Origin of the sequence: Anaeromassilibacillus sp. An250, from assembly GCF_002159845.1 — a bacterium.
GTDB classification, from domain to species: domain Bacteria; phylum Bacillota; class Clostridia; order Oscillospirales; family Acutalibacteraceae; genus Anaeromassilibacillus; species Anaeromassilibacillus stercoravium.
Window position 1 is genome coordinate 1 of record NZ_NFJK01000007.1, and the last position, 57,671, is coordinate 57,671.

At 52.5% G+C, this 57,671-nt stretch carries 61 protein-coding genes and 1 pseudogene (1 of these 62 running past the window's edge); 43 read left to right on the forward strand and 19 right to left on the reverse strand.

From position 1 onward, the window contains the following. The first annotated feature begins 100 nt into the window (after positions 1-100). The 16 genes from B5F54_RS07580 (at position 101) to B5F54_RS07655 (ending at position 10,443) form a co-directional block, all read left to right on the forward strand. Positions 101-481, forward strand: coding sequence for a hypothetical protein (locus B5F54_RS07580; protein WP_087232649.1), 381 nt, complete (start codon positions 101-103; stop codon positions 479-481). 869 nt (positions 482-1,350) lie between these two features. After that, positions 1,351-1,485: a hypothetical protein gene (locus B5F54_RS18255; protein ID WP_275532226.1), complete on the forward strand. Its 135-nt coding sequence runs from the start codon at positions 1,351-1,353 to the stop codon at positions 1,483-1,485. Continuing rightward, positions 1,472-2,725 carry a PBSX family phage terminase large subunit gene (locus tag B5F54_RS07595; protein WP_242969661.1) on the forward strand — a complete coding sequence of 418 codons (1,254 nt, stop codon included), beginning with the start codon at positions 1,472-1,474 and terminating at the stop codon, positions 2,723-2,725. The genes B5F54_RS18255 and B5F54_RS07595 overlap by 14 nt, the downstream gene beginning before the upstream one ends. Further along, positions 2,722-2,943 (forward strand): hypothetical protein, encoded by a 222-nt coding sequence (locus B5F54_RS07600; protein ID WP_087232660.1) that lies wholly within the window; start codon positions 2,722-2,724, stop codon positions 2,941-2,943. The genes B5F54_RS07595 and B5F54_RS07600 overlap by 4 nt, the downstream gene beginning before the upstream one ends. Further along, entirely contained in the window at positions 2,940-4,319 is a 1,380-nt protein-coding gene (locus B5F54_RS07605) for a hypothetical protein (RefSeq protein WP_087232663.1), read from the forward strand. The genes B5F54_RS07600 and B5F54_RS07605 overlap by 4 nt, the downstream gene beginning before the upstream one ends. 2 nt (positions 4,320-4,321) lie before the next feature. Then, entirely contained in the window at positions 4,322-5,455 is a 1,134-nt protein-coding gene (locus B5F54_RS07610; protein WP_087232666.1) for a phage minor capsid protein, read from the forward strand. 97 nt (positions 5,456-5,552) lie between these two features. Continuing rightward, complete coding sequence (locus tag B5F54_RS07615; RefSeq protein WP_087232668.1) at positions 5,553-6,107, forward strand: phage scaffolding protein; 555 nt, start codon at positions 5,553-5,555, stop codon at positions 6,105-6,107. 20 nt (positions 6,108-6,127) lie between these two features. Further along, positions 6,128-7,009 (forward strand): hypothetical protein, encoded by an 882-nt coding sequence (locus B5F54_RS07620; protein ID WP_087232671.1) that lies wholly within the window; start codon positions 6,128-6,130, stop codon positions 7,007-7,009. A gap of 68 nt (positions 7,010-7,077) precedes the next feature. Next, positions 7,078-7,317, forward strand: coding sequence for a hypothetical protein (locus B5F54_RS07625; protein WP_087232674.1), 240 nt, complete (start codon positions 7,078-7,080; stop codon positions 7,315-7,317). A 13-nt stretch (positions 7,318-7,330) separates the two neighbouring features. Continuing rightward, positions 7,331-7,684 carry a hypothetical protein gene (locus B5F54_RS07630; RefSeq protein WP_087232677.1) on the forward strand — a complete coding sequence of 118 codons (354 nt, stop codon included), beginning with the start codon at positions 7,331-7,333 and terminating at the stop codon, positions 7,682-7,684. Next, a complete protein-coding gene (locus B5F54_RS07635) occupies positions 7,678-8,052 on the forward strand; it encodes a hypothetical protein (protein ID WP_087232681.1) in 375 nt (124 codons plus the stop codon). The genes B5F54_RS07630 and B5F54_RS07635 overlap by 7 nt, the downstream gene beginning before the upstream one ends. After that, a complete protein-coding gene (locus B5F54_RS07640) occupies positions 8,049-8,471 on the forward strand; it encodes a minor capsid protein (protein WP_087232684.1) in 423 nt (140 codons plus the stop codon). The genes B5F54_RS07635 and B5F54_RS07640 overlap by 4 nt, the downstream gene beginning before the upstream one ends. A 2-nt stretch (positions 8,472-8,473) precedes the next feature. After that, a complete protein-coding gene (locus B5F54_RS18075; protein ID WP_242969662.1) occupies positions 8,474-8,917 on the forward strand; it encodes a hypothetical protein in 444 nt (147 codons plus the stop codon). Further along, complete coding sequence (locus tag B5F54_RS07645) at positions 8,918-9,406, forward strand: hypothetical protein (RefSeq protein WP_242969663.1); 489 nt, start codon at positions 8,918-8,920, stop codon at positions 9,404-9,406. Continuing rightward, entirely contained in the window at positions 9,407-9,880 is a 474-nt protein-coding gene (locus B5F54_RS07650) for a hypothetical protein (protein ID WP_087232686.1), read from the forward strand. An 11-nt stretch (positions 9,881-9,891) separates the two neighbouring features. Beyond that, positions 9,892-10,443: a Gp15 family bacteriophage protein gene (locus B5F54_RS07655; RefSeq protein ID WP_172749629.1), complete on the forward strand. Its 552-nt coding sequence runs from the start codon at positions 9,892-9,894 to the stop codon at positions 10,441-10,443. Positions 10,444-10,487: 44 nt separating this feature from the next. Here B5F54_RS07655 and B5F54_RS07660 read toward each other — a convergent pair whose 3' ends face one another. Next, positions 10,488-11,192 (reverse strand): DUF4352 domain-containing protein, encoded by a 705-nt coding sequence (locus tag B5F54_RS07660; RefSeq protein ID WP_087232692.1) that lies wholly within the window; start codon positions 11,190-11,192, stop codon positions 10,488-10,490. A 148-nt stretch (positions 11,193-11,340) separates the two neighbouring features. Here B5F54_RS07660 and B5F54_RS17600 point away from each other — a divergent pair, with 148 nt between their 5' ends. The 14 genes and pseudogenes from B5F54_RS17600 to nrdD form a co-directional block, all read left to right on the forward strand. Then, positions 11,341-11,514: a hypothetical protein gene (locus B5F54_RS17600; RefSeq protein WP_172749631.1), complete on the forward strand. Its 174-nt coding sequence runs from the start codon at positions 11,341-11,343 to the stop codon at positions 11,512-11,514. 126 nt (positions 11,515-11,640) lie between these two features. Beyond that, positions 11,641-11,916 (forward strand): hypothetical protein, encoded by a 276-nt coding sequence (locus tag B5F54_RS07665; protein WP_087232695.1) that lies wholly within the window; start codon positions 11,641-11,643, stop codon positions 11,914-11,916. Beyond that, complete coding sequence (locus B5F54_RS07670; RefSeq protein WP_087232698.1) at positions 11,913-12,185, forward strand: hypothetical protein; 273 nt, start codon at positions 11,913-11,915, stop codon at positions 12,183-12,185. Before B5F54_RS07665 ends, B5F54_RS07670 begins: the two co-directional genes overlap by 4 nt. Further along, positions 12,182-12,946 carry a BRO family protein gene (locus tag B5F54_RS07675; protein WP_087232701.1) on the forward strand — a complete coding sequence of 255 codons (765 nt, stop codon included), beginning with the start codon at positions 12,182-12,184 and terminating at the stop codon, positions 12,944-12,946. The genes B5F54_RS07670 and B5F54_RS07675 overlap by 4 nt, the downstream gene beginning before the upstream one ends. A 151-nt stretch (positions 12,947-13,097) precedes the next feature. Further along, positions 13,098-15,584: a hypothetical protein gene (locus B5F54_RS07680; protein ID WP_087232704.1), complete on the forward strand. Its 2,487-nt coding sequence runs from the start codon at positions 13,098-13,100 to the stop codon at positions 15,582-15,584. 23 nt (positions 15,585-15,607) lie between these two features. Beyond that, entirely contained in the window at positions 15,608-15,955 is a 348-nt protein-coding gene (locus tag B5F54_RS18405; RefSeq protein WP_087232707.1) for a DUF6711 family protein, read from the forward strand. A 2-nt stretch (positions 15,956-15,957) separates the two neighbouring features. Continuing rightward, positions 15,958-17,649: a hypothetical protein gene (locus B5F54_RS07690; RefSeq protein WP_087232710.1), complete on the forward strand. Its 1,692-nt coding sequence runs from the start codon at positions 15,958-15,960 to the stop codon at positions 17,647-17,649. Between the two features lie 11 nt (positions 17,650-17,660). Further along, positions 17,661-19,214 (forward strand): BppU family phage baseplate upper protein, encoded by a 1,554-nt coding sequence (locus B5F54_RS07695; protein WP_087232713.1) that lies wholly within the window; start codon positions 17,661-17,663, stop codon positions 19,212-19,214. A gap of 12 nt (positions 19,215-19,226) precedes the next feature. Continuing rightward, positions 19,227-19,622, forward strand: coding sequence for a hypothetical protein (locus B5F54_RS07700; RefSeq protein ID WP_087232715.1), 396 nt, complete (start codon positions 19,227-19,229; stop codon positions 19,620-19,622). Further along, positions 19,619-20,062, forward strand: coding sequence for a hypothetical protein (locus tag B5F54_RS07705; RefSeq protein ID WP_087232718.1), 444 nt, complete (start codon positions 19,619-19,621; stop codon positions 20,060-20,062). The genes B5F54_RS07700 and B5F54_RS07705 overlap by 4 nt, the downstream gene beginning before the upstream one ends. A 127-nt stretch (positions 20,063-20,189) precedes the next feature. Continuing rightward, entirely contained in the window at positions 20,190-20,927 is a 738-nt protein-coding gene (locus tag B5F54_RS07710; protein WP_172749633.1) for an N-acetylmuramoyl-L-alanine amidase, read from the forward strand. An 11-nt stretch (positions 20,928-20,938) separates the two neighbouring features. Further along, positions 20,939-21,226 (forward strand): hypothetical protein, encoded by a 288-nt coding sequence (locus tag B5F54_RS07715; protein WP_087232723.1) that lies wholly within the window; start codon positions 20,939-20,941, stop codon positions 21,224-21,226. A 13-nt stretch (positions 21,227-21,239) separates the two neighbouring features. Beyond that, positions 21,240-21,542: a hypothetical protein gene (locus B5F54_RS07720; RefSeq protein ID WP_087232726.1), complete on the forward strand. Its 303-nt coding sequence runs from the start codon at positions 21,240-21,242 to the stop codon at positions 21,540-21,542. Positions 21,543-21,573: 31 nt separating this feature from the next. After that, positions 21,574-21,687 (forward strand): annotated as a pseudogene (gene nrdD, locus B5F54_RS17295) (anaerobic ribonucleoside-triphosphate reductase); the annotation flags it as partial. A gap of 189 nt (positions 21,688-21,876) precedes the next feature. Here nrdD and B5F54_RS07725 read toward each other — a convergent pair. Next, positions 21,877-22,134: a hypothetical protein gene (locus tag B5F54_RS07725; RefSeq protein ID WP_087232729.1), complete on the reverse strand. Its 258-nt coding sequence runs from the start codon at positions 22,132-22,134 to the stop codon at positions 21,877-21,879. A gap of 185 nt (positions 22,135-22,319) precedes the next feature. Between B5F54_RS07725 and B5F54_RS07730 the strand changes: the two genes are divergently transcribed. Next, a complete protein-coding gene (locus B5F54_RS07730) occupies positions 22,320-22,943 on the forward strand; it encodes a DUF6514 family protein (RefSeq protein ID WP_087232732.1) in 624 nt (207 codons plus the stop codon). A gap of 231 nt (positions 22,944-23,174) precedes the next feature. After that, the gene (locus B5F54_RS07735; RefSeq protein ID WP_087232735.1) at positions 23,175-28,511 is read left to right on the forward strand and encodes an alpha-L-fucosidase; all 5,337 of its coding nucleotides are present in this window, start codon (positions 23,175-23,177) and stop codon (positions 28,509-28,511) included. 182 nt (positions 28,512-28,693) lie between these two features. Here B5F54_RS07735 and B5F54_RS07740 read toward each other — a convergent pair whose 3' ends face one another. From B5F54_RS07740 to B5F54_RS07755, 4 genes are all read right to left on the reverse strand, one after another. Continuing rightward, on the reverse strand, positions 28,694-29,851 hold the full coding sequence (locus B5F54_RS07740) for an FtsW/RodA/SpoVE family cell cycle protein (RefSeq protein ID WP_087232737.1): 1,158 nt from the start codon (positions 29,849-29,851) through the stop codon (positions 28,694-28,696). 214 nt (positions 29,852-30,065) lie between these two features. Next, on the reverse strand, positions 30,066-32,159 hold the full coding sequence (locus tag B5F54_RS07745; protein ID WP_087232740.1) for a sensor histidine kinase: 2,094 nt from the start codon (positions 32,157-32,159) through the stop codon (positions 30,066-30,068). Continuing rightward, on the reverse strand, positions 32,134-32,835 hold the full coding sequence (locus B5F54_RS07750) for a response regulator transcription factor (protein ID WP_087232743.1): 702 nt from the start codon (positions 32,833-32,835) through the stop codon (positions 32,134-32,136). Before B5F54_RS07750 ends, B5F54_RS07745 begins: the two co-directional genes overlap by 26 nt. 122 nt (positions 32,836-32,957) lie before the next feature. Next, positions 32,958-33,578, reverse strand: a complete 621-nt coding sequence (locus B5F54_RS07755) for a stage II sporulation protein M (RefSeq protein ID WP_087232745.1) — start codon at positions 33,576-33,578, stop codon at positions 32,958-32,960. A gap of 240 nt (positions 33,579-33,818) precedes the next feature. Between B5F54_RS07755 and B5F54_RS07760 the strand changes: the two genes are divergently transcribed. The 6 genes from B5F54_RS07760 to upp all read left to right on the forward strand — a co-directional run bounded on the left by B5F54_RS07760 (position 33,819) and on the right by upp (position 39,288). Next, the gene (locus B5F54_RS07760; RefSeq protein ID WP_087232748.1) at positions 33,819-35,486 is read left to right on the forward strand and encodes a formate--tetrahydrofolate ligase; all 1,668 of its coding nucleotides are present in this window, start codon (positions 33,819-33,821) and stop codon (positions 35,484-35,486) included. A gap of 10 nt (positions 35,487-35,496) precedes the next feature. Then, a complete protein-coding gene (gene tsaE, locus B5F54_RS07765) occupies positions 35,497-35,934 on the forward strand; it encodes a tRNA (adenosine(37)-N6)-threonylcarbamoyltransferase complex ATPase subunit type 1 TsaE (protein ID WP_087233061.1) in 438 nt (145 codons plus the stop codon). Continuing rightward, positions 35,931-36,644: a tRNA (adenosine(37)-N6)-threonylcarbamoyltransferase complex dimerization subunit type 1 TsaB gene (gene tsaB / locus B5F54_RS07770; RefSeq protein WP_087232751.1), complete on the forward strand. Its 714-nt coding sequence runs from the start codon at positions 35,931-35,933 to the stop codon at positions 36,642-36,644. The genes tsaE and tsaB overlap by 4 nt, the downstream gene beginning before the upstream one ends. Positions 36,645-36,661: 17 nt before the next feature. After that, the gene (locus B5F54_RS07775) at positions 36,662-38,092 is read left to right on the forward strand and encodes a transglutaminase domain-containing protein (protein ID WP_087232754.1); all 1,431 of its coding nucleotides are present in this window, start codon (positions 36,662-36,664) and stop codon (positions 38,090-38,092) included. A 24-nt stretch (positions 38,093-38,116) separates the two neighbouring features. Continuing rightward, entirely contained in the window at positions 38,117-38,560 is a 444-nt protein-coding gene (rpiB, locus tag B5F54_RS07780; protein WP_087232757.1) for a ribose 5-phosphate isomerase B, read from the forward strand. A gap of 95 nt (positions 38,561-38,655) precedes the next feature. Further along, the gene (gene upp / locus B5F54_RS07785) at positions 38,656-39,288 is read left to right on the forward strand and encodes a uracil phosphoribosyltransferase (protein ID WP_087232760.1); all 633 of its coding nucleotides are present in this window, start codon (positions 38,656-38,658) and stop codon (positions 39,286-39,288) included. A gap of 69 nt (positions 39,289-39,357) precedes the next feature. On the opposite strand, the gene B5F54_RS07790 is transcribed toward upp, so the two are convergent. Both B5F54_RS07790 and B5F54_RS07795 read right to left on the reverse strand, forming a co-directional pair. Continuing rightward, entirely contained in the window at positions 39,358-40,287 is a 930-nt protein-coding gene (locus tag B5F54_RS07790) for a hypothetical protein (protein WP_087232763.1), read from the reverse strand. 78 nt (positions 40,288-40,365) lie between these two features. Continuing rightward, positions 40,366-41,565 carry a tRNA(Met) cytidine acetate ligase gene (locus tag B5F54_RS07795; RefSeq protein ID WP_087232766.1) on the reverse strand — a complete coding sequence of 400 codons (1,200 nt, stop codon included), beginning with the start codon at positions 41,563-41,565 and terminating at the stop codon, positions 40,366-40,368. Between the two features lie 213 nt (positions 41,566-41,778). Here B5F54_RS07795 and B5F54_RS07800 point away from each other — a divergent pair, with 213 nt between their 5' ends. Further along, positions 41,779-43,035, forward strand: coding sequence for an acetate/propionate family kinase (locus B5F54_RS07800; protein ID WP_087232769.1), 1,257 nt, complete (start codon positions 41,779-41,781; stop codon positions 43,033-43,035). Between the two features lie 172 nt (positions 43,036-43,207). Here the strand turns inward: B5F54_RS07800 and B5F54_RS07810 are convergent, their stop codons facing one another. The 11 genes from B5F54_RS07810 to B5F54_RS07860 form a co-directional block, all read right to left on the reverse strand. Then, positions 43,208-43,834 (reverse strand): V-type ATP synthase subunit D, encoded by a 627-nt coding sequence (locus B5F54_RS07810; RefSeq protein WP_087232774.1) that lies wholly within the window; start codon positions 43,832-43,834, stop codon positions 43,208-43,210. A gap of 32 nt (positions 43,835-43,866) precedes the next feature. Beyond that, positions 43,867-45,306, reverse strand: a complete 1,440-nt coding sequence (locus B5F54_RS07815) for a V-type ATP synthase subunit B (RefSeq protein ID WP_087232777.1) — start codon at positions 45,304-45,306, stop codon at positions 43,867-43,869. A gap of 16 nt (positions 45,307-45,322) precedes the next feature. Continuing rightward, positions 45,323-47,083, reverse strand: coding sequence for a V-type ATP synthase subunit A (locus tag B5F54_RS07820; protein WP_087232780.1), 1,761 nt, complete (start codon positions 47,081-47,083; stop codon positions 45,323-45,325). Positions 47,084-47,120: 37 nt separating this feature from the next. Next, complete coding sequence (locus tag B5F54_RS07825) at positions 47,121-47,726, reverse strand: V-type ATP synthase subunit E (RefSeq protein WP_207738153.1); 606 nt, start codon at positions 47,724-47,726, stop codon at positions 47,121-47,123. A gap of 29 nt (positions 47,727-47,755) precedes the next feature. Then, entirely contained in the window at positions 47,756-48,064 is a 309-nt protein-coding gene (locus tag B5F54_RS07830) for a V-type ATP synthase subunit F (protein WP_087232783.1), read from the reverse strand. A gap of 42 nt (positions 48,065-48,106) precedes the next feature. Next, positions 48,107-48,559 (reverse strand): ATP synthase subunit C, encoded by a 453-nt coding sequence (locus B5F54_RS07835; protein ID WP_087232785.1) that lies wholly within the window; start codon positions 48,557-48,559, stop codon positions 48,107-48,109. 106 nt (positions 48,560-48,665) lie between these two features. Then, positions 48,666-50,612 (reverse strand): V-type ATP synthase subunit I, encoded by a 1,947-nt coding sequence (locus tag B5F54_RS07840; protein WP_087232788.1) that lies wholly within the window; start codon positions 50,610-50,612, stop codon positions 48,666-48,668. A gap of 3 nt (positions 50,613-50,615) precedes the next feature. Further along, complete coding sequence (locus B5F54_RS07845) at positions 50,616-51,674, reverse strand: V0D/AC39 family V-type ATPase subunit (protein ID WP_087232791.1); 1,059 nt, start codon at positions 51,672-51,674, stop codon at positions 50,616-50,618. A 4-nt stretch (positions 51,675-51,678) separates the two neighbouring features. Beyond that, positions 51,679-51,990 (reverse strand): hypothetical protein, encoded by a 312-nt coding sequence (locus B5F54_RS07850; protein ID WP_087232795.1) that lies wholly within the window; start codon positions 51,988-51,990, stop codon positions 51,679-51,681. Between the two features lie 299 nt (positions 51,991-52,289). Continuing rightward, positions 52,290-53,648 carry a PFL family protein gene (locus B5F54_RS07855; RefSeq protein ID WP_087232798.1) on the reverse strand — a complete coding sequence of 453 codons (1,359 nt, stop codon included), beginning with the start codon at positions 53,646-53,648 and terminating at the stop codon, positions 52,290-52,292. Between the two features lie 115 nt (positions 53,649-53,763). Next, the gene (locus B5F54_RS07860; RefSeq protein ID WP_087232801.1) at positions 53,764-54,033 is read right to left on the reverse strand and encodes an ACT domain-containing protein; all 270 of its coding nucleotides are present in this window, start codon (positions 54,031-54,033) and stop codon (positions 53,764-53,766) included. Between the two features lie 448 nt (positions 54,034-54,481). On the opposite strand from B5F54_RS07860, the gene B5F54_RS07865 reads away from it, so the two are divergent. The 4 genes from B5F54_RS07865 to B5F54_RS07880 form a co-directional block, all read left to right on the forward strand. Beyond that, positions 54,482-55,294, forward strand: coding sequence for a histidinol-phosphatase HisJ family protein (locus B5F54_RS07865; RefSeq protein WP_087232804.1), 813 nt, complete (start codon positions 54,482-54,484; stop codon positions 55,292-55,294). Positions 55,295-55,546: 252 nt separating this feature from the next. After that, positions 55,547-56,032 carry an Lrp/AsnC family transcriptional regulator gene (locus B5F54_RS07870; protein ID WP_087232807.1) on the forward strand — a complete coding sequence of 162 codons (486 nt, stop codon included), beginning with the start codon at positions 55,547-55,549 and terminating at the stop codon, positions 56,030-56,032. Next, positions 56,028-57,200 carry an aminotransferase class I/II-fold pyridoxal phosphate-dependent enzyme gene (locus tag B5F54_RS07875; protein WP_275532227.1) on the forward strand — a complete coding sequence of 391 codons (1,173 nt, stop codon included), beginning with the start codon at positions 56,028-56,030 and terminating at the stop codon, positions 57,198-57,200. The genes B5F54_RS07870 and B5F54_RS07875 overlap by 5 nt, the downstream gene beginning before the upstream one ends. 17 nt (positions 57,201-57,217) lie before the next feature. Next, positions 57,218-57,671 carry the 5' end (the start) of a DUF362 domain-containing protein gene (locus B5F54_RS07880; protein WP_172749634.1) on the forward strand. It continues 689 nt past the right edge of the window, so 454 of the gene's 1,143 nt are visible here — the first part of the coding sequence; the start codon lies at positions 57,218-57,220; its stop codon lies off the right edge, out of view.

Here is a 57,671-nt window from a genome sequence, read left to right on the forward strand (position 1 = left end):
AACTTTCTACCCAAGCAGAAAAAGATGAAATTTTTTGGGAACATGTTGACCGCGTAGTGATCGATGAGCTCAAGATGCCTTTTGATAAGGAGGGGGAAGATTGATAAAAAAAGAAGACCTTAATCAATACAGAGACATATGCGCAGAAATAGAGGAGATAAAAAAAGAAGCGCTACTCCCTGTTGCGGATACAGTGAGGGGATCATCAGAAGAATACCCCTATACTGCACACACTGTAAAGATACAAGGAGTCGCGCAAAACGAAAGGGCTAAAAACCGAATAACATACTTACAAGAAAAAAAGGAAGAGATAGAACGCGTTATTGATAGGATGCCAAACAGCAGGGCCCGAAGGATCGCATCTATGAGGATAAAAAAAGGAATGAGTTGGGACGCAATTGCCGCGAAAATGGGGGGAGGAAGATCGCCGGACAGCGAAAGAAAAACTTATAGCAAAGCGCTTGAGATTGTCCTAAAATAAATTCCGAAACTTCCACAAATTCCGAAAAATCCCAATATAATAAAAAATAGAGGGTTCATGGATATGTGCTCTTTTCATGCGCACCTCCTTTCATAATATTTTTCTCCTTGGTCCATGCCGTGCCGGGGGTCAGACCGGCGCGGCAGACATGCGGCAAAGAGTGTAATACCGGTGCAACTCCGGAAGGCCGCGCCAGGCGTTTGACGGTAATCGGGTGGCGTAGATTACCGGAGCCGCAATGCCGCCGCTATGCAGAGGGCGGATTAGAAATACTGCGCTATCCGGCCCAGCGCCGGACAGAGGGAAACCGTCTTTGACGGATGTTATATAAGCGCCTTACCAGTTGGTGGGGCGCTATTTTTATACCTTGGAGGTGATCGGATGCCGCTATGCCCGTTGGATGGCCATTGCGCCTACAATAATCGGAATGTTTGCGGGGTGGATTATTGCCTATTTCCTATCGGAGGATGCCCCCATGATCTGTTGCGAGACCCGCCGGGGGATCCGGTGCTGTACCGGCGGGCGCTGGGCGGCACGATCGCCGTGTTAGCCGCGATGGGGCGGCCGGAGGACGATGCAATACTGAAGAGGTTGAGGGAGCTATTCCGTACAAGTTTGGCAAGGCCCCAGGATAGGGGCGGTGGATGATGGCTAACAACGAAAAAAATCTCGTTCCAATGAACCGCCGAACGAAGGAAGAACAGAGAAGGATTGCGAGTGCTGGCGGAAGGGCTTCGGGGGAAGCTAGACGGGCTAAAAAAACTATGCGAGAGTATGCAGACTTTCTGCTGTCTCTACCAGTTACAGACGGTAGAAAGTTCAACAAGCTGTCTCGGCTAGGGATCCCGCTGGAGGAAATTAATAACAAGATGGCCGTGATTGTTGCGTTGGTACAGGCAGCGCAAGCAGGGGATGTATCCGCCACAAAGGAATTGCGGAGCATCATCGGTGAAGACAATGTATTCGATAACAATGAGGGGGTGCAGATCATTGACGACCTATAAGCTCTCGGAGATCATTTCCCCGGCGTTTGCCCAGTCCCACCGGGCTGTCAAATCCGGCTCCATCAATGAGCTGATCGAGAAGGGCGGACGCGGCGGTTGTAAAAGCAGCTATTGCAGCATTGAACTGCTCTTGCAGTTGTTAAAGCATCCAGAATGCCATGCGGTCGTTTTACGTAAAATTGGCAATACCCTTCGCAGCAGCGTCTATGCACAAATCTGTTGGGCGATTGCAGAAATAGGGTTATCACAAAAGTTCCGATGTACGGTATCGCCGATGGAATGCACCTATCTCCCCACGGGGCAGAAGGTGCTCTTTTTTGGCTTGGACGATCCTGGAAAGCTTAAGTCCATTAAAGTGTCATTCGGTTATATAGGTATCGCCTGGTTTGAAGAACTTGACCAATTTTCAGGACCGGAAGAAGTCCGCAACGTGGAACAGTCGCTTTTTCGCGGCGGCGTTTATTCGTTGGCGCTTAAAAGCTTCAATCCGCCTGCGATGGCCCGTAATTGGGCGAACCAGTATGCTTTGGAAAGAAAAACTGGAAAATTGGTACACCACAGCACTTACTTAGAGGTATCAACCGACTGGCTAGGGCCACGCTTTTTGGCGGATGCGGAACACCTACGCCATACCAATGAAACCGCCTATCGGCACGAGTATCTGGGCGAAGTAGTAGGCAGCGGAACGCAAGTGTTCGAGAATCTGAAATTAGAGCCCATCGATAACGGGACGATAGAGAAATTTGAACGACGGTTACACGGCATAGACTGGGGTTGGTATCCGGATCCGTGGGCATATAACGGGTGCAGTTACGATGCCGCTCGCAGAACCTTGTACATATATGACGAACTAACACGGCGCAGAACAAGCAACCAAGATACTGCTCAATTGCTTATTGCCCGTGGTGTGTGTCAAGAGAGCGATCGAGAGGAATATCTGACAGCAGACAGCGCAGAAGAAAAGAGCTGCGGGGATTATCGTGCGATGGGACTGCCATGCCGTGGAGCAGAGAAAGGGCCGGGCAGCGTGAAGGCGGGCATGAAGTGGCTGCAAAGCCTTAGCTGTATCTGGATTGATCCGGTTCGGTGTCCGGATACCGCGAAAGAGTTCGGCGAATACGAGTACGAACGCGATAAAAAGACCGGTGAAGTCTTGGAGGGATACCCGGACGTAAATAATCACCATATCGACGCGGTGCGATACGCAACGAACCGAGTTTGGAAGAGGAGGGGCGCATGATAAAGCGTTTTAATGTCTGGTTACGGGAACGGTTCTTACCGGAATGGGCCAGACGGCAGCTAGTAGAAGAGAATGAGAAATTAATAAAGCAATTGGCAGAGGAACGCAGGGAGATAAAACAGATGGAGGCATATATTCAAGGATTGCACGATGGACTACGCCGACAGCGGCAAGTAGTTATCCATAATCATGCAGTGAAAGGGGAAAGCGAAGAATGAGCTTTTTCGGCGCCCTTTTTAATAACAAGATCTATCATTTTGAACAGGCATATCCAGGAGCGAAGGACTATACTACTCCGGCTATGCAGAAGGCCATCCAGGACTGGTTTCAATTGTATTTCGATAATGAAGTGACAGAAGAAGAGGATCCCTGCCAACGGTTACCCTATACGATTGTAAATAAATTGGCACGGACCTGTTTTGCAGAATATGAAGTTACACCCGCAAAGGAAAATTCCTTTGCGACAGAAGTATTGAGAGGATTAGAGACCGTACGAAAAAAGGCCATGCAGCTCGCATTGATCGGTGGAGAGGCATGGTTAAAGCCAGTGCCAAGGCCCAATGGTTTTTCTTTTACAGTGATGCGTCGGGATATGGTGGTAGTGTTAGGCCGGGGGGCGGATGGTGAAGCTACAGCCCTGGGAAGTGCAGAGATTACACAGCGGGACGGGAAGTTTTATACGCTACTGGAACGGCGTAGCTTGGATGAAGCAGGGAGACTGGTTATTGAAAACAAGCTGTATTGTAGTTGGGACGGCCAAAGTTTAGGCGTGCCAGCTGCGTTGGACACATTACCGGAATATGCGGATTTACAACCGGAGGCTGTGATCGGTGCAGTCGATGGGCTGGGCGTAATAAGCCTGCGTGTGCCGTTGGAAAACTGTGTGGACGGCAGCGCAGATGCAGTGAGCGTATATGCGGCAGCGGCCGGCCTGATCCATAATGTTAACCACAACGAACGGCAACTGAGCCGGGAATTCGAGAACGGGGAAAGTCGGGTGTTTGCTTCTGCGGACATCTTAGACAAAAGGAAGAACGGCAAGCGGTGGCTTCCGCCCGGTTTATTCGTAGGGATTGACGACGATCTCAAAAATACGGGCGTAACCATTTTTTCTCCTGCATTGCGGCAAGAGAGCTTCTTGGCTCGCAAAAAGGAATATCTGCGGAATGTGGAGAGCTTGATCGGTTTAAAACGGGGGATTCTTGGAGAGGTGGAGGCGGCGCAACGTACCGCTACCGAGGTTACCAGCAGCCAAGGCGATTACAGCTTGACTATACAAGACCTGCAACAAATGTGGGAGAAGGCCGTACGGCAAGCATTTGTGGTATGTGGTAGATTGGGAACGCTGTATAAGGTTCAAGGAGCTGTAGAGTTGGATCCCGATCAATCTATTGCTATGGATTGGGGAAACGGCATTTTATACGACAAAGACAAAGAGTGGAGCCAAACCATGCAGTTAGTAAGTGCTGGAATGCTGCGGCCGGAGATCGCCCTGGCGTGGCATTATGGTTTACCTTGGGAAACGCCAAAAGATCTGGAATATGTGAGGATAAAGTATATGCCAGAAGTGGAGAGGATGACGGGTGATGAATAATTATGTTGACACCGGAACAAATCGAAGCTCTCCGAGACGCTGCCAGCCATATTACAGATCCGATAAATGATTATCTAATTGGAGATATTGCACGGCGTATTTCCGAGGCTGGGCAGCTTACCAGTACAGCGGCCTATGAGGTATGGATGGCGCAGCAGCTGGGAACATCACAAAGACAAGTAAAAAAGGAAGTGCGTAAAAGGTTAAAGGTTTCCAATCGTGAATTAAAAAAACTGATGGCACAGGCGGCGGAAGTGGGATATGATTTTGATTTGAAACGCCTACCTGTACAAGCGGTACCATTCCGCGCAAATGAAAGCTTGCAACAGATTGTTGCCGCAGCGGTTGAACTCGCCGGAAAGGATCTCAACAACATAACACAGACGTTGGGAATGGTGGACCCTTTTGGAAAAGCGCTGCCTTTACAGGACGTATACAGATCCTGCACAGACTTTGCTTTTAAACAGGTCATTACAGGCGCTTCCGATTATAATACGGCGATCCGTACGGCTTGCGCCAATATCGCGAAATACGGCGTGAGGACCATTGATTATGAAAGCGGTGTACATACCTCGTTGGAAGCTGCTGTCCGGCGAAATATTATGGGCGGATTGGGTCTTATGAATGAACAAATCGAGCAGGTCAATCACGATGAAATGGGCTGCAATGGTTGGGAAATCAGCGCTCACGCCAACAGCGCGCCGGATCATGAACCAATCCAGGGGAAACAGTACAGCGATGCAGAGTATACGGCGTTAAACAACAGTCTTGTCCGCCGGATTGGTACGCTGAATTGTGGTCATGTTGCCTTCCCCATTATTTTAGGAATCAACAGTCCGCAATATAGTGACGCCGAGCTTACGGATTTACGACGGCAGAATGAGGTGGGAATTACCTATCAAGGGATACATTACACCGGATATGAAGCTACACAGATGCAGAGGAAGATAGAACGGTCTATCCGGATGCAAAAGAACCGCATTCTAGTGGACAAGGCTACAGGCGATATAGATAAAAGGACGATCGATCAGATCAAGCTACGCCAATTGAACGAAGAATACCGGCGTTTTTCCCAGGCAGCGGGTTTACGGACAGAATCGGAACGGATGTGGATAGCCAAGACTAAAGAAATGTAATGCTTAAATCTATTTTTGACCGGACCGAAGTCGTAAAACTACGGGACCGCAGGGGAGGCAACCCCTGTTAACAAAGCGTAGCGGGGAAAGGGACAATATGAAACGCGAATTTTTGCAAAACTTTAAAGTCGGCGATCAATCGTTGCCGAAGGAAATCATTGATGCAATTCTGGATGAGAATGGTAAGGACATCGAATCTGTAAAAGGTAAGTATGCGGATTATGATGCGATCAAAAAACAGCTCGATGAGGCCAACAGAACGATTGACGGATTCAAAGACATGGACATTGATGCAGTGCGGAAAGAGGCGGCCGATTGGAAGCAAAAGGCAGAGCAGGCGGAAAGGGATGCCGCGGAAAAAATTGCAACGATCCAATTTGACGGACTTCTGGACAGAACCATTACAGGGGCAAGAGGCCGAAACACAAAGGCAATAAAAGCGCTTCTGGACCTTGATACGTTGAGGGCCAGCAAAAACCAGGAAACCGATGTGAAAGCCGCATTGGAGACTCTGAAAAAGGACAGCGGTTACCTGTTTGAAGACGCAGAAACCCCGCCGCCCTATGCAGGAGGAACTGGGACGCAGAAACCCGGATCTGGGTCGGATTCCGCATTGCGCAAAGCAATGGGACTGCCAGAGGCAGCAAAATAATTTAGAAATGAGGGAATCAAATGGCAAACGCAATTGAACTGGCAAAGAAGTTTATCCCCATGCTGGATGAAGTGTACAAACTTTCTAGTCTGACTGCTGTGCTGGACGGCGCGGCGGAATTGGCACAGCAGGGAGCTAATGCAAATGAACTGATTATACCAAAGCTGGATATGCAGGGATTGGGCGACTATAACCGCAACAGTGGTTATGTGTCCGGCGACGTCACCTTGACCAATGAAACAGTCAAGTGTAATTTTGACCGTGGTCGGATGTTTACGGTCGATTATCTGGATAACTTGGAGAGTGCAGGCATTGCTTTCGGCCGGCTGTCCGGTGAGTTCATCCGCACGAAAGTTGTTCCGGAATTGGACGCATTCCGATTTGCGACGTACGCTTCTGCCAGCGGTATTTCGAAAGTGGCTACCGGCGCAGCGCTTGCTGACGGCGCCGCAGTTGTAGCCGCTCTTAGAGCAGCCGTAAGTGAGATGGACGAAGACGAGGTTCCACAGACCGAACGTTATCTGTTTATCACTCCCACTTTACTGGGAATGGTACAGGATATGGATACGACCAAAAGCCGCGAAGTGCTGCAAAACTTTGCCGGAACGGTGAAGGTTCCTCAGACTCGTTTCTACACCGCCATTGAACAAAACGATGGCACCAGTAGCGGCGAAGAGGCCGGCGGCTACAAGAAGGGCACCGGCGCGGCGAATATTAATTTCATGATTATTCATAAAGCGGCGGTCATCCAGTTCCAGAAGCACGTTGCGCCAAAAATCATATCTCCAGAGCAGAATCAGACGGCCGACGCCTATAAATTTGGCTACCGCAATGTGGGAATTGCTGACGTGTACGAGAATAAGGTCGCGGGGATTTACCTGCACCATCAGGCCGCGGGCTGATATGGGACGTTTGGTAGGCTTGACCTTTGAAGTGAAAGCGCCGGAAAAAGAAAGGGGCAGCAAGACGGATGGCAACCATAGACGAAAGACTCCTGGAACCGGACGGCAAGCCGGAAATTCGAGAGAACTTCAATCGGATTCTAAGCCTGTTCGATGATGGAGGAGGTGTTCCCGGTCCACAAGGGGTAGGAATTAAAAGTATCACGGGGACGATTGACGGAACCAATAAGCTCACCCTGGTTTTTACACTGACGGATGATAGTACGCAGACGGTGGAAGGAACCATCACGCCTCCCACGACGGTATAGGAAGGCTGTTGACATGACAGATTACGCGTTCTATATGACAGTATATTTGGGCGACTCTATCCCGCAGGAGGACTTTGACCGGCTAGCAAAACGGGCGGAAGAGCAGATCGCCCGGTATAAGCGTATTTATCGGGTGGATGCGCCGGACGCGAATAGCGAAAATATGGCTATTTGTGCGATGGCCGACGCGTTGTACTATTTTGAAACTGCGCAGAATGGCGGGATCGTAACCAGCTCGTCGATTGGAAGCGTTTCCAGCAGCCAGAAGACCGATGCGATAGACATCAGCCCTAAAGCGCAGGCAGCAGAGCTGTATCGTTGTGCCTGTCAATATCTGGATATTTACCGGGGGTGCAGTCTATGTTAAGTGTGCGGCATAAATTGGGATCGCCGGTGGATTATTCCAAATGTAACCAGACGGTGACTATTTACCACAAAGATCATGAGCGGTACACAGCTACTATCGTGTATCAAGCCTTTCTGGACTTCAAGAAGACGCAGAACGTGGACAAGACCGGCAGTCAGGAAACAAATTCCTTCCTGCTGGTCATCCCCTGCGATTCTCAATGCGTTTTTGTGGGCGATAAGGTGTTGTTAGGCGAGGGTCCAGAGATTGCTACACGGGAAGAATGGGCAGGCTTTATCCCCGCGAAAGTACCCGGATTGGTAGTTGTAAAATATGTTGATCCTAAGTACTGGCAGGGACGATTAATACATGTGGAGGCGGGTGGATGAATGTAAAGCTACAACTGCTTCCAGCGACACAGATTGTCCGGAACAAAGGATTGAGCAAGGACGGAGATGTTCAGCGGTTCCATACAGCGAATGTCTTACGCCGAATCATTAAATACATGCCGTATCGTACGGGGGAGACCATAAAAATTACTGTTGCACAGACAAACATCAATAAGCCGCAAATCGTTACAGATGTCCCTTATGCCCGTTTTTTGTATTATGGGATGGTTATGGTTGGAATAAATAGCGGCAGTGCTTATGCACGCAGAGGTGAACCGAAGCGTGTGACAAACCGCCCGATTACCTATACGAAAACAAAAAATCCACGCGCTGGCCCTTACTGGGATAGGGCGCTTGTAGCAGCGGAGGGGGCGGCAATGACAGCCGATCTACAGCGGTACATAGAAACTAGGAGATAGCTATGACGGATCTAGAAAAAATCCGGGGGTGGATCGCCACCTACCCGGATTTTAACATCTTGGAGAGATTTCAGGTTGACTATACAGATCAGCTTCCAGCCAATGGTGGTCTGTTTCCCACGGGGATGGTTGAGGTCAGCCGCGCGGAGGATATACTTGGAAATGTAACCGTGGAAAACCAGTATAATTTTGGCTTGTACTGTGTGCTTGAGAAAGCACCGGGGGATGACGCAGGCGCAGAAATCAACGCAGATTGGGTGATGGGCTTCCAGAAGTGGGTGCAGGAACAAAGCGTCCGTGGATGCGTACCCCACTTTGGGAATACCCAAGAAAAAGAAACTGCCAAGGCTCAAAACGGAGTTCTGTACGAGCAATCCGGTGAAGGCACAGCGGTTTATATGGTGCAGCTATCTGTACAATTCAAAAAATATTTCGAGGTGATTTGATTGGCAAAGATTGAACGAAAATATCTTGCGCATTATGTGAATGCCGATACCACCGGTTCGTCACCGGAGTATGTGCGGCTTGGAAAGGATCTGGAAGAGTATTCTCCGGAGATGTCCGCAGAGGTGGAGACCACAAAGAACATTTTGGGCGAAACCAGTATCAACATATCCAGCTATGAAAAAACCGGAAGCGCAGAACCCTATTATGCAGAAAAGGACGATCCCCTTTTCGACCGGCTACAGGCGATTATTGACGGCAACCTTGTCCTGGACGATCTGAAAACCGACGTAGTGGAAGTAAAGTTGTGGGAGACGGAACAATCTGGAGCATATCCTGCCACGAAGGAAGAGGCATATATCGAGATTACATCCTATGGCGGCGATACTACAGGCTATCAGATTCCCTTTACGTTGCACTACACCGGCGTAAAGACGGAAGGAACCTTTAACCCACAGACGAAAACGTTTACGGAAGGCGACGGTGAATAAATGGCTGAAAAACTGAATTTTGACGATGGAATAAAGGAATACGAGGTAAACGGGCGAGAACTGCTCCGTTTTAACCCATCGGATCCAAATGTCTATAACCGTTTCTGCGAGTTATATGAAGAACTATCAAAACTCGAAGAGAGCTATGAAGCGGAACTGAAAAGGTTGGAGGCAGAAACCACAGACGACGATGTGGAATCCAGCGGCAAAGCTCTCAAACTGATGCATGACATTGACGCGAAAGTGAAAGCGCGTCTGTCTTACGTGTTCGGCGAAGGGAACGATTTTGACCGCATAATGGGCGGTGTCAATTTGATGGCGATTGGAAAGAACGGGGAACGTATTGTAACCAACCTGCTTGCTGCGTTACAGCCTATCATCGAGGATGGCATTCGCCAACATCAATCCGATGCCGCCGCAGAAGCCGTGGCCGCTGCCAAGCTCAACCGGGAGCAGCGCCGCGCGAAGAAATGACCGGGTGGGACTTGCCGGAATTTGCGGAGATTGGCGGTAAGACTTATCGAATCAATGCGGATTACCGGGATATTCTTGATATTATTACCCGACTAAACAATCAAGAAGAGAGTGAACAAACGCGCTTATATGTCGCGTTAGCGCTCTTTTATGAGGATTTTACGGACATGCCGCGGAAGGATTATCAGGAAGCTGCCAACTGGATGATGCGCTTTATCAGCTGCGGAGAAGAAGAGACGGATGCCCATCCGCGACCAAAACTCCTTGATTGGGAACAGGATCGCAACATGATTGTGGCAGATATAAATAAAGTGGCAGGGTGCGAGGTGCGTGCCCTGCCCTTTTGCCACTGGTGGACATTTATCGCGTGGTTCAACGCTATAGGGAAAGGGCAGCTTTCCACGGTGGTTTCCATCCGCGACAAGCTTCGCCGGGGGAAGAAACTCGAAAAATGGGAGCAAGAATTTTATCGGGATCACAAGACACAGGTGACCTTGAAACAGCGATACACAGCGGAAGAATTGGCCGAGCGGGAACGCCTGAAAAAGTTATTAGGAGAGTAAAAAACCGCGCCCCTATGGAGGGCGCGGTTAAGTAACAAAAGCATTTAGTTTAATTTAAATTCGATGTCAGCGTCAGAACTAAAAATACTGCCTGTGTACTGCAAAATTAATTCAGGGTCATTGATAGGCTCTTCAAAGGCGAGTGTTCCGGAAATTGTCCCGCCAGGGGCCAATTCCCCACTAGACAAAGCCGTGTCGGTGTTAATCGTGGTGAATGTGATATCCGTAATTTGACCTTGGCTGTTTTTGATCTTAAAGTCATACGGATTGTAAGAGATATTTTCGTCAGTGCTATTATTTTTATACTGCACGGTTACGACGATATATTCCATGCCGTCTTTCGGTTTATCGTAGGTGCTGCCGCTGGATTTTTCAACTTTTGTAACGGAGAGCTCTACGTCATTGTATTGCGCGGTCTCATTCACCCCGTACACTTTATCTTCCAATGCTTCTGAGGAAACCTGCACTTCTTGGCTGACCTCGGTGCTGTCTTCTTCCGAGGAGATCAGTTCGGACGCAGAACTTGAAGAAGATGATGTGTCGTCCCCCTCCCCAAAGATGGATCCGATGATACCAATTACGACTAACACACCCAGCACAATGAGTACAATTTTTAAAGGTCTGCCCTTTTTCTTCGGTGGTTGCGCAGAAGCATTGGTTTGTTGCACCGCTGACGGATCTATAGGAGCCCCACAATTTGGACAATATTTCGCTGATCCAACATCAGTGCCACATTTTGGACAATTCATAATTCTACCTCCCTAAATTTTACAATTTATGCATATTATAATGCTTTTCGACAAATTCTGCAAGAGAAAAAGAAAAATTTTTTAAAAGCCTCTCGATTTGTTGCGCGCAACATGTTATACTGTTACACGTAACAAGGAGGTGAAACGAGTGGCTCCTGAAAGTAGGGCTGAGTACTTCCGAGAGAGACGCACAAAATTCAAGTCATTTTCTGTGGCCGTAGAACGAGAAAAGATGGAACAGTTTGAAAAAAAATTAAACGATTCTCAAACTACAAAAGCAGAGTGGTTGAACAAAAAAATTGACGAGGAACTCAGCAAATAAAAAAATAACGGAAACGCCCTCCCGTGGAAAGTTGAGCGAATCCGTTATTACACCAGAGGTTACCCATCTGATAAATCCATTCTATCATGGTGGGGCCTCTAATTCAAGAAGAAAGAGGTTTTTTACATGGATAAACAATTGACAAAGGCACAAGTGCAAGATTTATTTGCGAAAGAAGCCGTACTTATCGGCACAAATGATGGCGTTCCATTCCATCGCGTGACACAACTTTTTGGCAGCAAAGCGGCGAATTATGGATTTAGCTTTGAAGGAGGCAGAAACGTCTTTGGGATTGGTGATTACCAGCTATCTTATTTAACCATCAGAGGGTTCTGCGGTGCGGCAGCCTATCACAATGTCGAACTAATTCACAATGACCTCGAGGAGGTGCAGTCGGCATGAACGAGATCCAGAAAGCCCGTACCACATTGGCTAAGATGCTGTTGGACCTGTCAGACGAGGCCCTAGAGTATGTATGGCGGCCTATCATCTATGCCTACTACTACACGGATATGCGGGACCCTGACCGGTTGACAGACGACGACTCCAAGCGACTGGCGCTCATTATCGCGGTTGCCCATGAGTCGCCGAATGTGATCAATCGCTTGGAACAGCTAAACAGAGTCTTATGGCAGATTAAGCTGAAGAAACAGAAAGGAGCCGCCGTATGAATGAGTTGCAAATTTTTAATAACCCAGAGTTTGGGGAGATAAGGACTGTGGAAGTGGACGGGGAACCTTGGTTCGTTGGAAAGGATGTGACCCTGGCGCTTGGATATAGCGACACAGATCAGGCCCTTAGAAAGCATGTCGATGAAGAGGATAAGCTGACCCGTCAATTCAACGGGTCAGGTCAAAACCGGGTTATGACCATCATCAACGAATCCGGCCTCTATTCTCTGGTTCTGTCCAGCAAGCTGCCCGGAGCAAAGCGGTTCAAGCGATGGGTGACGGCGGAAGTCCTCCCCTCCATCCGCAAGCACGGTGCCTACATGACGCCGGAGACTTTGGAGGCGGCTATCCTCAACCCCGACACAATGATAAAGCTTTGTACAGCGCTCAAGGACGAACAGGACAAGCGCAAGGCGCTGGAAGCGGCTAATTCCGCATTAACAGTGGAAAAGCAGATCATGCAGCCAAAAGCAGAATATTTTGACGAATTGGTTGATCGAAATTTAAATACCGGAATACGGGAAACGGCAAAGGAATTGGAGATTAAGGAAAAGAGCTTTGTGGCTTTTCTTCTGGATAAACGATATTTGTATCGGGATAAAAAAGGGAAACTACAGCCTTACGCCCAATATGCAAACGATTTGTTTGTCCTGAAAGAGTGTTACAACGAAAAGACACAATGGGCTGGAACCCAACTTCTGGTTACTCCCAAAGGACGGGAAACGTTTAGATTACTGTATCTGAATCTGAAAACCGCTTAAAGTGTGTCTCCACTTCCGTAAGGGGCAAGTGGATTGAAAGAAATAAATCACACATAGTAGCATAAAAGACGGACAGTGACAAAGAAAACCGCACTCCATCAGGGGCGCGGTTTTCTTATGCTCATTTTTACGCCAGATCGGAGGTGAAGGGTTGGCAGACGGAAAAGTAATTATCAGCACAGAATTAGATAACAGCGGTTTTAAAAGAGGAATATCTGGACTCCAAGGCCAATGCAATGGCCTGAAAAGCGTTATATCCAGCATTGGTAAAACGATTGCCGTAGCGTTCAGCGTAGGAGCTATTATTAATTTTGGCCGTCAGTCTGTGAAGGCAGCATCCGACCTGTCCAGCGCTATGATAGGTTTGCAAAGCATCGTGGATGGGCAAGGCCGCAGCTTTTCACAGGCGCAGTCTTTTATTGAAGATTACATAAAAGATGGCCTTGTGCCCATGCAAGATGCAGTGACCGCCTATAAAAATCTTTCCATGCGCGGCTATGATACCACGCAGATTGAACAAACCATGACGGCGCTAAAAGATGCGGCGGCCTTCGGCCGGCAGTCATCTCTGACGATGGGACAGGCAGTTGCATCGGCGACGGAGGGCCTCAAGAATGAGAATTCTGTCCTGGTGGATAATGCAGGTGTAACGAAAAACGTATCTGTTATGTGGAAAGAATATGCGCAGTCCATCGGCGTCGGCGTACAAAGCTTAACAAAAGAGCAGAAAATCCAAGCGGAAGTCAACGGAATTTTACAGGAAACGAAGTTCCAAACGGGAGATGCTGCGAAAGCGGTGAATACCTACGCGGGGCAAATGTCCATGCTGAGTTTTAACTTTCAGCAGCTGAAAGTAGCCGTTGGAAATGCGATTATACCAGTTGTGCAAGCCGTACTTCCAGCGATCAATACGATTATATCCGCCTTGACATCTGTTGCAAACCTGATTGCTCAGATCACGACAGCCTTATTCGGAAAATCTACTAAAAGCGCACAGAAGGCTGCAACGGCAACCAATAGTGCTGCCAATGCGCAGAATAATCTCGCCGACTCCACGGAAAAAGCTAATAAAGCAGCCGATAAGCAGCTTGCTTCCTTTGACGAGCTGAACATTCTGAAAAAGGATAGTGCAGGCAGTTCTTTGGGGGCGTCTTCTGGCAGCACTGCGGGCGGAGGCGGAACGGCTGCCGAGATCCCCGTTTTGGCGGGGGAGATTGGTTCTGAAGTAACAGTAAGCCCCAAAGTGCAACAAGCGGTTGATTTCATCCGTGGGCTGTTTGAAAGCGTAAAACAGACAATCACGGATGTCGCCGACTATGTAAGGACGAATTTTGTTCCCCCGTTCATCGAGGCGGTCAACATGGTTGCGCCCCAAGTAGAGCGGTTTAAGTCCATCCTGTCCGGAATCTGGTCTGATATTGGTGATCTTGCAGAACCTCTGAAAGCCTGGTTTACGAACGATTTTACTCCTTTTCTGCAAAATAGTATTCTGACATGGGGACATATCGTATCGGGGCTGTTTGACACTTTCAATATGGTTTTCTCGGACATCTGGTCACTGGTAATTCAGCCAATCCTGGATAAGCTTGCCACGACGGTGCTGCCGTTTTGGACGGAGTTTGCCAATCAAGTCGTGTTGACGTTAGGACCAGTTTTTGATTTCATAAAAGCAATTTTTGATTCCGTTTGGAAAGATGTTATCGCGCCATGTCTGGATTTTATTGTGCAAGCATGGTGTGATCTATGGGACATTGTCAAGCAACTTTGGGATGAATACGGAGAACCAATTTTTGAAGCACTCCGTGAAGCAATCACCGGTATAAAAGATACGTTTTTAAACGCTTGGAACACCATTATCAAGCCTATTTTTGACAATATATTCCAAGTCTTAAAAAAGTTATGGGACGAGCATTTAAAACCCCTAATTGCCCAGATCGGGGAGTTCATCGCTAAATTGGTACAAGGGGCGCTGGAAATCTACAATAAATTCATTCTTCCGGTCTACAATTGGTTTGTCAAAACTTTAGGCCCTCCGATTGTGCAGGTAATCAACTGGATCACATCCACTATTGGGACGATCGTCGGCGTCATAGCAGATGTTGCAAAAGGCATATTCAAGTCGCTGGGCGGGATCATCGATTTTGTTACTGGAATTTTTACCGGGAATTGGGAAAAAGCGTGGAACGGAATCAAAGATATATTCGGGGGGATTTGGGATGGTTTTATATCCATAGTGCGGGGTCCAATTAATGGCATCATAGGCTTAGTTAACAAGATGATTAATGCCATCAACGGTATGATTCGTAATGTCAACAAAATTCATATCGACCTACCGGACTTTCTGGGCGGCGGATCCTTTGGATTTAACATACCGACGATCCCTAACATCCCAAAACTTGCACAAGGCGCAGTTATTCCGCCGAACCGCGAATTTATGGCCGTCCTGGGAGACCAAAAGAGTGGTACGAACATCGAGGCCCCGGCGGACCTCATCCGGCAAATCGTGAGAGAAGAGCTCGAAGCACTGGATATGCAACCGCAAGTTGTGGTCAAGGCCACTGGCAGCATGGGGGCTTTGGTGCGCCTGCTGAATTTGCAAGTTGATCGGACAAACAAGCGCTATAGCCCTGTGGGATAAAGGAGGGACCAAAACTGAAAGCATTGCTCATCGACGGAAAAGAACCGAGGGCGCCTGATAGTATACAGTTCGCCCTTCAAGACCTTTCCAGCGAAAATTCCGGGCGGGATATGGCCGGAACTATGCATAAGGACGTCGTGGCACAAAAACGATCTCTAAACTGCAAATGGGGTCCTATGACCATGCAGGATTGTGCGTTTTTGTTGAAGCTCGTGAACAAACCAACCTTCGATGTGACATACCCGGATCTATTGGATGGAAAACCTGAGACCAGGAAATTCTATGTTGGGGACCGAACAGTCCCGATCTTACGGATACGTGAGGACGATGTATACGTCAGCAGCGTATCCTTTAATTTTATTGAGGTGTGACTATGTATACTACCACAGATTTGTATAAGCGCCTGATCCGGCAGCCCGGGCGTCGGCAGATGATAGGCGGCACAATTACATTGGCCGACGGGACGATAATTGACCTCACTCCGCGAAATGTTTCAGAGGGAGGGCTTGAAGTCTCTACCGCTACCAGCCAACAGGGAGCGTTCACCTTGGGCGGGGCGGTAGTGGGGGAAGCAAATCTCGCGCTCATCAACCACGAAAAACAATTTGAAAACGCAGATTTTACGGAGTCGGTTCTTCGGCCTTCTATGGGGCTATTGACGCAACAAAAATGGGACGGCACACAAACGATTGAGCGGGTGCCGCTGGGCGTCTACACAGTAGACAATGCTGACAAAACCAACTCAACAGTAACTATTTCGGCGCTGGACAATATGGAGAAATTCGAGCGTCCCTATAGCGATAGCGATCTTACATATCCGGCCACGCTGAAGCAAATCGTATCGGATGCTTGCGCGGTCTGCGGTGTAGCACTGGCAACACCAGATTTCCCAGGCTCGGGTTACACCGTGGCGCAAAGGCCCGATGAAGAGAACATTACATTCCGTGAGATCGTAAGCTATGCGGCGCAGCTAGCTGGATGCTACACCCATTGCAACCGAGACGGTGCTTTGGTGGTGGATTGGTATGATCTTTCCACCACGCCTTACCAACCGACGGGAGTGCAGTCGTCCGATGTGGCTGCAGCCGACATAACGATCACCGGCGTGCAGCTTATCCCACAGGATTCCAATGTTGCGCCGGTCAAGGCTGGCACCGAAGGATACATCGTAAAAATCAACAATAATCCGCTTGCACAGGACAATTTACAAGCTCTGGTGGATGCCCTAGCTGAAAGGCTGGTCGGTTTTAGCTTCCGGCCTTATACGGTCGAGTGCTTGTCAGACCCGTCGCTCAATGTGGGCGATACAGTGCGTATTACGGACCGGTATGGGAATCAGCATGTCAGTTTTGTGAGCAACATCGTCTATGCACCGGACGGGACTATGACGATCACCGCCGATGCGGAAAGTAAATTAAGCAATGCGTCCACGCGTTTCACGGCCGCAGAAAAACTACAGGAGCAGGTCAACAAAGTGGAGGATACCGTTACAAAGCAGGGGACAGAGATCAACCAGAACAAACAGGAGATTGAACTGAAGGCATATAAAGATCAAATTATAGCGACCATCAACATCAGCCCAGAAGGAATCAAGATCAGCGCAGATCGGATTGACATCTCCGGGCTGGTCACGATGTCAGACCTAGAGGGGGAAGGTACTACCATTATCAACGGCGCCAATATCACGACCGGCCGGATTGAGTCGGAAAACGGTGATTGGTGGCTGGATCTGGAGAGTGGCGATGTTTACCTTTCAAAGGGGACGTTCTCCGGGGAAATCCGATGGGGCGACGACAATTACATCGAACAAAATCGTAACGGTGATACCATCATTTCAGCGGCAAACGACGTCACGATCCTCACCGGAGGAAACCGTGGGAAACTAGACATAGCAGGAGATGTAACCTGTGATAGTGTGGACTGCAACCATGTGTACGGATCGACCGTAGAGGCCGACGAGCTGCACGCGGCTAATGGGTATACCGGAGAAGTCGGTATTACTCGCAGCGACGGCAGCACAAGAATCATGGAGTTCGAGGATGGTATATTCCTCGGCTATGTGTGAGGTGATTGAAATTGACCAATGAAGCGGTTAAGCTGAACGCCTGGAAAGTCAGCGCGGATACCGTGATGGCGGTGCAGGGAGAGGTAAACGGCCGTACACTTACAGTGACGATTATCGACCGCAGTGGAGAGCTGGACAGCACCAGCAACGCAGAAGTAATTGACCGGCCTCTTGATCTCACCGGGAAAACCGTGCAGCTGTATGTGGGGAAGCCGGACGGAAAAGCATGCCTGCTGGATGGATCCGTAAAGGATGCAGAAAATGGTATAGCCGAGTTCACCCTATCGCAACAGAGTACGGCAGTCAAAGGAAAAGCGTCTTTGGAAGTCTGGATAACGGATGCGCAAGAGAACACGCTGAAAATTATCGGGCTTACGCTGGATGTGAAGGCGTCGGGTGAAGCTGATATCGAGAGCACAAACGAATTCCAGACACTTTTACAGGCCACCCAGGAAGCAAAAGCCGCCGCAGAAGCGGCAAACAATGCGGCCAATACCGCAAACGAAGCCGCAGAAGACGCCGATGTAGCGACCCAAAACGCGAACGCCGCTGCGGGAAGTGCGAATGCAGAAGCCGTAAAAGCCAGTCAAGCCGCGTCAGATGCCGATGAAGCAGTCATCCGAGTGAACACAGCGATCCAAAATGCTGCAAACGCCACGCAAGCAGCGAACACAGCCGCAGACAACGCCGAATCTAAGGCGGAAGCGGCTCAAACGGCAGCCGATCGCGCGAATGATGCTGCTGACAAGGTGGATGACGCACTGGCGGGGGAAATCGGTCCCGCCATCGAAGAAGTGATTGACGGACAGAAAGGCAAAGCGAATGGGCTCGCCAGTCTCGGTAGTACCGGAACAATTCCCACATCGCAAATCCCGACCCTGCCAAGCACAAAATTACCGACCGTCCCTGTCAGTAAAGGCGGAACTGGAAAAACGAGCTGGTCATCGTCCCGAATGATTTATGCGTTATCAAGCACCTCTTTAACACAGCTTGCGTTTCCATCGGTCGCCGGGTCAATTCTGCGCCAAGGGCGGAGCGGTGCCCCCTACTGGACGCCGCCGGAGGATATGTGCGACGCGATCGGAGCGGTGCCCGATACGCGCACAATCAACAGCCAACCTCTATCAGATGATGTGGCCCTAGATGCTGACGACATAGGAGCACTACCCCGAACAGGGGGACAGGTTGACGGCAGTCTACGCATCGTGGCACCGTCTCTGTATCCGCAAATCTCCCTACAATCGAATGATGACACGGAAACCCGTTTGGGAGTTGTGGAGCACAATCTAACCACAAAATCCGTCTATCTATATAACAAAGCCTTGGATGGCACAACCTGGTCACGCATAGAGCTTTTTGACGAGGACACGGACCTAGCAGGGATCGTAGAGCTGATCGTACAGACGTCAAGTGGTAGAGGCACATATCGTCTATACGGCACGCACAATGTCACGGTTATTGACAGCACGCCCACGGAATTTATCGGAGAAAACGTCATAGCATTTTGCACATCCAACCACAGCATCTATCGTGGCATCGATGGCGCGAACGTGCGGTTTTATTAAGGAGGGACAAACTTGTACCAAATTAAAATTGGAGATCAAACCTTTGACTTGTCATGCATCAACGTCGATCGAGATAGCTGTATTATCCAAACCCCCGGCAAATATAACGTCGATGAGATAAAAAACGCATTTGCATCTGGATTGGATTTTACCGTATTAGTGAGTGTACAAAGCACAGCCGAAACCGGAGAGACCACTGTCCAGACGGCTGAATACCCGTACACAGGATATGTGCGCGCAGGAGATCCCGAGAAGGTGACTGTAAACAACGCGCAACGAATCCAGGTTGTGCTGTACAAGTCCGCAGATGAGCCCGGCGAAGGGGATGACCTTGCCGAAAAGATGGCATCCCTAGAGTCGGATTTTAACGGCATGGTGGCCGCAATCGAGAGGGGGCTTGCGTTATGAACGACAGACTGATGGAGGCGTTATCCAGCGCCATCTACGTGTTAAAAATGTATCTTGCAGGCGCAGCAGTAACAGAAGACGACCAACGCATCCGGGCGTCAGGCCTGTATCCCGATTGGTTGGCAGGGAATCACGTCGTCGGAGATGTCTGCAATGCCAACGGCCAGACTTGGGAGTGCTACCAGGCCCATGACAATGCAACCTATCCAGATATTAAACCCGACAACGCTGCGTGGTACACGTTCTGGCGGCCGCTACATGGCAAAACCCCGGAAACGGCTAGACCTTTTGTCCCTGTTCAAGGCGCACACGATATTTATCGGGCCGGGGAGTTCATGATTTGGACCGACGGAAATACGTATGAATGTGTAGACCCGAACGGTACCGCCTATAGTCCCGCTGATTATGCACAAGCGTGGAAATTGATACCAAAAAATTGATGGTTAATTTGCCTGTATAGACAAAAAATCGGGTTTAAAAACCCGAATGATAAAGGGGGAATGTAATACGAATATTAAGCAGCATCCAAGCCCAAACCACGGGAGCCGCAACGGTTGGAAGCCGGATATGATCGTCAACCATATCACCGCGGGAAGCACAGCGACAGGAGCGCTTGCTACGCTATGCAATCCTGCAAGGGAAGCTTCGGCGCATTTCGTCGTTGACAAGGACGGAACGGTCTATCAATTGGTAGCGCTTGACCGTGCGGCCTGGGCCAACGGCACCAGCAACGTTGCCACAGACAACCGATATTATGGGCGCTCTAAGCTGGCAGCAGTACGGGACCGGCGGGTAAACGCCAATCTCTACACCATCAGCATTGAGCATGTCTGTGTGAGCGGCGGGACTCTGACCACGGAACAGCTTGCAGCAAGCATCGATCTGCACCGGTACATCATCGGGGAAGTAAAACGTCTCTATGGTGTCGCCATCCCGGTTGACCGGGCACACATTGTCGGGCACTGCGAAATCAATCCGGTGACGAAACCGAACTGTCCGGGCAAGGATTTTCCATATAACAGAATCTTGGAGGGATTACAAAACGTGGCTATTACAAGCGATACCAGCGGGACAGTAAAAATCAAACGCGGCGGCTACTACACGGCGAAGTTTTCCGGCGCCAATGCGACCCAGATTCAGGTGACCGCAGGGACAGGGGATGTAGTGACCATCGTGCCGATCAACCGTGGAGAGGACAAGCTGGCGGCGATCGTGCCGATTGGAAAACCGGGAGATATGACAGGCATCTACACCACCGCCCCGGGCGGACAGCCGGTGAAACGGTTTGTCGTACAGATTGTGTGAGGAGGCGACCTATGGATCAGGACAACACCATCGCAGTTCAAGCATTGGACAGCGCAAAATCTGCGCACCATCGTCTGGACCGCCTGGAAGATGAGGTCAAGGACATCCACGACCTCGCTGCGGCAATGGCCGCGACCAGGCAGGAGATGTCTGGCGTACAAGCGGACATCCGAGAGATCAAACAAAGCGTGTCAAAATTGACCGCTCGCCCCGGAATCTGGTGGGACAAGCTGGCTGCGGCGGCCATCGGCGCAGCGGCAACAGGAATTGTGGCGGCAATTTTGGCCCAGATACTTTAAAGGAGGATTACATATGGATTTCAATAGCTTTCTGAGTTGGGACATTCTGGCGACCTTCGCGGGTGTAGCAGCCTGTACGGGCCTGCTTACCCAAATGCTGAAGAGCGTGACGGCTAAGCTACCAACGCAGTGGCTGTCTTACATCATCGCTGTGGTGCTGCTGGTAATCACTACCGCGGCCACGGGCGGTTGGATGCAGCCTTGGACGGTATGGGCGTTGGTGCCACTGAATGCGGCCTTGGTCAGCCTGGCAAGCAATGGCGCGTATCAGGCGCTCGTACGGGCGAGAGGTAACGGCGATGGCAGTAAAGCCTAATTCCCACGGACTGGTCGGTGAGGGCGTCGGCTTTGAGAGAATCCGCCGGATCACCGGCTACCTAGTCGGCACAACCGATCGTTTCAACGATGCAAAGCGTGCGGAAGTACGCGACCGGATAAAACACGGGTTGATAGGTGGATAAAAAATGTGATGCCCGTAGAATCTCTTGATATGGAGATTCTACGGGCATTTTCTTGGTCGTTGTTTGGTCGTTATTTGTGCTCAAAATTACAAAAATCACAACGATTTACAAAAGATATGCCATTTAAAAATGGCTTAAACACTGGGTTTTTGCGTTCTAATCAGTTTCACGAGTATTAAAATTTTGAGTTCAAGTCTCGTCTCGCGCACCAAGTTTGAAACCTTGAAACCCGCATGAATGCTGGGTTTTAAGGTTTCTTTTTTTATGTTCGATCAACATTTTGATCAACAATTTTGCAAACTTGATCAACAGAGAAAAATGGACTTCCCATTTTGTCATACGAACTCCAAAAGCCGCCGGGTTTACCGGCGGCTTTTTCATTGCCAATTTGTTCAAACAGCAGATCGATGTATTTTTCTTAATACCAGTCCCTTTACTGAATGCCATTCTCCAGCGAAGGGCAAATCCACCAGATTGAACCGAACGATGCGAATGCCCCGCCCATATGTTCCTTTTGCACCCGAAATCATTCCATAAAAACAATCTTTTCGACACAAATAGGTTTTTTATGACTTTGTGAAACTTCCAGATTTATAGTATGATTACGATACGTTCAGGAAAGAGGAGATTGTATGGAAGATTACCGAGCCATTATTGGGGAGAATATTCGACGGCAGCGCAAACGCCGCCACATGACGCAGGAGGACTTGGCGGATCTGACGGGGATGCAGCCTTCCTCCGTAGGAAAAATCGAGCGGGCCCAGGCCAATCCAAATCTAAATACCCTCCTGCGCGTTGCGGATGCGTTGGAAATGGATTTGCCGGAATTGTTGGCAGCTCCATCCTCAGAGAGGATGAACGGGTATCTGCACAATGTCTATTTGCCAGCGCTTCCGGAGCCGAACCGTTCTGCCGCCCGGGCGCTGCTACAGATTCTGAACGATGTTGTAAATATCGAATTGGACAGCAGTTATGTCCAATCCCTGGTGGCGCAGGTTCTTCGTTTGATCCGCCACAGCTTTTATGAGGTGATTTCTTCCAGGTGTCGAGATACGATGTATCGCGGGCTTCGGGTCTACGGGATAAAGGCTACATTTTACGCGATGGGGCGTGCCGAACGGGTCAAAGTGATCCCCGACCTCTCAACGGACCGAAAGGCCGTTGAACGCTTCGTGGCGCAATTGAACCGGAATTTCGTCTCCTATGACAACTTTATGGATCTTCTTGAGGACTTTATGGGCGGCGATGAATGGTAAAAAGTCTAATACATTTCTCATCCTTCCATTATTCAAAAAATCACATATATCGAACATACTATATCATTGAGAAAAATCCGCAAAAGTACAAGAAACAAATACAATAATATACACAATTGTTTGAGAACTATTTGATGAAAATTATAGAAAATGTTATAATCAACTTGTTAGCTTTTTGGCAGCATGGCAAATTCGAAAGGCTAAACGTTTAAAAGGAAGGAATGAGAAAGAGTGAGGAAGGTAAAAAAATGGCTGGCGCTCTTGGTAGCCACAATGCTGGCTTTGCAGCCGTTGGCGTTTCCTGTATCGGCAGCGCCGGCGGATGATGTGGCTCCCCCGGAGGCCTGGGGGCCCATCCCCACGGAAACGCAGTTGCAATACCATGAGGAAGAGCTTTCCGCGTTCATCCACTTCGGCGTGAATACGTTTACCGGTGTGGAATGGGGAAACGGCCGGGAGAATCCAAACGTATTCCATCCAACAGGCTTGGACACGGACCAGTGGGTGAAAGCCCTGAAGGATGCGGGTTTTGAGCGGATCATTATGATCGGCCGCCATCACGATGGGTTCTGCCTTTGGAACAGCGACTACACCACGCAGGACGTTGCCAGCAGCACCGACTTCCAGGCAACGCAGGCTGCCAGAGGACAGTCCGGGGATGTTTTGGAAGAGCTCTCCAAGTCGTGCACAAAGTATGATATGGACATGGGCTTCTATCTCTCCCCGTGGGATGCCAACAATCCCACCTATGGATACGGGAGCGGCACGGACGAGGAAACGGATTCAAATGGCGATTACAACGAATACTACATGAATCAGCTCCGGGAAGTGCTTGGAAACCCGAAGTATGGAAACAACGGCAAATTTGTAGAGGTTTGGATGGATGGCGCCAAGGGAAGCGGCGCCGCCGCCCAGCATTACAAATTCCAGGAGTGGTTTGACCTCATCGAGGAACTCCAGCCCGGCGCAGTGGTGTTCAGCCCGTACGGCTCCACGATCCGCTGGATCGGCAATGAATCCGGCAAGGCGGGGGACCCCTGCTGGTCAAAGCTGGATCAGCAGCGCCAGAGGAACTACTACGATACGTACGGCGGCGATGAAGCGGCCTATTTGAACAGCGGCGACCCCAACGGCGATATTTGGAGCATCGGCGAATGCGACGTCTCCCTGACCTCCGGCTGGTTCTGGAAATCCGGCAAGCAGCCAAAGAGCATGGAGGAGCTGACCGACATCTACTTTAAATCGGTAGGACGCGGCCAGCCGCTGCTGCTCAATGTGCCCCCGGATACAACGGGCGTCCTGCCGCAGGACTTTGTCGACCGTGTGGCGGAACTGGGGGAGACCATCCGGGATACGTTCCGCACCGATCTGACCAAACAGGACGGCGTAATCGCAGAGGCCACCGCTGTGCGCGGCAACAGCCCGGACTACGCCGCGTCCAATGTCCTGGACGACGATGCAGACACCTATTGGACCATGGATGACGGCCAAACGACCGGCAGCATTACCATCGATCTGGGCGGGACCAAGCTGTTCGACATCGTCTCCATTGAGGAGTACATCAAGCTGGGACAGCGCATCTCCGAATTTACCGTAGATGTACACACCGATTCCGGTTGGAAAGAGTTCGGCTCCGGCTATACCATCGGCGCAAAACGCCTGGTGCGCAGCACGCCGGTCCGTGCCGACCAGGTGCGCATCAATATCACCGGTTCCCAGGCGGTCCCGCTGATTGAAAACGTGGGTGTGTTCAAAGCGGAGGGCGCGTTTGAACAGGAATCCGTTATGCCCGAGGGGTTGTCGATGATCGACGACCGCGAATTTGCGCGGAGCGGCAACTGGAATCTGGAGACCATTGACGGCGTCAACGAAACCGGTATGTGGGCAAATCCCGGTGCGGAAGCCAGCTTCACCTTTACCGGCACCAAGGCATGGATCGTCGGCACGAAGGACCCGAACCACGGGACCATGGATGTGTACGTGGATGGGGATTTGGTGGCTACGCCCAACGCATACCAGCCCAACCGGGCGCTGAAACAGATCCTTTATACGACGGACGACCTGCCCTATGGCGAGCATACGGTGCGCATGGTCTGCAAGAATAAGGCGACCGGTTTGGACGCTGCATTTGTATTGGACAACCAGGGCGCAGGGATGTTTGAGATTGACCCGGCCAGCTATACGGTAAACGAGGCTGGGACACAGGATGTCACCATCAAGCGCGTGGGCGGAACGGACGGGGAAGTGACCGTCGATTTCCAAACCGCGCCGGACACCGCTGTCCACGGACGGCATTACAACGATGTGAGCAAAACTGTCACTTTTGAAGACGGCCAGGATACGGCGACCGTAACGGTGGAAGCCATCGAAAACACCGAAGTGACTGGGGACCTTCGCTTCTATGCGGAGATCGTCAACCCGGGAGGCGGCGCCATTCTGGGCTTTAATACCCGCGCAGACGTCATCATCAAGGACAACGACCTTGTCGACAAGAATGCGCTCAAGACGGCGCTTGACGCCGCAAATGCAGAAAACGAAGGCTGGTATACGCCCGCCACTTGGGAGGCCTTTGCACAGGCCCGCGAGGAAGCGCAGGCTGTATATGACAATCCGGACGCGACGGGCGAGCAGGTCGGCACGGCTTTGACGAACCTCCAGAATGCCCAGGAAGCGCTGGAGCCGCGCACGGCCTATACCGCGGAAGACCCGTTTGTGCTGCCGAGAACAAGCGAAGGCACCAAATTGGCCGAGGCGGAGTTCTTTACGCTGGTTCCCATCTCCGGGGATAAGTATGTGCGGATCGAAGAGGATGACGGGGCGAGCAACGGCAAGAAAGTCGGCTGGATGGAGCCGGGCAACGTTATCAAGCTGCCCTATGTGGCGCCCAATGCCGGCACGTATACGGTGAACTGCCGTTACCAAAGCGGCCGCCTCAGCGAAGCGACGGCGAACACCATCAATTGGAGCGGCGAACACATCCAAAGCGGTTCGGTGAGCGTCTATGGCGACAGCAGCGCACCCTATAAGGAGATCCAGTTTGATCTGGTCATTACAGAGCCCGGGGCCGGCGAACTGGTGATTACAGCGGACTCCCATGCGGGCCCGAACCTGGATAAATTCGAATTCACAGCCAAGGATCTGGTGGCGAACACCTATACCATCACCGCTTCTGCGGAAGAGCACGGGATCATCACCCCGTCCGGGGCTGTTTCTGTGGAGGAAGGCGATTCGCAGACCTTTACCATGACAGCGGACCGCGGCTATGAGGTGGCGGACGTCCTGGTGGATGGCCAATCGGCCGGTGCCGTTTCCTCCTATACGTTTGAGGACGTTGTAGGAGACCATACGATTGTAGTTTCCTTCCGCGCGATGGACCATTACGGGGAGAACAATCCCGTTGTCCTGAATCAGGACGCGACACCGGTCCATGTGGAGGCGGAGCTTCTGGAATTTGGCGGCGAGGGCGCCCTTGTAGAGGAAAATTCCTATGCAAGCGGCGGGAAGGCCGTCGGCTGGCTGGGCAATTGCGGCGACCATGGCAACGCATGGCTGAACCTCTGGGTGGAGGTTCCCGCGGATGGCGTTTATGACATCACGCTGTCTTGCATGGCGGGAGCGCCGAACGTCCTCTATTATGAGAACCTCGACAAGACCATCGCCGGCAGTATTTCGTGCGAAAACACCTATCCGAACTTTGCCGAACAGACCATCCAGGTCGAGCTCAAGAAGGGCGTGGACCGTCTGAAATTCTACAACGATGAAACGTCCACCGCCAATTTGGACAAGTTTACGATTACGGCTGTACAACCGGAATTGTCCGTCATTTCTGTGACGAATCCGGAACCGCAGACCGTCGCCTATGGGACTCCCTTTGCAGAGCTGAACCTGCCGGAAACCGTAGAAGTTGCATTGAGCGATGGATCAACGGCGGATGCGGCGGTCGCCTGGGAAGAGGACGGCTATCAGCCGGAGGCGGGCACCTATACGATTCCGGGCGTCCTGACGCTTCCGGAAGGCGTGCAAAACCCGGAAAATTTGCAGGCAGAGGCAACCGTGGTTGTGGAGCCTGAGCAGGAGCCATCCGCTCACCTCTTCTTTGTCCAGTGGAATGAGAACGCGGAATTGGAAGTGGAGGGCAATGTCGAAAGCGTTATCCTAGATAGCGACAGCGTTTACAGCGCAAAGGTGATGGCGAACGAAGCGTTGCAGCTGCACTTCACGCCGGTGGACCGTGTGTTCAGCGCGGTTACCTGCAATGGAGAAGCGGTCCCCTTTGAGGCGGACGGTTTCACGTACTCTGTCACCATGCCAAATGAAAATACCAAGCTGTATTTCCAATTTGCGGTGGTCAATAAGACCATTTTGGAGGCTGCTTTGGATGTAGCAAATGCAGTTACGGAAGAAGAGTTGGCTGGCCTTGCGGATACGGCAAGGGAGAATTTCCTGGAGGCACGGGCTGCGGCGCAAGAGGTATATGAGGATGATGCGGCGACGCAGGCGCAGGTCAATGAGGCATGGAAACGCCTGATCGAAGCGATTCAGTATCTCGAATTTGAAAAGGGCGATGTGGATTCCCTCGGAAAGCTCTTGGAGATTGCATCCGAGATTGACCCCGAGCTCTTTACCGAAAGCAGCTACGAAGGCTTTGAAGAAGCGTACCAGAGCGCACAGGACGTCTATGCACAGGGTGGCGACGCTTTGAAAGCGGACGTCGAGGAAGCGTACCAGGCTCTGGAAGATGCCCTGAATCGGCTGGTCTTCCGGGCAGACCTGAGCAGCTTGCAGTCCCTGGTCGATTATGCGAATTCCCTCCATATGGACGAGTATCGTCCGGAAGGGCAGGAGGCTTTCCAAGAAGCGCTTGCCGCAGCGGAGGCGATCCTGGAACAGGGAGCGGGCGATGTCACACAGGAGGCGGTCGACGAGGCGGCTTTGGCGCTCACCCAGGCAATCAAGGATCTGCGCAAAATCCCGGATCGGGACGCGCTGAAGGACCTGATCGCACAGGTGGAAGGGATGGACTTGAGCGACTATACAGCGGCTTCCGTCCAGGCGTTGAACGCGTCCGTGCATGCAGCAAAGCAAGTTTTGGACGATCCGGAAGCAACGCCCCAACAGGTGGCCGGCGCTTATGACGACGTCGAGGAGAAAGTTGGGCAGTTGGAGACGAAAAAGCACGATGGTTCCCATTCGGGAGGCTCCAGCGGCGGTTCTTCGTCCGGCAGCACCTCTGGAACCGGTACGGCTACAGCCACAACGTCTCCTGTTATCCCGAATATCCCAGTGGCACAGGCGCAAGTGTATGTGGTTTCCGACACAACGCTTCCGTTTACGGTAAAGAGAGGCAGCGCGTACTGCTTCAAGATGACCGTGATGGGGAGCACAACAGCCGTTCCCAGCTTTACCGTGGGCAACGGGGATGTGTTGAAAACGCAGTTTGTTGCAAAGATTGGCAACGATTACTACTTCCGCGTATGGGCGACCGGTGGCCCGGGAAGCAGCACGGGCGTATATACCACGCTGCCGGGACAGAACCCGCAGATGCATTGTGTGGTACACGTTGGATAAAGCGCAGCATACAGGTACTCCCACAAGTACCTTTGATGGTTTAATTTCCATGCTCTAACGGCTATCCTTTCAAATAGCCGGGCATAAAAACAGAATCCCTGGTCCAATATCCGGATCAGGGATTCTGTTTGTTATAGGGGATCGTGCGGGTGTAAATTCGATTTGTATCGTTGGATCGATTGTTATGTGTGGATCTTTACAATGTCCATATTGATCTTATGCATGGCGACACATTGCACCAAGCCAAATCCAAAGTAGAGGCACGCAGCGGAAGAACCGCCTGCGCTGAAAAAGGGGAGGGTGACGCCCATCACGGGGAAAAGGTTGAGGCACATGCCCAAATTAAACGCCATCTGGGAAGCGATCATCCCAAAGAATCCATAGCAGATGCTGCTGCCGAGCGGTTCCGTGGCATGGCGCGCGATGTGGATCGTGCGCACCAGCAACAGAAAGAGCAGTACGATAATCAGCATGCAGCCGATAAAACCAAGCTGTTCGCCTGCCACGGAGAAGATATAGTCGCTCTGTTGGACAGGGACGCTGCCCTTTTGTACGCGCGAATCCGGCGAGAAGAGGCCACGGCCCCACAACTGCCCGCTGCCGATCGAAATTTTTCCCTGCAACTGCTGTAAGCCCTTGCCCGTGGGGTCGCTCTCCGGATGTAGGAAGATCGTGAAGCGGTCCCGCTGGTAGTCGTCCAACAGGTATCTCCAGACGAATGGAAAGGCCACGCCAATGGCGGCAAACAGCCCGATGAAATAGCGGAGCTGCACGCCAGCCCCGAAGCTCATCGCCAGGAACATGCAGAAAAAGATGGCGGCGGAACCGGCGTCTCCCTGCAGCTGGAACATCACCGCGACCGGAATCAAAGCGTGGAAGCCCAGGAGAACTACATGCAATGGGCGCTCCAATAAACCGCGGTCCTTTAATACGGATAAATGCTTGGAAAAGGTGAGGATAAACCCGATTTTCACCAGCTCGGACGGCTGGAAGGTCCCCAATCCGGGGATGCTGATCCAGGCGCGTGCATTGATGCCGCCAGAATTTTGCACCGCGATGCCGAAAAAGTGCGTATAGATCAGCAGGAAAATACAGAAGCCCGCGATGATATACCATAGGTTTGATAAATCCCGGTAATCGATGAGGGTAATCAACCAGGCGCCGATATAGCCGATCAGAATGGCAATCAGCTGGGTGGCGAAGTACGAACGCCTTCCCGCAGGGGAAGGGACGGTTTTCAAAAGCAATAAGCTATATGCAGAAATTGCGAGCATCACCAGCCAAAGGAACTTGTCCGCCCGCTTAAAATAATCCAAAAAGGATTTTCCCAATCGTTCCATTTGTGTACCCCTTATATTATGTCTCTATAGCCCCGTGTACATAGCTGCGAGGCCCGTATATAAAGAAATCGCGGCATAGCCGCGAATCCTTCTGGCAGTCGGCAAATAAAAATGCTATGCGTTTATTATAGCATAGCATTTTTGAATCCACAATAAACAAATCGTTACAGAAAATCCATCGTATACAGCAAACGATCGTCCGAAACCGATTGGGTTAGGCTTCGGATGGCTTTTGTAATGTGATAGAGGGAGGCGTGAGGGGAAACGTCACTCGTGCGGTGAAAAGGTCCGCGTCGATTTGGATGGAAAACTCCCCTCCGCAGGCTTCGGTAAAGCTCTTGGCAATCGAGAGGCCCAGCCCGCTGCCTGCGGTCGTACGGGCGGCGTCCCCTCGCACGAAGCGCTCTGTAATATCCACATTGGGATCGAGTTCATACCGGGAGATGTTTTTCAATGCGACGCAGGCGAAGCCGTCCGCCTCGGTGAGGGAGACGAAGACCCGCGTCCCTTCCAACGAATAGCGCAGTGCGTTGGAAATCAGGTTTTGAAATACGCGGTAGAGGCGCCCGCCGTCCGCGGTGATCGTCACCGGTTGGTCGGGAATATCCACCCGGAACAGGAGCTGGGAAGCCTGGACCGCTTCGTCCATATCGGCCAGCGTTTGACGCACCAGCTTGCCAAGGTCCAACGGCTCCATTTGGAGTTCCATGTTGCCGCTGGCCGCCTTGCTGACGTCGAAAATATCCTGGATCATATTTTTCAGGCGGAGGGATTTTTCGTCCAAAACTTTGATGTAATCCTTTACATGGTCGGGAAGCGTCTCCTCCTGTTTCAACAGATCTACGTAGCTGATAATGGAGGTAAGCGGCGTCTTAATGTCATGGGAAACGTTGGTGATGAGCTCCACCTTCATGCGCTCGCTCTTTACACGTTCCTCCACAGCGGTGTTTACGCCGTGCTCAATATCGTTTAGGGCATGGGCGGCCTCCCGCAGATCGGAATCCTGCGGGAGCAGCAAGGGTGCGGTATTTTTGCCTTGCTGAACAGAGGTGATCTGTGTGGTCAGGCGGCCAAGGTCCTGCGCCAGTTGGCGGTGCAGCTTCCCATAACGATATGCAAAATATACCATGAGTGCAATGGTGACCGGAGCCAGCAGCCCTACCGTAAAAATGCTGAGGACCAATCCTACGCTGAACGTGATCGCCTCACACTTGATAAAATCGTCCCAGCGTTCGAGCAGGCGGCGTTCCAGGGGCAGCTTTTGCTCGAACGTTTTTCGGTACTCGGCCCGGCGACGCAACATGGTGCTGATGACATTGCGCCTCCAACTCCCGCGGTTATAGCGTAGATCGATGGCAATCAGATAATAGCCGGGCAGGGAGAGCAGGAAACAGACCACGTTGCCCGGGATGCTACCGCTGACAAACCCCGTAGTGAGGAACAACACAAGGATGGCGAACGCCAGCTTCCATTCGAAATAGAGGTTGGCCGTGTGCGCGGCAATCCGGCGGCTCAGCTCCCGACGCTCTTTTCGCCAAAGGAACGCCAAAACCAACAGGATAGCAGAGAAAGCAATGATGCAAGACCAGATGCGCAGGAACAAAAGCGTTTCCCTTCCCTGCTGGGGAATGTCGTAAAGCGCGCTGGAACCGTCCATCGGCTCCACAGGGATTTGGCGCGCGACCAGGCAGACGCGGAAATTCTCGTAATCCGGGTTGGCCGCCATGTTTTCGTATCCGGGCACATTCCACATGCCGGAGTCGCTGCGGTAAAAACCGTCCCCGTAGACATCGACTGCCACCCCGTCCTTTTCGATGGAGACGGTTTTACCGTCGAAAATCAATCGGAAATTGTATCCCTCCGGCAGATCGCCTTCATAGAGGTTCTCGTGCTCCGTGTCGTTAGAATAGGCGGTTCGATTGGAAGCTGTTCCGATTTGATATAGCAGGTTCCGCGCTGTATCCGCGTTCAGGCCGAACGGATCGTCGGCATCGGAAAAATAGTAGTAGCGGTTTCCATCGGAATCGGAATAGACGGAATCCTGCAGCTCCGTCTCTGCGGCGGTGTCGGAAGAGGACAGCGTATCCATAACGTGCAGGATATGGTTGAGCATCTGGGAAAGTTCGGCCCGGAATGCATTGGTATTCTGATAATCCTCTTGTTTGAGATCGCTAATTTGCTGCATGGCATAATCATAGTTCATCAGAAAAGAGATGCCGAATATGGCGGTGGCGATCAAGATCCCCATACTGAGGAAAAAACTGATGAGGCTGACGATTGCTTTACTTTTTTTCAATTTTGTATCCAATTCCCCATACCACCTTTAGATATTCGGGTTCCTTCGGGTTGAGTTCGATCTTTTCGCGGATGCGCCGGATATGAACCATCACCGTGTTTTCGGCGGAAAAAGCAGGTTCGTTCCAAACGCGGCGGTAGATTTCCTCCGCGGGGAAGATTCGGCCGAGATTGCGCATAAACAAGTCGATGATCTTAGTTTCGGTGGCGGTCAGCTTGACCGGCTCGCCGTCCGCGGTGAGGATATGCTCCTCGGTGTTGTAGCTCAGGCGCCCGTTTACAATCACGTGATTGCCCTGCTGTGCATGGATGTCCCCTAAGCTGGTATAGCGCCGGAGCTGGGAACGCACGCGTGCGACCAATTCCATAGGGTTGAACGGCTTCGTCACATAATCGTCCGCGCCAATGGACAGTCCTAAAATTTTATCGGTGTCTTCACTTTTGGCGGAGAGCACGATGATGGGCAGGTTGCGCTTTTCACGAATCTTCATGATGGCGGACAGTCCGTCCATTTTGGGCATCATCACGTCGATGATAATCAAACAGACCGGCTGGCTCATCACCATGTCCAGCGCTTCCAAGCCGTTGTATGCACATAGGACCGAATATCCTTCTTTTTCCAGGTGGATGGCGATGGAGCGTACAATTTCCCGATCGTCGTCCACAACCAAAATGCTGCCTTCGTTCATAATCTCAGATCCTTTTCACCCAAAGTATGTTCCGTGTCTATCATGATAAGGGAGAATCCTTACAAAAAACGAAATGGATTTCTTAAAGAAATCTTACGGATAACCGTTTCAAAGCGGATTTCCTATACACCTAAAAATAGCCCCATCAGTGCGGGGGTCACGTAGGTTTCGATCACTGCCGCCGCCAGGAGAAGCGGCACAACGACCAGCAGATAGACGCGCCCCGCCTCTTTGAGCGCCTGCCGGAACGAGCGCTCCCGCTGTAAGCAGATTTTGTAGGAGAGCGTCCAGCATAAATATAGGCCAAGGGTAAAGGAAACCAGCAGGGCCGGAAGCTCCAAAATGCCGTGCGGCAAGATCCCCATTAAAAACGCCCCCATCCCGATGCCGGTGGTCTGGTAAAGTGCTCCCATCGCACCCAACACCACCGCGTTGGAAAAAAGCGGGAGGATGGTGAGAAAGAAAAACGGAATGCAGCCGATTAAAATAGAGATCCCAGCTGCATAAAGATTGTTGAGCAAGAGGGTAAAGAACGAGATACCGCCTTCATCAAAAAGTCCTTTTTCTTCAAAACCAGCGGCGATTTGCTGGACGAATTCGTTTAACAACGCTTCTTCGCTGGCCAGCCAAATGCCGGAAAGCACACAAAGGCCGGCGAAGCAGATGCACAGGATCAAAAAGAGCTTTAATAGCTTTTTCCGGAAAAACCGCCCGGTTTCCTGGTATTGTCTGACGATCCACATCGTAAAACTCCTCCTTTTGGTTGTTTGGAACGGGAAGGTACCACCCAAAATAAAAGAAACAGCAACTTACGCGGACGGTACGAGGTTTTATTATAACATAATCCCAAAAAGAAGTCGACGCACGAAACAATTCGCGAATCCCTTTTCTCCCTTGCATGGTTGTGGTATAATTTTGATAATTCTATGATTTGGAGGCGCGGTTGAACGGAAGATACCGCGTCATTTGAAGGGAGAATGGGAATGCTGACGGATATTGAAATTGCTCAACAGACCAAGATGACACCCATCACAGAGATCGCCGCTTCCCTTGGGATCCGGGAAGAAGAGCTGGAACCGTACGGCCGGTTTAAGGCGAAGCTGAACGACTCGCTTTACAACCGCCTCAAGGATCGAAAGGATGGAAAGCTGATCCTGGTGACCGCGATCAACCCGACCCCTGCGGGAGAGGGAAAGACCACCACAACGGCGGGGCTGGGCGAAGCAATGGCAAAGATCGGGAAGAATGCGGTCATCGCCCTGCGCGAGCCGTCCCTCGGGCCGGTGTTCGGCGTCAAGGGCGGCGCGGCCGGCGGCGGTTATGCACAGGTGGTGCCGATGGAGGATATCAACCTCCACTTTACCGGTGATATGCACGCATTGACTTCGGCAAACAACCTGCTGTGCGCCATGCTCGACAATCACATGCAGCAGGGGAACGAGCTGCGCATCGACCAGCGCCGTGTGCTGATCAAACGCTGCCTCGATATGAACGACCGCGCCCTGCGCAACGTGGTGGTGGGGCTCGGCGGAAAAATGAATGGGATTCCGCGCGAGGATGGCTTTATCATCACGGTGGCCAGCGAGGTGATGGCGATCCTCTGCCTGGCTGCCGACAGCTCGGATTTGAAGGAACGCCTAGGGAACATTTTGGTGGCGTATAATCTGGACGGCGAACCGGTATATGCGAAGGACTTGAAAGCGGAGGGCGCCATGGCGGCGCTGCTGCGCGACGCGATCAACCCCAATTTGGTGCAGACGCTGGAAGGAACGCCGGTGATTATGCACGGCGGCCCGTTTGCGAACATTGCCCATGGATGCAATTCCGTGCGCGCGACACGCCTGGCGTTGAAACTGGCGGATTATTGCATCACTGAGGCGGGGTTTGGTTCTGATCTCGGCGCAGAGAAATTCTTTGACATCAAATGCCGCTTGGCGGGGCTGCGCCCGAACGCGGTTGTGGTGGTTGCCACCGCCCGTGCGCTCAAATACAACGGCGGGGTCCCCAAGGCGGAGACCGGGAACGAAAACCTGGAAGCCCTGAAGAAGGGGATCGTCAACCTGGGCGCGCATATCCAGAACATGCGCAAGTACGGCGTGCCCGTGGTCGTGGCGATCAACCGCTTTGACTCGGACACGGATGCGGAACTTGCATATATTGAGCAGTATTGCAAGGAAAATGGCGCGGATTTTGCCCTCAGCGAGGTGTTTGCCAAGGGCGGCGAGGGTGGCATGGAACTGGCGCGCAAGGTGTGCGCCGCCGCAGAGCAGCCCTCCGATTTCCACCCCATTTATGCGGGCGATCTGCCCGTGCGCGAAAAGATTGCAACCATCGCAAAGGAAATCTACGGCGCCGATGGGGTTACCTATACAGCCCAGGCGGAGAAAGCGCTCAAGGAGATTGCAGCGCTCGGCGGCGATGCGCTGCCGGTCTGCATCGCCAAGACACAGTATTCGCTTTCGGACAACGCAGCGCTGTTGGGCCGCCCGGCTGGGTTCCAAATTACCATCCGGGACCTGCGCCTCTCCAACGGCGCGGGCTTCGTGGTCGCTTATGCGGGGGACATCATGACGATGCCCGGCCTGCCGAAGCGTCCTGCGGCGGAGCGGATCGATGTGGATGCATCCGGAAAAATATCTGGTTTATTCTGAGGTGAGAAATTTGACCTATACGACCCATTCCCCAGAGGAAACGGAGAAGCTGGGCGAGGCCATCGCCCAACGGCTTTCCGGGGGAGAGGTGCTGGCGCTGTTTGGCGGCATGGGCATGGGAAAAACCGCCCTGACGCGCGGCCTGGCGCGGGGACTCGGCGTGGAGGCGGGCGTTTCCAGCCCCACCTTCGCGCTGGTACATGAATACCATGGGCGCTTGCCCATCTATCACTTTGACATGTTCCGTGTGGACGGCTGGGACGATCTCTATTCCACCGGCTTTTTTGACTATCTGGAATGCGGCGGCGTGTTGGTGATTGAGTGGAGTGAAAACATTGAAAACGCCCTGCCGGAAAACGCGGTGCGCATTGCGATTTCGCGCGGTGCGGCGGAAGACGAGCGGGTGTTCCAGATCGACGGACTGAACATGGAAGGGATGATTCTTTGAGGATTCTTGCAATTGATTCCTCGGCAGGGGCTGCCTCCGCAGCAATTTGGGAGGATGGCAGCCTACTGGGGGAGTTTTTCACCAATACACGCTTGACCCATAGCCAGACGTTAATGCCGATGATCGGCGGCGTATTGGACTGTGCGCGTGTGCCCTTGGAAAGCATCGACCTGTTTGCTGTTTCGGCGGGCCCCGGATCGTTTACCGGGGTCCGGATCGGCGTGGCCAGCATCAAGGGACTTGCCATGGCCCAAGGGAAGCCCTGTGCAGGGGTTTCCACGTTGGAGGCCATGGCGCGCAACCTAGCGCACCTGGAGGGGTTGGTTTGTGCGGTGATGGATGCCCGGTGTGGGCAGGTGTATAATGCGCTGTTCCTGGCAGAAAGAGGAACGCTCACGCGTCTGACAGAGGACCGCGCGATTTCGATTGAGGATCTTGCTGCAGAGTTAGAGGAGATGCAAAGAGGAAAATCGCTGTTTCTGGTTGGTGACGGCGCAAAATTGTGCTATAATAAAGAACGATTGCAGGCTTTAGGCGCAAAATTGCCGCCGGAACCCCTTTTGTACCAACGCGCTTGGGGGGTTGCAGAGGTTGCAAAGGACTTGTTCGAGCGAGGAGAAACCCTAACTGCTGCGGCTTTGGCCCCTGTTTACCTGCGGATGCCGCAGGCCGAACGGGAACTGAAAAAACGGCAGGCTGCCCAAATGTAGCCGGAAAGGGGATAAAGATGAAGAAAAGGCCAATTGTTAGCGCCCTTTTGGCCGCCGTCCTTTTGACCTCCAGCTGGAGTCCAGCAGCGTTCGCAGCAACTATACCGGCCGCTGCCCCACAACCTGTTGTGCAACAGGTTTCTATAAGCAATCTGGATCAGGCAAAGGATGCGATCCATCAGGCCCTGTCCAATATGAGCGAGTCCGTTCAGTTAGGACAATACGGGCTGACGGAGCAGGAGTTTTCCGATCTGTACGACGCGATCTTGCGGGAAGACCCCTGGCTTTTCTATGTTGAGGGATGTACGTTCCATGTCAACCGGAGCGGGATTGTTGTCGATATGATCCCACGCAATACATACGACCCGGCGACCGTCCAGACGATGCGGGAAGAGCTGACCCAATCCATGCAGGCTGCGCTCTCCTGTATCGACCCGAATATGACGGCGACCGAAAAGGTGGTGCAGGTACATAATTATCTTGCTTTGACTTGTGCCTATGATTATGAAAACTATCAGACAGATACTATTCCGAGAAGTTCTTATACCGCTTACGGCGCGCTGGTGAGCCGCCGGGCGGTTTGCCAGGGATACTCTCTGGCGTTTGAGCTGCTGATGCAGCAGCTGGGGATCCCGTGTGCGATTGTGGAGAGCGACCCCATGAACCACGCCTGGAACGCGGTGCAGCTCGACGGGACCTGGTACCATGTGGACGTCACTTGGGACGATAGCGCGCCGGACCGGCCGGGCAGGTATTCGGTCGATATGCTGTTGACGAGCGACATGAAGGCAGGAAACAACCAAAACCAGCACAGGAATTGGGAGCACATGCCATCGCCGGCCTATAGCACCATCTTGGATAACATGGATTGGAGGCAGTTCATCTCCCAGATGGAGACAAAATACCGTTCGAATACGGCGTTGACGGTGGATACCTCTTCGTATACTTGTAAAAAGGGTTCAACCTATGTGTTCAAGGTGAACGCTTCGCCCAACCAGATTGTGGTCGCCCGCCCGGTGGACAGCAATGTTGCGCGCGTGAAGTTATTGCGCGCAGAGACGGACGGCTCGTATTATTTCCAGTTGGAGGGGCTCCAGCAGGGAAACACGGAGATTGAAATCATTGCTGAAAGCGGAAGAAGCACGCGGTTCCCATTGACAGTCCAGGGAGACCTTTATCAGAGCGATACCACCGGACAGCTTACCTTGAACCCCGGCCAGACCTACTATTTTAAACTGACCTATAATGGCTCTGGCCCCCTGGTGTTGCCCTATGTCAGTTCGGGGAATGGCATTGTGGGTGTGAAATTGGCCAAAACCTCCGGCAACTATGCGATCTATGCGGTTACGGCTGCGGCTACGGCAAACGCTTCCGGGACGCAGACTTACATTTACGCGACCCCAAACGGGGGAACGCCTGTGCCGCAATTTTCGGTCCGGGTTGCCTGAGAAACGATAGAAAGAAGGAATTTGATGATTTTATTAGGAGCCGATCACGGCGGCGTCGGATTGAAAGACGCAATCAAAAACTATTTGGAGCAGAATCACATCGCCTGCAAGGACTTTGGCACGTTTGATACGGAGTCGGTCGACTATGTACCCATCGCCTCCAAGGTGGCCCATGGGGTTGCAAACGGCGAGGGCGAGTTCGGGATCTTGTGCTGCGGTACGGGCATTGGCATGAGTATGGCGGCCAACAAGGTGCAGGGCGTTCGTGCGGCGGTGTGCTCAGATCCTTATTGTGTGGAGATGACCCGCCGCCATAACAACGCAAATGTCCTCTGTATGGGGGGACGGGTGATCGACGAGCAAAAGGCGGTAGAGTTTGTAAAGATTTTCCTGTCGACCGGATTTGAAGGGGGCCGCCACCAGAGAAGGGTCGATCAGATCGCTGCGGTGGAACGCGGAGAGCTGTAAACGGATAGCAGGGAAAGGGGCCGTCCTGCGGCAAAATTTCCCTTTGCAAAATTATAGGACGTTATTCATTACAGAATATAAATGGGGGAAAACAAATGGAAAATCAGGTTTTTGTCATGGACCATCCGTTGATTCAACACAAGCTTACCTTCCTGCGCGATAAGAATACGGGTTCCAAAGAGTTCCGCGAGCTGGTGGGCGAGATCGCTATGCTGATGTGCTACGAGGCGACGCGCGATCTTCCGCTCCAGGAAGTACACATTGAGACGCCGATGGGCGAGGCGACCACCAAAGTGATCGCTGGCCGGAAATTGGCGTTTGTGCCGATCCTGCGCGCAGGCCTCGGCATGGTGGAGGGCGTGTTGGAAATGGTGCCAGCCGCTAAGGTGGGCCATATCGGCCTCTACCGCGACCACAAGACGCTCCAGCCGGTGGAATACTACAACAAACTGCCGCAGGACATCACGGAACGCGATGTGATCGTCCTCGATCCCATGCTTGCGACCGGTGGATCTGCGATTGATGCGATCAGCATTGTCAAGCGCAGCAATCCCAAGAGCATCAAATTCATGTGCATTATTGCGGCGCCCGAGGGCGTCAAGGCGCTGTCTGAGGCGCATCCGGATGTACAGATTTATTGCGCAGCGGTGGACGATCATCTCAATGAGATCGGCTATATCGTTCCTGGCTTGGGCGACGCGGGCGACCGTATTTTTGGAACGCTTTGATATTTAGGAAGAAATGAAGAAACACCGGCAAGCAATAAGCTTGCCGGTGTTTTTATATGGAAATGTATTTTATTTCAAATTTTCAATATAGTGCTGGATGCTGTCTTCATCGGTGGGATGCACATCGCTGTAGGTGCGGAACAGGGAAAGGTTTTCCACGTGCCGGAGCGCGCCGCCCGCTTCGATCTGATAGAGCGGGCTCATGGTTTCCATCGAAAGATAGTCCCCATTGCAATAGGTCTCGAAGGAGCTGCCGTAATCGGGATAGGCGGCATCCGAGTATACGAAGTGCTTGATAAGCGTGTACGTCCGGTCAACATAGGCGGCCCAGCCCAGCGTATTGTTTGTGCCCAGTTTGAGCGGCCGGCCGTTCGAGGGGTCGTGCCGTAGGGTGAGGAAGCGGTTGCCAACATAGAGGCGCTCGTCGCGCGGGTCCGTATAGGGCCAAAATGTCAGCACCCGGTTTGGCAGGAGTTCGTCGTCCTCATCGGCACGGTTCTGCGGGATGATTTCCAGGCCGCCGCCGCGCACCATGGTGATCGGCCAGAGAGACAGCATCTGCCGTTCTTTCGAAAAATTCTTTACACTGTGGACCAGCATGACGTCCGAGGTATTATCCCCCATCACAATTTCCAGGCGGGTTTGCACGTCGTTATTTTTCTGTTTGGCAGAGGAAAAGGTCACACCGTCGGGAAGCAGGGCGTAGATGACGGGGTCGTTGTCTGGAAAGTAGGATTCCGGCATCCGTTCTGGGGCGAGCCACAGCCGGTGGCCGCCATAAAAATAACAGGCAGCGCCTTCTGAATAGTAATCGTCCATAAATTCGTTCTGCACTTTAAATTTGCGATCCAAGTCGTTGTACAGAATATTTTCGTTCCCAATAAATCCAAAGCGTACAACGCGCGGTCCACAATCGATGGTTACCACAAGATCAATGACCCCATTGGACAGCTGCACGCACTTTCCATAGTTTTCGAAATCAATTTCCTTAAGATCCAAAGAATGACACGTCCTTCAAATTGGAATTTCTTCTTGCGGTAGCTCCACAAAAGAGACGGAATCATGCTGGAAAGGAAGCTACATGTTGTCCCACACTTTGCATATTCCCGCAGTCCATTCCAGCCCGCACGGGTAAGGATTTGGCAAAAAGAGGGAATACACATCCGTGGATTGGCTCTCTAATTCAATCACATTTTGCGCAATATTGTCAAGAGATAAAATGTCCGATGAATTGGCGATGATCGGGCGTTTTGTCGTCATTTTTGATACATGTAAAATTTCCGCCCCACGGGGATTCATGCCAAGAATCCGCACATAAGGGGGAAAGCTCTGGGTGAGCGCGTTAGTGACCCCCAAAAAGGCGGAAAGAACCAACCGGCGGATCCGCGCCAGGGGATAGCGCTTGGTCTTCACCAAAGCATAGAGCTCTTCCAGGGAAGCGGCCTTTCGAGCCGCGGCATACAACCGGTTTTCCAGCCCTTCGCTGATATCGGGAAGGCAGACAAAAGCTTCCGGTTCCATGGTTCTTAGTTTGGCCAGAATGGCGCGTTCCATCCGCTCCAAGGAGGCGGGCGCATGACCGGCATCCAATTCTGCTTGAAGGATTTCCGCTGCGGGGACGGGCATATAGGGGGCAAAATCCATGCCTCCCGCTGCGAGGGAACGGATATAACTGGCGCTGGCGGTTTCGGCGTCGCTAGTGAAGGAATCGTGCGAAGCGCCAACCCGCTGCATGGTAAACACACGCATAGGGGAGGACTGGGACAGGAGCGCCTTGCAATACTCCACCCCCAGAGTGTTGTTGGGGGTTTGCAGGACTGCGGCGGTTTCTGGGCCGGACAAGCGCGCTAAGGCGCGTTCCCTCGCGCGTGCAAAGGTGCATCCGTTCTGTAGTTCTTCCCGCAAAAGCGGCGGAAATTCTGGAGAAAGCAAATCCTTTGCCGCTTTTATCAGAAGGGCTGCGTTTCCGCATTCACTTCCAAAGCTGATGACGTCTGCTCCCAGGCAATCCAATAAAAAGACGCCGCCCCGCGCAAATGTTTCCGCAGTGCTCATGGCCCAGGGAAGCGGGAGTTCCACCACAAGATCCACGCCGCAGCGCAGCGCTTGCTTGGCCCGCATACGCTTTTCCAGCAGGGCCGGTTCCCCGCGCTGCACGTAGTTTCCGCTCATAACGGCGGCAATATGCGTGGCCCCCTGCCGGCGCGTTTCCTCGACGAGGGCAAGATGCCCCAAATGAAAGGGGTTGTATTCACAAATCATTCCAGCAATCTGCATTTCCTTGGAAAACTCCTTGAATTTGTTCGATTCTTGTACTATTATAATAATACCATATTGTCAGGTTATTTGAACATAAAATTGGTTGAAGAGCGTTTTTTTCTGTTTTATCCAAACGACAATATCGGATGAAAAGAGCAGCGCTGCCGGTCCGGGAGGGAGCTCCCTTGTCATTGGGGACGGTGTGCTGTAAAACAGGAGGAGAGGTTTCCAATGAAAGTTTTGGTTATTAACGCCGGTAGTTCTTCTTTGAAGTACCAGCTGATCGACATGGACAGCGAGCGGATGCTGGCCAAGGGCAATTGCGAAAGAATCGGTATGGACGGCAGCATCTTTATTCATAAAACGTCCGACGGCCGCGGCAAGCGGATGCAGGTGCCCATGAAGGATCACACGGATGCATTTATGCATGTTACGCAGGCATTGACCGACCCCAAGGTGGGCGTCATCAAGAATTTGGACGAAGTCAGCGCCATTGGACATCGCGTTGCACAGGGCGGTTCCAAATTCCGCAAATCCGTTTTGGTCAACGACGAGGTGATCCAGGGAATCCGCAGCCTGATTCCGTTGGCGCCGCTGCACAACGGCCCGGAATTGGATGGTATCCTTGCCTGCGAAAAGGTATTTGGGGAAGATGTTCCGGAAGTCGTGGTATTTGATACTTCCTTCCATTCCACCATGCCGCCCAAGGCATATATGTATGCCATCCCCTATGAGTACTATGAGAAATACGGTATCCGCCGGTACGGTTTCCACGGAACCTCCCACCGGTATGTCAGCCGTCATTGCGCGCATTTGATGCACCAGCCGCTGGAGGACATCAAAATGGTGACCTGCCATATCGGAAACGGCTCTTCGATTGCCGCAATCCAGGATGGCCGTGTTATCGACACCAGCATGGGCTTGACGCCGTTGGACGGCTTTATGATGGGCACGCGCTGCGGTTCTTTGGACCCGTCCATCGTCACATTCCTCATGGAGAAAGAGAATTTGACCCCTCAGCAGATGGACGAAGTCTTGAATAAGAAGTCCGGCCTATTGGGTATTTCTGGGATCTCCAGCGATGACCGCGACGTGACGAAGGCGGCAATTGAGGGCAACCCGCGCGCGATTCTGGCGCATGATATGCTGGCCTATCAGATCATCAAGCAGATCGGCGCGTATGCGGCGGCCATGAACGGCTTGGATGCCATCGTGTTCACCGCCGGCCTGGGCGAGAACCAGCCGCACCACCGTTATGCGATCTGCCGCGGCCTGCGTTATCTCGGCCTGAAGATCGATGCAGAGCGCAACGAAGAGATGGTCGGCGGCAAGGAAGGCAAGATCTCTACGTTTGATTCCCAGGTTGCCGTCTACGTCATCCCGACCAACGAGGAGCTGGTCATTGCGCGCGATACCAAGGTGATCGTGGAAAAGCTGAACTATGCGTCCACAGAAGACAAGACCATTGTTGACCTAGAGGACATCTAAAGCGGTTTGAAGCGCAATGTTCCATTCGTTTTTATGAGAAATACAGCAAAGCGGCGGCGTGAGAGAATCACACCGCCGCTTTTTATCGAATTCCTTTGGCCCTATGGCTGCTTCGCCGCAGAAATATGCAAAAACGGCTGCCCCGGTAAAAACCGCCGGGACAGCCATTCTTTTATGCGGATTCGGTTTTTCCGGCCTTCTGCTTTTTGATGACTTTCAGGCGGGAAAACTCCTCGCGTTCCTTTTCCTCCAACGCATCTGTGATGAATTTCACGGTCTCCTCAAAGCGGGGGATCATGATGTTCTTGAGGGCGTTGGCGCGCTTCTGTGTCTTTTTAATGGCGTCTGCCAACCGGTAGACGCTGTTTTCCACCTCAGCCAGCTCTGCCGTCAGCCGCTTGACCTCGTTAAATTTGCTGTAAGCGTCGTCCAGCATGATGTTGGTGGTGTTCAGGCCAAACGGGATCGGGATTTCGCGCGGCGTCAGGGAGACCATGGGGATTTCCACGCCCATGACGCTACGGTAGGCGACGTTCAACCCGTCGTCCAGCGGGACCGTCTGGGAAAGTTCGCCGCAGATACCCAGGGTGATGTTGGCCCTCTGTAGGGCCGCATAAGCATCCTCATAGGTCTGGTCGATTTTCCCTTGAATGGCATTGGCACGGTCGATCAGCGCCATCATTTCGCGGATGAGGATGTTGCGCTTGCGGTCCAACAGTTCAAACCCGGTGCGGGAGAGCTCTAAGGATTTTTTGGTCGCCAGAAGGTTTCCCTTGGTTGGTACAACTTGATTTGCCATAATGGTGCCCTCTTTTCCTTATCAGCCCCGCATCACGGGGTTTGCCCCGCAGCCGCTGGCTGGGACGCCCGTTCTCCCTCTGTTTCAAGCTGCTTTTTGGCCTTTTCATAGTATTTGTCGAGCAGTTCATCGTCCACACGGTCCAACTCCTCGCGTGGAAGCGTGGCAAGCAGCGTCCAGCCGAGATCCAGGCTTTGCTCAATGCTGCGGTTCTCGTTAAAGCCCTGGTTGACATATTGCTCCTCGAAGCGTTTGCCAAATTCCAGATACTTTTTGTCCGTCGGGGAGAGTTCCTCTTCGCCGATGACGGAGGCCAGCGAGCGCGCGTCCATCACCTTGGCATAGGCGGCGAAGAGCTGGTTGGAGAGCGCCGAGTGGTCCTCGCGCGTATATCCGGCGCCGATGCCGTCCTTCATCAGACGGGAGAGGGAGGGCAGCACGGAAACCGGCGGATAGATGCCGCTGTTGTCCAAGGCGCGGTCCAGAACGATCTGTCCTTCGGTGATATAACCGGTCAAGTCGGGGACCGGGTGTGTGACGTCGTCGTTTGGCATGGTCAAAATCGGGATCTGTGTGACGGACCCCTCTTTACCGCGCACCATGCCCGCGCGTTCATACAGGGAGGCGAGGTCCGAATATAAGTAGCCCGGGTAGCCCTTTCTTCCGGGAATTTCGCCCTTGCTGGAGCTGAATTCACGCAGCGCCTCCGCATAGGAGGTCATATCCGTCATGATGACCAGCACGTGCATGCCGAGCTCAAAGGCGAGGTATTCCGCGACGGTCAAGGCGCAGCGCGGCGTCAGGATACGTTCGATGATCGGGTCGTTGGAGAGGTTCAAAAACATAACGACCTTTTGCAGCACGCCGGATTCATCGAAGGAGCGGCGGAAATATTCGGCCACGTCGTTCTTGGCGCCCATAGCGGCAAACACGATGGCAAAGTTGTTCTCATTTGCGTCTTTGATCTTCGCCTGGCGTGCAATCTGGACAGCAAGCTCATTGTGCTTCATGCCGGAACCGGAGAAGATGGGCAGCTTCTGCCCGCGGATCAACGTCATCAGCACATCGATGGTGGAGATGCCGGTGTTGATGTAGTTCTTCGGATAGATACGGGAAACCGGGTTGATGGGGGTGCCGTTGATATTGGCGCGCTTGAGCGGGAAGATATCGCCCAAGCCGTCGATCGGGCGGCCTGCGCCGTCGAACACGCGCCCCAAAATTTCCGGGGAGAGGGGCATTTCCATCGGGTGGCCCAGAAGCCGTGTGCGGGTGTTCTGGAGGGAAATGCCGCGCGTTCCTTCAAACACCTGGATGACGACGCGCTTGCCCTCCATCTGTACGATTCGGCCCTGCCGCATGGTGCCGTCATCCATGCGGATGTCGACCACCTCTTCAAAGGAAGCATTTTCTACATCGTCCAGAACGATCAAGGAGCCGTTGATCTCCTTTACGCCGATATAATCTAGTATCATTTTATCACCTGCTTCCTTATGCGTTTACAATGTTGGAAAGAGTTTCGTCGATTTCTTTCATGTAATCGTCGAACATCTCCGGCTTGTTGTTTGGAATATCGTATTTCATTTTGACCAGCTTATCGAACAAGCCGCTCGCAAGGATGCCGGAGATCGGCACGCTGGCCGCGACCAGCTGTTTCGCCTTTTTGTAGAGATGCAGGATGACCTTCATCATCAACATTTGCTTTTCCAGGGGGACGAACGTATCGTCCGCATGGAAGGCGTTCTGCTGGAGGAATCCCACGCGGATGACGCGGGCCGTCTCGATAATCAGCTTCTGGTCGTCCGGAAGGACGTCCGAACCGATCAACTTGACGATTTCCATCAGCTGGCTTTCCTCCTGGAGGATATGGGAGATGCGCCTGCGGTATTTGACAAAGTCCGCCCCCACGTGGTCCGTGTACCATTGGTCCAGATCGCCGAAATACTCGCTGTAGCTCTGGGTCCAGTTGATAGCCGGATAGTGGCGCGCGTAGGCCAGCGCCTTATCGAGCGCCCAAAAGCAGCGGGTGAAACGCTTGGTATTCTGGGTGACCGGTTCCGAGAAGTCGGAACCCTGGGGGGATACAGCACCGATGATGGTGACGGACCCGTCGGTCCCATTGAGGTTCTTGGCCATGCCGGCGCGCTCGTAGAATTCCGACAAGCGGCTGGGCAGGTAGGCGGGGAAGCCTTCCTCCGCGGGCATTTCCTCCAAACGGCCACTGATTTCGCGCAGGGCTTCCGCCCAACGGGAGGTGGAGTCGGCCATGATTGCAACGTGATAGCCCATATCGCGGTAATATTCCGCCAGCGTGATGCCCGTGTAGATGGAGGCTTCACGGGCTGCCACCGGCATGTTGCTCGTGTTGGCGATCAACACCGTGCGGTCCGTCATCGGGCGGCCCGACTTCGGGTCCACCAGTTCGGAGAATTCGTCCAGAACCTGGCTCATCTCGTTTCCGCGTTCGCCGCAGCCCACATAGATGATGATGTCTGCGTCGCACCATTTGGCAAGCTGGTGCTGCGTCATCGTCTTGCCCGTACCGAACCCGCCGGGAATCGCCGCGGTGCCGCCCTTGGCGATGGGGAACAGGGTGTCGATGACACGCTGCCCGGTGATCAGCGGGACGTCGGTGCGCAGGCGCTCTGCAACGGGGCGCGGAACACGGATCGGCCATTTCTGGCAAAGGGAGAGCTCATGGAGCGCTCCCTGGTCGTCCTGCAGGGTGACAATCGTATCGTTCACACGGTACGCCCCGTTTGGCACGACCTTTTGAACAACGCCGCTGATCTGCGGCGGGACCATACATTTATGGCGTATAATGGGCGTCTCGGGGCACTCGGCATAGACGTCGCCCCCCTTGAGCCGGTCGCCCGGCTTGACCGAGAGGGTCACATCCCACTGGCGCTGGGTATCCAGGGAGGGGACAGAGCTGCCGCGCGAAATAAACGCGCCGCTTTCCTCTTCAATCGCCTTCAGCGGGCGCTCGATGCCGTCAAAAATATTGTCGAGGATGCCCGGGCCCAGGGTGACGTTCATCGGGCTTCCCGTCCCTACAACAGGTTCCCCCGGACGGAGGCCCGTCGTCTCCTCATAGACCTGGATGGTGGTGAAGTCGCTGGTGATTCCGATGACCTCTCCCACCAGACGTTCTTTTCCTACATAGACCATTTCCATCATGGAAAAGCTTTGCGCGGCTTTGACGGTGACGACCGGCCCATTGATGCCATATATGACCGTTTCATTTTTCATGTTTGGATCATTCCTTTCCGTCTTGTAGCTGCAACGGTTATCCGGCCAGCGTCAATCCAGAGTTTTCTTCGAACCAGCCGCGCTGGTCCTCCAGCATGGCGTCCAACGTTTCGTCCGCCATGATCCCCATCGCGCTGTTATAAGCGCGCAGGCCGCCGATCCGGATGGTGGGATCGGTTTCAAAGCGGCAGGGCTGCCCAAAGGCTTCGGCAATCTGCTGCTGATAGGGGGTGTCTTCCTTCCGCAGAAGGATGACGGTCCCTTCCTTTTGGAACGCAGAGGAGAGATTGCGCGCATAGGTTTGCAGCAGGGCTGCATACTCCGGCTTTTGCGTGTAAGCGCGGAGTTCCTCCGCCGCGCGGGAAAACACCTGCTCCATAATTTTGCGGCGCTGCTCCAGAAGAGCGCGGCGGCCGTCCATCTCCCGCTGCGCCAATTCGCGGGCGATGCCGCTGCGCATCTGCGCCATTTCTTTTTGAATCAAGTGGTAAGCCTCGGTGAGCACGCCGATTTCTGCCTCGTCGAGCTCCTTTTGCTTAAAGGCGGCGACCTCTTCCTCGATTTTTTTGCGCTGTTCTTCGCCATAATGGAGGATCGCCTGATAAAATTTTCCAATCTTTTCGTCGTTATAATTGATAGCCATGTCAAACCCCCATTTCGCCTGGAAGCGGCCTAAATTTTAATCCCGATGGCCTCGCGGACATAGCGGGTAATGGAATCTTTGGTGCGGCCATTGCCATGCCGGTCGGGGATTTCCACAATCAGCGGGCGCTTGGCCTTGAGCTTCAGGTCATAGATCATCTCCGGACACAATTGGAGCAGGCGCTCGGTAATCAGGATGACCGCCACGTCGTCCATGGCCATTGCTTCGGTCAAAGACTTTTTGACCTCCTCCGGCTCATGGACCACCACGCCTTCGATCCCCGCCAGGCGCATGCCCACTTGGGTGTCCACGTTATCGCTGATGAGATAAAAGCGCATGTAAATCCCTTCCTTCTATCGATGGCATCGGGCGCTTTTCGCTTAGACCTTGTTCAGGATCAGGATGGAAATCAGCAGGCCGTACAGGGCAATACCTTCGCCCAAAGCCACAAAGATCAGGGATTTACCGAACGCCTTCGGGTCTTCGCTGGTCGCGCCGATTGCTGCCGGAGCTGCCGCTGCAACGGCAACGCCGCCGCCGATGCCGGCAAGACCGGTAACCAGAGCCGCTGCAATCAGGCCCAAGCCCTTGGAGTTGTCCACAGGGGCCGCGGCCGTGTCAGAGGTAGTAACAGGGGCTGCCGCCGGTTCGCTGTCTTCTGGGGCAGCGGAAGCGATCATCGGCGCTGCAAAGGTGACGATGCAAACGGCGAGGAACGCAATGAGCTGCGTAGCGACCGCCCGGCTTGTTTTTTTACCGCGCTTGACCGCACGGATGGAAAATGCAACGGAAACAATCAGAAATACAATCGGAACACAGAACAGAATAGTCATGACAAATACCTCCAAATGAAATTTTCGTAGATTTGGAATTTATGTTTGCCGGACCGCAAAGGAACGGCGTTCGGCGAACAGGGAGGGAACACGCAATCTGTGCGCGTTAGGCGTCCCTGCGGACCACAACCGGGTTGAATGGACGGCCGTCCCCGTCGAAGAAACGGCTGAACATCTCATAGAATTCAAGTCTGAGCACTTGGATGCCGACCAGCAATCCCTCCAGGCCCATCACGAACACATTGCCGATGATGGCGATCAGCACATAGCCGATGCCGCTGGTCATTTCCGCCAGTGTGAACACCACCAGCATCATGCCCGCATGGACCAGGACAAACGCGCCGACGCGCAGGAAGGACATGGTGTTGGTCGCATAGCTGAGCAGATATTCAAACACCTCGAAGAAATTCTGCATGATGAAGTTTCCCCAGCTTTCCGGCTTCCAATCGGAGCGGCGCTCCACCAAGCCGCCGAGGATCTCGCGGAAGAAAATGACCGCGATCGGCAGGACGATCAGCCCGAGCACATAAGCAGTATTGACAATCTGCCAGCCAAATACAAGCTGCCCGCCAAAGCCGGCGACCAGCGCTGTGTAAAAGACCAGTCCAGCCAAACCATTGGGGCCGAAGAGCGCGTTCTCCCAGTGATGCCTGCGCAAGCTCGAATAGATGTTGATGAGCATGGCGACAACCACCAGCAACATGCCGATGCCCACAGCCGAATAGATAATCAGGTTGGTAGTATTGGGTTCCATAACCTCGATGGGCTTTTCGTCAAGGCCGAATACCGCCTTGTAGAGGGGGTCCAATGCGTGCTCGAACCCAAAGACCGAGCCGAACAAGGTCCCGAAAATGGCGGATGAGATGCCGCATGGGATCAACGCCTTGCCGAGCTTCATCTTTTTCCATTTCCACATTAGCCATCCTACGATGGACACGCACAGCCCCTGCCCGAGATCGCCGAACATAATGCCGAATAAAAGCACATACGTGATCGCCACAAAGGGGGTGGGGTCCACCTCGTCATAGGCAGGAAGACCGTACATATCCACAAAGAACTCAAACGGCTTGAAGACTTTCCTATTCTTCAAGGCGACCGGCGGAGAGTGGCTCAATTCCTCTTCCGCATCTTCAAAGGTATACTCCACAGATCTTAACCCGTCGAGCGCATGCCGGAAGTCCTCCTCGTGGTCTGCAGGGACCCAGCCGGTCAGAATGAAATTGTCATTATACCGTGCGGCATAACGGCGGATACCAAAGTAAACGGATTTTTCCGTTAGGAAGGAGAAGACCTTCTGGCACTCCGCTTCCTCCTGCGCCCAGAGCGTGTCAATTTTTTGATCCACGCGCTGGATGTGCTCGATCTCCTTGTCACGCAGGGCGCGCAGGGCTTCTGCGCTGCTCTCCGGCGTGCCTTTAAATTCCATAAATCGGGTTCGCTCGAAATAGAGGCTGGAAAAAATCCGGTCTATTTCGCTGACTACGTCAATCGGGGCGAAATAAACGCCCCAATAATGAAGGTTGTCATTGGTACATGGGAAAAAGATGACATAGGGATTCTGCTTATAGGCCTGTAATTTTTCGTAGCCCTCTTTCGGGAGAGATCCAAAACGCACTTTGATAAATTTGCATTTGCGGATTTCGTCGAGGTTTAAATCCATGCCGACGAAATGGCTGACCTGTTCAATTTCACGGGTATATTGCTCCACCTCTTGCTGCGCCTGGGTGCGTTCCTTTTGCAGGTCGCCTAGGGAGGTGGCTATGCGGCGAACATAGGCGTCCAACTCCTCGCGCGTGTACTGGATGCCCTCCATATCCTTCTCATCCAATAGCACCAGCTTTTTGCGGGCGCCTTTTACAGCGTCCGTCAACTGCTGCAAAGGAGTGGAGTACGGGTTTTCCTCATTGAGAGGGGAAAAGCCGGATGTGTCCGAATAGAAAGAGAGGGAATTGTCCGGATGGAACACGCAGGATTTGCCGCATATCATAGTCACATGGTCTAATTCGTCCATGCGCCCGATAATGCTCGCTACCTTAATCTTTTGTACAGCCAACCATCACGCCTCCTTTCTTGAAAAATCAGCAACCGTGAGAAGTTTTTGAATTTCTTCTGATGCCAAATGATAGCGGATACCTTCGATAATATTGATGATATCCTGTATCTCGATCTGTGCCAGGAAGATATACGAAAGCATCACAACGGAGGGATGCGTAGAAAAACGGATATCATGCCGGCAGGTCAGATATTTCATCCGGTCTGCCATCTGGTCGATGTACGTATGGGGCACTTTTTTACAGCGTTTCCCAATGGGCGCTTTTGCCATGACATCGAGGACCGCTTCCGGTTCTGCCTCTAGCATCTCATTCAGAAGGCGAGGATGGAGCGTCCCAAAGGGAAGCAACGTGCTGCGGATAAAGTCCGGGCTTTCGCGGTAAACCGTCTTCAGCCGGACAATACGCGCTGCATTGACCAAATCCATATAGGTTTGGAACAATTCCCGCAGCTGGCGGGCCGCTTGGCCATGGGTGTATTTGTCGATGATCTCGAACGCGCTGTTGTATAAATAGGTATACAGGGCGTTCTCAATCCCTGTGTAGTTCATCGGTATGCCCGGAACGGGCCGGAAAGGTTCCATGAGCTTGCGGTAAGGGGTGTGGCTGAGCGCGCTCAGCAGGTCTTCATAGTTCTTGACATGGGCCAACGCATAAAGGTCGATGCGCGTATGGCGGTTCAAAAAAGCGGGGAGCGAGAAGAGGTATTCCTCCGGGTTCCCGGCGTCAAGATACATTAAGCTGTGCAAAATCTGTTCGATTTCGCCGTGTTCCAACAGATAATCGGCAAAATGTTCCCCAACAGAGAGCTCATAACGGCAGAGGGAAGCATAATCTTCGAACAGCTTTTGCCGGAGTTTGCCCTCCAACTGGCCGCGATGGACATCGTTTTCGTTGATGCCTGCCAAAATGCCGCTGTAGGAAGTGCGGTTTTTGAGATAGCCGGCTACTTCGCTGACCGTTTTGCAGTTCAGCAGATCCCGGTAATTTTCTTCCCGGAGGCGTTTGCCGTACATCGCGCGCGCCTTCGATAAGATGGCATTGGAAGCAAATGAGGAAAGCATGGAATCACTCCCCAATCACTCTGGCCACGAGGGTGCGCACCCATTCGTCGCCCTTTTCTTTATATAGCGCATCCAAGCGCTGCGAGTATTCCCGGTTTTTTGCCTCCTTGCTTTTCCATTCCTCCTCAGCAGCTGCGCGTTCCTGCGGTTCGTTTAAAGCGATGCGTTTACGCGCGCGCGCAAGATACTCTTCACGGATCCGTTCGCGGCGTTCCGCCACCTCTTTTTCGGAGTTAACTTTTTCCAATTGGGCGGCATCCGTGATTTCCCTGGCCTTACGGTCCATATCGACGATTTCTTTTATCATGTCCTGCATGACCGTGCCCCTCCTTCCAAACGGATTGATTTGTTCAGCCGGATCAACCGGCTACAAACGCACAAACAGTTCTGCACTTACTTTGCCACCCTCGGTACGAAGCTGTCAAAATAGGCAGAACTGCGGGCAAAAGCACTTTAAATTTTGCAGATTTTCGACTTGGTTCCTGCAAGATTTCGGCTATATTATAAGCGTTTCAAGTTGCATTTTCAATATGATTTTCGGTAATCTTGCCAAATCCGATGGGGAAGATTTAGCGAGGTTTCCAAATTATTTTATTCAAACTGCCCATGGTACTTTTAATTTTTTAAGCTTTGCATTGGCGCGGGAATCCGACCGCCGCGATGGATAAATTTGGCAGGCGAATACCGGTTGACTTCCATGACGGGGCCGCCCCCCAATAGGCCGCCAAAATTGAGCTCGTCGCCTGCCGTTTTCCCGATCGCAGGGATCAGACGCACGGCGGTTGTCTTGGAGTTGACCATGCCGATGGCCGCTTCATCCGCGATAATGGCGGAGATCACTTCGGCAGGGGTATCGCCGGGAATAGCGATCATGTCCAAGCCGACAGAGCAAACCGCCGTCATGGCCTCAAGCTTGACCAGGGAGAGCGCGCCGCAGCGGGCCGCATCGATCATACCGGCGTCCTCGGTCACAGGGATAAACGCGCCGGACAAGCCGCCCACGTGGGAAGAAGCCATGATGCCGCCCTTTTTCACAGCGTCGTTCAGAAGCGCCAACGCCGCGGTTGTGCCATGGGCGCCGCAGCTTTCCAGGCCCATTTCCTCCAGGATGTGTGCAACCGAGTCGCCCACCGCCGGCGTTGGGGCAAGGGATAGGTCGACAATGCCAAAGGGGACAAACAGGCGGCGGGAGGCCTCCTGTGCAACCAGCTGGCCCATGCGGGTAATTTTGAAGGCAGTCTTTTTTACGATGTCTGCCACGCCGGAAAGGTCGCAGTCGCCGGCTTTGGCCAGCGCAGCGCGCACCACGCCGGGGCCGGAAACACCGACGTTAATGACGCAGTCCGGTTCACCGGGGCCGTGGAAGGCGCCGGCCATAAAGGGATTGTCCTCCGGGGCGTTGCAGAATACCACCAGCTTGGCTGCGCCGATGCAGTCATGGTCCGCTGTGCGCTCGGCTGTTTCCCGGATGATGGCGCCCATTTTTTCCACAGCATCCATATTGATGCCCGCTTTGGTGGTGCCGATATTGACCGAGGAACAGACAAATTCAGTCTCTGCGAGCGCCTCTGGAATGCTGGTCATCAAAGCATAGTCGCCAGGGCCAAACCCTTTGTGTACCAGGGCAGAATAACCGCCGATAAAGTTGACCCCGGTGGTTTTTGCAGCACGGTCGAGCGCTTTTGCAAAATGCACGGGACTGCTTCCGGGGCAGGCGGCGGCCAACATGGCGATCGGCGTGACGGAAATGCGCTTATGGATGATCGGGATCCCGTATTCTTTGCTGATGTCCTCGCCGGTTTTGACCAGGTTCCCGGCATAGCGGCAGATCTTATCATAGATTTTGTCACAAGCGGCTGTGACGTTGCTGTCGGCGCAGTCCAAGAGGGAAATCCCCATCGTGATGGTGCGCACATCGAGATTTTCATTGTCGATCATATTGATCGTTTCGAGAATATCATGGGAATTGAGCATGTTTGGGAATCACTCCTTATTCTTTCTCAAAAGGCGTATGATCATGAATCCGATTTAAAAAACATCAGGTTTGAAAACCGATATATTTAGTAAAAAGTAAAATGCCCGATGCTGGTCAAATCCGATGCATGGAATTGAAAATATCCTCGTGCATGACATGGATGGTCAAGCCCATCCCTTCCCCAATCGCGGTGAGCGCATCCACCAGATCCTGGAACGGGATCGAACACTTGGAAATGTCCACCATCATAATCATGGCAAACAAGTCTTGCAGGATGGACTGGGTCACTTCCACAACGTTGACATTATTTTCTGCGCAGATGGAGGAAACACGGGCCAGAATGCCCACCATATCCTTTCCAATTACAGTGATAACTGCACGCATTGCTGATAACCTCCTCATTGATTTTTATGATCCGTCTTTAAGAAATGCTCCGGTGCATAAAATCGCCCGGATAATACAAATTCCAGTCCTCATTATGAACGGAAAAAAATCTTCTGTCAAGAAAGGCGGTTTGTCTTTTTTGCGAGGAGCGTATGAGTGCAGGAAAGGGGCCAAAGGGGTACATCCATGGATGGAAAGCGGGGCAAAACAAATCGAAACATTGAACAGAATATCTGGTAAAACTGCGTAAAATCTAACGCTGTAGCAACTTTTTTGTGCAACCCTTGGGGAATCTGTTTAAAATCGGCGGCGTTTTCCAGCGGCAAAATGGGAAGGATTCATCTATAAATAAGGCCGGTTCTATGATAGACTGAATACAAATAAAAGGCGGATGATTCTGCTTAGTGAACATAAAGATAAGAATATCGTTTAGAAAGTGAGTTGGACAATGAAATATCGGTACCTATCTGACTGCCATACCCATAGCGATTGTTCCCCGGATGCTTCCGACCCGACCATGATGCTATGTGAATGCGCCTGCCGGTTGGGGCTTTATGCCTTGACCATCACAGACCACTGTGAATGTAATGTTTACAGGGAAGAGGAATATGACCGTTCTGTCCGGCAATCGTATTTTGAGGCACGGAAAGCCTCGGCTGTTTTCCATGGCCGGCTGCATGTGCGCGCCGGTATAGAGCTTGGGCAGCCCATGCAAAACATAGAAGCGGCGGAGGACATCCTCGATGCCTGCGATTTTGACTTTACGCTTGCCTCCGTGCATAATGTGCAAGGGATGCCGGATTTTTATGAGCTGGACTACAGCCAGGTCGATCTTACCAAGACGCTGCATCAGTATTTCGATGAGATTCTAGAAACCATCGAGTGGGGGAAGTTTGATTCCCTTGCGCATTTGACATACCCTTGGCGGTATATTGTTGGCGAACATGGTTTGGCTATCGACGACGTGCAGTTATCGGGGCGGATTGACGAGGTCTTAACAGCGCTGATTAAGAATGGAAAGGCGCTGGAGGTCAACACGAGCGGCCTGCGCCAAAAGCTGGGGGAGACCATGCCGAATTTGCAAATTGTGAAGCGGTATTATGAGTTGGGAGGCAAACTGGTGACGCTGGGTTCAGACGCACACCGTTGGCCGGATGTCGGCGCCGGGATGGAAGAGGGCATGAAGCTTATCCGCCAAGCTGGATTCACCCATTTTGCCCTGTATTCCCATCATGAGCCGAAGCTCCTTCCAATCGAATGAGTACATTTTCAGGGGGCCCTTCCCAATTTTGGGGAGGGCCCCTTGTTGATAAATATGGTTTCGATCCCGTTCGTCGGTTTCATCACGATGAAAACGATATACAACGCAATTCCCATTTATGGCTTATTTTTGGATTGGATATTTTCATTGGTTGGCAATTGTTGTATACTATAATTTAATATCCAACTTTTGAAACACAGGAAGGTCTTATTCCTTAGCCCTTCCCAATAAATAACCGGAGGAGTGAATCTTATGGATCGTCTATTGGAATTGTTAAGCCAGAACGCCCGCTTGACCACCCGCCAGCTGGCCACGATGCTGGACCGCCCGGAGTCGGAAATCTGCAATCAGATCGACGCCTATGAGAAGGCGGGAATCATCCGCGGCTATCAGACGTTGATTAACTGGGAACGCGCAGATGCCAACAAGGCATTTGCCCTGATCGAGCTGCGCGTTACACCGAAGCGCGACCGCGGGTTCGATGAGATTGCGCAGAAAATTATGCAGTTTGAAGAGGTGGACAGCGTCTATCTGATGTCCGGCGGATTTGACCTGGCTGTGATGGTGCATGGGGACACGATGCAGCAGATCGCCATGTTTGTGGCCCGCCGCCTGTCCCTGCTTGATTCTGTGCTTTCCACTGCCACCCATTTTATCCTGACGCGTTATAAGGATGGTGGGGTCGTTCTCAAGACCGAGGACGAAAACGATGAGAGAAGGAGTGTGCTCTGTGATTGACTATAGCACCGTGCTCAACCAAAAGGTGCAGGCGATCAAGCCATCCGGTATCCGCCGTTTCTTCGATATTGCCAATGAAATGGACAATGTGATTTCCCTCTCGATTGGAGAACCGGATTTCACAACGCCGTGGCATGTCCGCGAAGAGGGAATCCGCTCTTTGGAGGACGGGAAAACGTGGTATTCTCCAAACCGTGGCTTTATCGAACTGCGCCAGGAAATTTCGCGCTGGCTGAAGCGCCACTATCATGTGAATTATAATGACAAAGAGGAAATTTTAGTGACAGTGGGTGGCTCGGAGGCGATTGACCTCTGCCTGCGCTCCCTCATCAGCCCGGGAGACGAGGTCTTGATTCCGGAGCCGTCCTTTGTGTGTTATGTGCCGCTGACAGAAATGGCGGGCGGCGTACCGGTTGTTTTGGAGACAAAGGCTGAGGATCGTTTCCGCATCACGCCGGAAGCCCTGCGTGCCAAGATCACCCCGAAGACAAAGCTGCTGATTCTGCCCTATCCGAATAACCCCACGGGCGCAGTCATGCGCCGTGAACATTTGGAGGCGATTGCGGAGGTTGTCCGGGAAAATGATCTGATGGTGCTTTCCGATGAGATCTACAGTGCATTGACCTACGGAGATACCAACCATGTCACCTTCAGCGCGATTGACGGTATGTGGGAGCGGACCATTGTGGTGAATGGGTTCTCCAAAGCATTTGCCATGACGGGCTGGCGTTTGGGTTATGCGGTTGGCCCGGCGCAGATCATCAAGGCGATGACGAAACTGCATCAGTACGGCATCATGAGCGCGCCGACAACGGCACAGTATGCCGCCATTGAAGCGTTGAAAAATGGCGATGAGGACATCGTCTATATGCGCGAACAATACGACATGCGCCGCCGCCTGGTCGTGGACGGCTTCAACTCCATGGGCTTAACATGCTTCGAACCGGAAGGGGCATTCTATGTATTCCCATGCATCAAAAAGACAGGGCTTACTTCAGAGGAATTCTGCGAAAGATTGCTGTATGAGGAGCGCGTCGCGGTGGTCCCGGGGTCGGCGTTTGGAGACTGCGGCGAAGGCTTTGTGCGCGTCTCCTATTCCTATTCCATCAAACATATCACCGAAGCGCTTTCACGTATTGAGCACTTCATCAAACAGTTTGAGTCTTGAGGAGCGCTGTGGTTTCATTGAAACAAAAAGAACGGGTTTGCCTCTCCATCTGTGAGACCTATGCGTTTGAAGAGGTCCGTGCAGCCCTGCGGGCGCAATTGGACGCGCTGCATGTGGAGGAGCTTTTGTTTCCCGGATGCCGCGTGGTCATAAAGCCCAACCTGGTGATCCGTTCCAAGCCGGAAGAAGGTGCGATTACCCATCCGGCCGTGGTGGCAGCTGTGGCGGTGGAGCTTTTGGAGCGCGGCGCAGGGCATGTGACCGTGGCAGAAAGCCCCGGAGGGCCTTATACGCCGCCGCTTCTGCGAGCGATCTACGAGGCAGGCGGATATACGGAGCTGGCCCAAACATATGGATTTTCCTTGAATTTTGATTGTTCCTATGGATCGCTCGAGGCGCCGCAGGGCCAGCGCTGTAAGCGGTTTGACGTCATCCAGCCGGTTTTGGAGGCGGATCTCCTGGTGGACATCG

Coding starts and splice junctions, on each gene's coding strand:
- B5F54_RS18255 (WP_275532226.1), top strand. CDS start 1,351: ATGGCCGTGATTGTTGCGTTGGTACAGGCAGCGCAAGCAGGGGATGTA.
- B5F54_RS07600 (WP_087232660.1), top strand. CDS start 2,722: ATGATAAAGCGTTTTAATGTCTGGTTACGGGAACGGTTCTTACCGGAA.
- B5F54_RS07605 (WP_087232663.1), top strand. CDS start 2,940: ATGAGCTTTTTCGGCGCCCTTTTTAATAACAAGATCTATCATTTTGAA.
- B5F54_RS07610 (WP_087232666.1), top strand. CDS start 4,322: ATGTTGACACCGGAACAAATCGAAGCTCTCCGAGACGCTGCCAGCCAT.
- B5F54_RS07615 (WP_087232668.1), top strand. CDS start 5,553: ATGAAACGCGAATTTTTGCAAAACTTTAAAGTCGGCGATCAATCGTTG.
- B5F54_RS07620 (WP_087232671.1), top strand. CDS start 6,128: ATGGCAAACGCAATTGAACTGGCAAAGAAGTTTATCCCCATGCTGGAT.
- B5F54_RS07625 (WP_087232674.1), top strand. CDS start 7,078: ATGGCAACCATAGACGAAAGACTCCTGGAACCGGACGGCAAGCCGGAA.
- B5F54_RS07630 (WP_087232677.1), top strand. CDS start 7,331: ATGACAGATTACGCGTTCTATATGACAGTATATTTGGGCGACTCTATC.
- B5F54_RS07635 (WP_087232681.1), top strand. CDS start 7,678: ATGTTAAGTGTGCGGCATAAATTGGGATCGCCGGTGGATTATTCCAAA.
- B5F54_RS07640 (WP_087232684.1), top strand. CDS start 8,049: ATGAATGTAAAGCTACAACTGCTTCCAGCGACACAGATTGTCCGGAAC.
- B5F54_RS18075 (WP_242969662.1), top strand. CDS start 8,474: ATGACGGATCTAGAAAAAATCCGGGGGTGGATCGCCACCTACCCGGAT.
- B5F54_RS07650 (WP_087232686.1), top strand. CDS start 9,407: ATGGCTGAAAAACTGAATTTTGACGATGGAATAAAGGAATACGAGGTA.
- B5F54_RS07660 (WP_087232692.1), bottom strand. CDS start 11,192: ATGAATTGTCCAAAATGTGGCACTGATGTTGGATCAGCGAAATATTGT.
- B5F54_RS07665 (WP_087232695.1), top strand. CDS start 11,641: ATGGATAAACAATTGACAAAGGCACAAGTGCAAGATTTATTTGCGAAA.
- B5F54_RS07670 (WP_087232698.1), top strand. CDS start 11,913: ATGAACGAGATCCAGAAAGCCCGTACCACATTGGCTAAGATGCTGTTG.
- B5F54_RS07675 (WP_087232701.1), top strand. CDS start 12,182: ATGAATGAGTTGCAAATTTTTAATAACCCAGAGTTTGGGGAGATAAGG.
- B5F54_RS07690 (WP_087232710.1), top strand. CDS start 15,958: ATGTATACTACCACAGATTTGTATAAGCGCCTGATCCGGCAGCCCGGG.
- B5F54_RS07705 (WP_087232718.1), top strand. CDS start 19,619: ATGAACGACAGACTGATGGAGGCGTTATCCAGCGCCATCTACGTGTTA.
- B5F54_RS07710 (WP_172749633.1), top strand. CDS start 20,190: ATGATCGTCAACCATATCACCGCGGGAAGCACAGCGACAGGAGCGCTT.
- B5F54_RS07715 (WP_087232723.1), top strand. CDS start 20,939: ATGGATCAGGACAACACCATCGCAGTTCAAGCATTGGACAGCGCAAAA.
- B5F54_RS07720 (WP_087232726.1), top strand. CDS start 21,240: ATGGATTTCAATAGCTTTCTGAGTTGGGACATTCTGGCGACCTTCGCG.
- B5F54_RS07725 (WP_087232729.1), bottom strand. CDS start 22,134: ATGGCATTCAGTAAAGGGACTGGTATTAAGAAAAATACATCGATCTGC.
- B5F54_RS07730 (WP_087232732.1), top strand. CDS start 22,320: ATGGAAGATTACCGAGCCATTATTGGGGAGAATATTCGACGGCAGCGC.
- B5F54_RS07740 (WP_087232737.1), bottom strand. CDS start 29,851: ATGGAACGATTGGGAAAATCCTTTTTGGATTATTTTAAGCGGGCGGAC.
- B5F54_RS07750 (WP_087232743.1), bottom strand. CDS start 32,835: ATGAACGAAGGCAGCATTTTGGTTGTGGACGACGATCGGGAAATTGTA.
- B5F54_RS07755 (WP_087232745.1), bottom strand. CDS start 33,578: ATGTGGATCGTCAGACAATACCAGGAAACCGGGCGGTTTTTCCGGAAA.
- B5F54_RS07760 (WP_087232748.1), top strand. CDS start 33,819: ATGCTGACGGATATTGAAATTGCTCAACAGACCAAGATGACACCCATC.
- B5F54_RS07775 (WP_087232754.1), top strand. CDS start 36,662: ATGAAGAAAAGGCCAATTGTTAGCGCCCTTTTGGCCGCCGTCCTTTTG.
- rpiB (WP_087232757.1), top strand. CDS start 38,117: ATGATTTTATTAGGAGCCGATCACGGCGGCGTCGGATTGAAAGACGCA.
- upp (WP_087232760.1), top strand. CDS start 38,656: ATGGAAAATCAGGTTTTTGTCATGGACCATCCGTTGATTCAACACAAG.
- B5F54_RS07795 (WP_087232766.1), bottom strand. CDS start 41,565: ATGCAGATTGCTGGAATGATTTGTGAATACAACCCCTTTCATTTGGGG.
- B5F54_RS07800 (WP_087232769.1), top strand. CDS start 41,779: ATGAAAGTTTTGGTTATTAACGCCGGTAGTTCTTCTTTGAAGTACCAG.
- B5F54_RS07810 (WP_087232774.1), bottom strand. CDS start 43,834: ATGGCAAATCAAGTTGTACCAACCAAGGGAAACCTTCTGGCGACCAAA.
- B5F54_RS07815 (WP_087232777.1), bottom strand. CDS start 45,306: ATGATACTAGATTATATCGGCGTAAAGGAGATCAACGGCTCCTTGATC.
- B5F54_RS07820 (WP_087232780.1), bottom strand. CDS start 47,083: ATGAAAAATGAAACGGTCATATATGGCATCAATGGGCCGGTCGTCACC.
- B5F54_RS07825 (WP_207738153.1), bottom strand. CDS start 47,726: ATGGCTATCAATTATAACGACGAAAAGATTGGAAAATTTTATCAGGCG.
- B5F54_RS07830 (WP_087232783.1), bottom strand. CDS start 48,064: ATGCGCTTTTATCTCATCAGCGATAACGTGGACACCCAAGTGGGCATG.
- B5F54_RS07835 (WP_087232785.1), bottom strand. CDS start 48,559: ATGACTATTCTGTTCTGTGTTCCGATTGTATTTCTGATTGTTTCCGTT.
- B5F54_RS07845 (WP_087232791.1), bottom strand. CDS start 51,674: ATGCTTTCCTCATTTGCTTCCAATGCCATCTTATCGAAGGCGCGCGCG.
- B5F54_RS07850 (WP_087232795.1), bottom strand. CDS start 51,990: ATGCAGGACATGATAAAAGAAATCGTCGATATGGACCGTAAGGCCAGG.
- B5F54_RS07855 (WP_087232798.1), bottom strand. CDS start 53,648: ATGCTCAATTCCCATGATATTCTCGAAACGATCAATATGATCGACAAT.
- B5F54_RS07860 (WP_087232801.1), bottom strand. CDS start 54,033: ATGCGTGCAGTTATCACTGTAATTGGAAAGGATATGGTGGGCATTCTG.
- B5F54_RS07865 (WP_087232804.1), top strand. CDS start 54,482: ATGAAATATCGGTACCTATCTGACTGCCATACCCATAGCGATTGTTCC.
- B5F54_RS07870 (WP_087232807.1), top strand. CDS start 55,547: ATGGATCGTCTATTGGAATTGTTAAGCCAGAACGCCCGCTTGACCACC.